This is a genomic window from Ruegeria sp. O5 (assembly GCF_056535105.1).
The window spans coordinates 1-48,544 of record NZ_JBQERN010000021.1; the positions used below are offsets into that span (position 1 = coordinate 1).

Annotated in this window: 48 protein-coding genes; 26 read left to right on the forward strand and 22 right to left on the reverse strand. The window is 56.4% G+C overall.

The window, feature by feature from the left end:
- Positions 1-528: 528 nt before the first annotated feature.
- Both ACR0M3_RS17900 and ACR0M3_RS17905 read right to left on the reverse strand, forming a co-directional pair.
- A complete protein-coding gene (locus tag ACR0M3_RS17900; protein ID WP_480484624.1) occupies positions 529-1,461 on the reverse strand; it encodes a phosphotransferase in 933 nt (310 codons plus the stop codon).
- Between the two features lie 15 nt (positions 1,462-1,476).
- Complete coding sequence (locus ACR0M3_RS17905) at positions 1,477-3,900, reverse strand: GcvT family protein (protein ID WP_480871471.1); 2,424 nt, start codon at positions 3,898-3,900, stop codon at positions 1,477-1,479.
- Positions 3,901-4,046: 146 nt separating this feature from the next.
- Here ACR0M3_RS17905 and ACR0M3_RS17910 point away from each other — a divergent pair, with 146 nt between their 5' ends.
- Entirely contained in the window at positions 4,047-4,829 is a 783-nt protein-coding gene (locus ACR0M3_RS17910) for a DeoR/GlpR family DNA-binding transcription regulator (protein WP_480488793.1), read from the forward strand.
- Between the two features lie 453 nt (positions 4,830-5,282).
- Here the strand turns inward: ACR0M3_RS17910 and ACR0M3_RS17915 are convergent, their stop codons facing one another.
- From ACR0M3_RS17915 to pobA, 7 genes are all read right to left on the reverse strand, one after another.
- Complete coding sequence (locus ACR0M3_RS17915; RefSeq protein WP_480911939.1) at positions 5,283-6,344, reverse strand: 3-carboxy-cis,cis-muconate cycloisomerase; 1,062 nt, start codon at positions 6,342-6,344, stop codon at positions 5,283-5,285.
- A 66-nt stretch (positions 6,345-6,410) separates the two neighbouring features.
- Complete coding sequence (locus ACR0M3_RS17920) at positions 6,411-7,232, reverse strand: 3-oxoadipate:acetyl-CoA acetyltransferase (RefSeq protein WP_480911941.1); 822 nt, start codon at positions 7,230-7,232, stop codon at positions 6,411-6,413.
- A gap of 48 nt (positions 7,233-7,280) precedes the next feature.
- Complete coding sequence (gene pcaG / locus ACR0M3_RS17925) at positions 7,281-7,898, reverse strand: protocatechuate 3,4-dioxygenase subunit alpha (protein ID WP_480911943.1); 618 nt, start codon at positions 7,896-7,898, stop codon at positions 7,281-7,283.
- Positions 7,899-7,900: 2 nt separating this feature from the next.
- A complete protein-coding gene (gene pcaH / locus ACR0M3_RS17930) occupies positions 7,901-8,629 on the reverse strand; it encodes a protocatechuate 3,4-dioxygenase subunit beta (RefSeq protein ID WP_480560454.1) in 729 nt (242 codons plus the stop codon).
- Positions 8,630-8,681: 52 nt separating this feature from the next.
- Positions 8,682-9,059, reverse strand: a complete 378-nt coding sequence (pcaC, locus tag ACR0M3_RS17935) for a 4-carboxymuconolactone decarboxylase (RefSeq protein ID WP_480488803.1) — start codon at positions 9,057-9,059, stop codon at positions 8,682-8,684.
- Positions 9,052-9,840, reverse strand: coding sequence for a 3-oxoadipate enol-lactonase (gene pcaD / locus ACR0M3_RS17940; protein ID WP_480911946.1), 789 nt, complete (start codon positions 9,838-9,840; stop codon positions 9,052-9,054). Before pcaD ends, pcaC begins: the two co-directional genes overlap by 8 nt.
- The gene (gene pobA, locus ACR0M3_RS17945; protein ID WP_480547488.1) at positions 9,840-11,009 is read right to left on the reverse strand and encodes a 4-hydroxybenzoate 3-monooxygenase; all 1,170 of its coding nucleotides are present in this window, start codon (positions 11,007-11,009) and stop codon (positions 9,840-9,842) included. Before pobA ends, pcaD begins: the two co-directional genes overlap by 1 nt.
- 97 nt (positions 11,010-11,106) lie before the next feature.
- Here pobA and pcaQ point away from each other — a divergent pair, with 97 nt between their 5' ends.
- The 10 genes from pcaQ (at position 11,107) to ACR0M3_RS17995 (ending at position 20,521) form a co-directional block, all read left to right on the forward strand.
- Positions 11,107-12,048 (forward strand): pca operon transcription factor PcaQ, encoded by a 942-nt coding sequence (gene pcaQ / locus ACR0M3_RS17950; protein WP_480488809.1) that lies wholly within the window; start codon positions 11,107-11,109, stop codon positions 12,046-12,048.
- 43 nt (positions 12,049-12,091) lie between these two features.
- Positions 12,092-12,799, forward strand: a complete 708-nt coding sequence (locus ACR0M3_RS17955) for a class II aldolase/adducin family protein (RefSeq protein WP_480774346.1) — start codon at positions 12,092-12,094, stop codon at positions 12,797-12,799.
- Positions 12,796-12,933, forward strand: coding sequence for a hypothetical protein (locus ACR0M3_RS17960; protein WP_480900992.1), 138 nt, complete (start codon positions 12,796-12,798; stop codon positions 12,931-12,933). The genes ACR0M3_RS17955 and ACR0M3_RS17960 overlap by 4 nt, the downstream gene beginning before the upstream one ends.
- Before the next feature lie 62 nt (positions 12,934-12,995).
- Positions 12,996-14,021, forward strand: a complete 1,026-nt coding sequence (locus tag ACR0M3_RS17965) for a LacI family DNA-binding transcriptional regulator (protein WP_480911949.1) — start codon at positions 12,996-12,998, stop codon at positions 14,019-14,021.
- Between the two features lie 93 nt (positions 14,022-14,114).
- Positions 14,115-15,419, forward strand: coding sequence for an ABC transporter substrate-binding protein (locus ACR0M3_RS17970; RefSeq protein WP_209506823.1), 1,305 nt, complete (start codon positions 14,115-14,117; stop codon positions 15,417-15,419).
- A gap of 106 nt (positions 15,420-15,525) precedes the next feature.
- On the forward strand, positions 15,526-16,392 hold the full coding sequence (locus ACR0M3_RS17975) for a carbohydrate ABC transporter permease (protein WP_267366281.1): 867 nt from the start codon (positions 15,526-15,528) through the stop codon (positions 16,390-16,392).
- A gap of 12 nt (positions 16,393-16,404) precedes the next feature.
- Positions 16,405-17,235, forward strand: coding sequence for a carbohydrate ABC transporter permease (locus ACR0M3_RS17980; protein ID WP_209506825.1), 831 nt, complete (start codon positions 16,405-16,407; stop codon positions 17,233-17,235).
- 12 nt (positions 17,236-17,247) lie between these two features.
- Entirely contained in the window at positions 17,248-18,252 is a 1,005-nt protein-coding gene (locus ACR0M3_RS17985; protein WP_480911952.1) for an ABC transporter ATP-binding protein, read from the forward strand.
- Complete coding sequence (locus ACR0M3_RS17990) at positions 18,249-19,022, forward strand: L-iditol 2-dehydrogenase (RefSeq protein ID WP_480484639.1); 774 nt, start codon at positions 18,249-18,251, stop codon at positions 19,020-19,022. The genes ACR0M3_RS17985 and ACR0M3_RS17990 overlap by 4 nt, the downstream gene beginning before the upstream one ends.
- The gene (locus ACR0M3_RS17995) at positions 19,022-20,521 is read left to right on the forward strand and encodes a mannitol dehydrogenase family protein (protein WP_480911955.1); all 1,500 of its coding nucleotides are present in this window, start codon (positions 19,022-19,024) and stop codon (positions 20,519-20,521) included. The genes ACR0M3_RS17990 and ACR0M3_RS17995 overlap by 1 nt, the downstream gene beginning before the upstream one ends.
- A gap of 90 nt (positions 20,522-20,611) precedes the next feature.
- Here ACR0M3_RS17995 and ACR0M3_RS18000 read toward each other — a convergent pair whose 3' ends face one another.
- The 3 genes from ACR0M3_RS18000 to ACR0M3_RS18010 are packed head-to-tail and all read right to left on the reverse strand — an operon-like array spanning position 20,612 to position 23,866.
- Entirely contained in the window at positions 20,612-21,493 is an 882-nt protein-coding gene (locus tag ACR0M3_RS18000; RefSeq protein ID WP_480484641.1) for a DMT family transporter, read from the reverse strand.
- The gene (gene argE, locus ACR0M3_RS18005) at positions 21,494-22,651 is read right to left on the reverse strand and encodes an acetylornithine deacetylase (RefSeq protein WP_480911957.1); all 1,158 of its coding nucleotides are present in this window, start codon (positions 22,649-22,651) and stop codon (positions 21,494-21,496) included.
- Between the two features lie 3 nt (positions 22,652-22,654).
- Positions 22,655-23,866: a M24 family metallopeptidase gene (locus ACR0M3_RS18010; RefSeq protein ID WP_480911959.1), complete on the reverse strand. Its 1,212-nt coding sequence runs from the start codon at positions 23,864-23,866 to the stop codon at positions 22,655-22,657.
- Between the two features lie 466 nt (positions 23,867-24,332).
- Here ACR0M3_RS18010 and ACR0M3_RS18015 point away from each other — a divergent pair, with 466 nt between their 5' ends.
- The 7 genes from ACR0M3_RS18015 to ACR0M3_RS18045 all read left to right on the forward strand — a co-directional run bounded on the left by ACR0M3_RS18015 (position 24,333) and on the right by ACR0M3_RS18045 (position 31,602).
- Positions 24,333-24,707, forward strand: a complete 375-nt coding sequence (locus ACR0M3_RS18015) for a hypothetical protein (protein WP_480911961.1) — start codon at positions 24,333-24,335, stop codon at positions 24,705-24,707.
- Between the two features lie 304 nt (positions 24,708-25,011).
- Complete coding sequence (locus ACR0M3_RS18020) at positions 25,012-26,595, forward strand: ABC transporter substrate-binding protein (protein WP_480547504.1); 1,584 nt, start codon at positions 25,012-25,014, stop codon at positions 26,593-26,595.
- A gap of 68 nt (positions 26,596-26,663) precedes the next feature.
- Complete coding sequence (locus tag ACR0M3_RS18025) at positions 26,664-27,758, forward strand: M24 family metallopeptidase (protein ID WP_480911964.1); 1,095 nt, start codon at positions 26,664-26,666, stop codon at positions 27,756-27,758.
- Complete coding sequence (locus tag ACR0M3_RS18030) at positions 27,758-28,765, forward strand: ABC transporter permease subunit (protein ID WP_480477613.1); 1,008 nt, start codon at positions 27,758-27,760, stop codon at positions 28,763-28,765. Before ACR0M3_RS18025 ends, ACR0M3_RS18030 begins: the two co-directional genes overlap by 1 nt.
- On the forward strand, positions 28,765-29,667 hold the full coding sequence (locus ACR0M3_RS18035) for an ABC transporter permease subunit (RefSeq protein ID WP_480488831.1): 903 nt from the start codon (positions 28,765-28,767) through the stop codon (positions 29,665-29,667). Before ACR0M3_RS18030 ends, ACR0M3_RS18035 begins: the two co-directional genes overlap by 1 nt.
- A 4-nt stretch (positions 29,668-29,671) precedes the next feature.
- Positions 29,672-30,649, forward strand: a complete 978-nt coding sequence (locus tag ACR0M3_RS18040) for an ABC transporter ATP-binding protein (protein ID WP_480911967.1) — start codon at positions 29,672-29,674, stop codon at positions 30,647-30,649.
- The gene (locus ACR0M3_RS18045) at positions 30,646-31,602 is read left to right on the forward strand and encodes a dipeptide ABC transporter ATP-binding protein (protein WP_480911970.1); all 957 of its coding nucleotides are present in this window, start codon (positions 30,646-30,648) and stop codon (positions 31,600-31,602) included. Before ACR0M3_RS18040 ends, ACR0M3_RS18045 begins: the two co-directional genes overlap by 4 nt.
- 73 nt (positions 31,603-31,675) lie before the next feature.
- Here the strand turns inward: ACR0M3_RS18045 and ACR0M3_RS18050 are convergent, their stop codons facing one another.
- A complete protein-coding gene (locus ACR0M3_RS18050; protein ID WP_480488837.1) occupies positions 31,676-32,446 on the reverse strand; it encodes a transporter substrate-binding domain-containing protein in 771 nt (256 codons plus the stop codon).
- A 121-nt stretch (positions 32,447-32,567) separates the two neighbouring features.
- Here ACR0M3_RS18050 and ACR0M3_RS18055 point away from each other — a divergent pair, with 121 nt between their 5' ends.
- Genes ACR0M3_RS18055 through ACR0M3_RS18065 form a run of 3 tightly spaced genes read left to right on the forward strand, consistent with a single transcriptional unit; the run spans position 32,568 to position 34,420 of the window.
- The gene (locus ACR0M3_RS18055; RefSeq protein WP_480911972.1) at positions 32,568-33,308 is read left to right on the forward strand and encodes an amino acid ABC transporter ATP-binding protein; all 741 of its coding nucleotides are present in this window, start codon (positions 32,568-32,570) and stop codon (positions 33,306-33,308) included.
- 9 nt (positions 33,309-33,317) lie between these two features.
- Entirely contained in the window at positions 33,318-34,073 is a 756-nt protein-coding gene (locus ACR0M3_RS18060; RefSeq protein WP_480560420.1) for an amino acid ABC transporter permease, read from the forward strand.
- A gap of 11 nt (positions 34,074-34,084) precedes the next feature.
- Positions 34,085-34,420 carry a carboxymuconolactone decarboxylase family protein gene (locus ACR0M3_RS18065; RefSeq protein WP_480911975.1) on the forward strand — a complete coding sequence of 112 codons (336 nt, stop codon included), beginning with the start codon at positions 34,085-34,087 and terminating at the stop codon, positions 34,418-34,420.
- A 31-nt stretch (positions 34,421-34,451) separates the two neighbouring features.
- On the opposite strand, the gene ACR0M3_RS18070 is transcribed toward ACR0M3_RS18065, so the two are convergent.
- Positions 34,452-35,384 (reverse strand): hydrogen peroxide-inducible genes activator, encoded by a 933-nt coding sequence (locus tag ACR0M3_RS18070; RefSeq protein WP_480625407.1) that lies wholly within the window; start codon positions 35,382-35,384, stop codon positions 34,452-34,454.
- Between the two features lie 107 nt (positions 35,385-35,491).
- Here ACR0M3_RS18070 and katG point away from each other — a divergent pair, with 107 nt between their 5' ends.
- Positions 35,492-37,672: a catalase/peroxidase HPI gene (gene katG, locus ACR0M3_RS18075; RefSeq protein ID WP_480911977.1), complete on the forward strand. Its 2,181-nt coding sequence runs from the start codon at positions 35,492-35,494 to the stop codon at positions 37,670-37,672.
- 69 nt (positions 37,673-37,741) lie between these two features.
- Here katG and ACR0M3_RS18080 read toward each other — a convergent pair whose 3' ends face one another.
- From ACR0M3_RS18080 to ACR0M3_RS18105, 6 genes are all read right to left on the reverse strand, one after another.
- A complete protein-coding gene (locus ACR0M3_RS18080; RefSeq protein ID WP_480488846.1) occupies positions 37,742-38,584 on the reverse strand; it encodes a fumarylacetoacetate hydrolase family protein in 843 nt (280 codons plus the stop codon).
- Between the two features lie 18 nt (positions 38,585-38,602).
- The gene (locus ACR0M3_RS18085) at positions 38,603-39,358 is read right to left on the reverse strand and encodes an SDR family oxidoreductase (RefSeq protein WP_480484656.1); all 756 of its coding nucleotides are present in this window, start codon (positions 39,356-39,358) and stop codon (positions 38,603-38,605) included.
- A gap of 134 nt (positions 39,359-39,492) precedes the next feature.
- Entirely contained in the window at positions 39,493-40,323 is an 831-nt protein-coding gene (locus ACR0M3_RS18090) for an amidohydrolase family protein (RefSeq protein WP_480560416.1), read from the reverse strand.
- Positions 40,320-40,748, reverse strand: coding sequence for an RbsD/FucU family protein (locus ACR0M3_RS18095; protein WP_480484658.1), 429 nt, complete (start codon positions 40,746-40,748; stop codon positions 40,320-40,322). The genes ACR0M3_RS18090 and ACR0M3_RS18095 overlap by 4 nt, the downstream gene beginning before the upstream one ends.
- Positions 40,738-41,790, reverse strand: a complete 1,053-nt coding sequence (locus ACR0M3_RS18100) for an aldo/keto reductase (protein WP_480911980.1) — start codon at positions 41,788-41,790, stop codon at positions 40,738-40,740. The genes ACR0M3_RS18095 and ACR0M3_RS18100 overlap by 11 nt, the downstream gene beginning before the upstream one ends.
- Positions 41,787-42,524, reverse strand: coding sequence for a GntR family transcriptional regulator (locus tag ACR0M3_RS18105; RefSeq protein WP_480911982.1), 738 nt, complete (start codon positions 42,522-42,524; stop codon positions 41,787-41,789). The genes ACR0M3_RS18100 and ACR0M3_RS18105 overlap by 4 nt, the downstream gene beginning before the upstream one ends.
- Positions 42,525-42,605: 81 nt before the next feature.
- Here ACR0M3_RS18105 and ACR0M3_RS18110 point away from each other — a divergent pair, with 81 nt between their 5' ends.
- From ACR0M3_RS18110 to ACR0M3_RS18125, 4 genes are read left to right on the forward strand one after another with little or no spacing between them, the layout of a single operon-like run.
- Positions 42,606-44,159 carry a UxaA family hydrolase gene (locus ACR0M3_RS18110; RefSeq protein ID WP_480911985.1) on the forward strand — a complete coding sequence of 518 codons (1,554 nt, stop codon included), beginning with the start codon at positions 42,606-42,608 and terminating at the stop codon, positions 44,157-44,159.
- A gap of 41 nt (positions 44,160-44,200) precedes the next feature.
- A complete protein-coding gene (locus ACR0M3_RS18115) occupies positions 44,201-45,724 on the forward strand; it encodes a sugar ABC transporter ATP-binding protein (RefSeq protein ID WP_480484662.1) in 1,524 nt (507 codons plus the stop codon).
- Positions 45,724-46,731: an ABC transporter permease gene (locus ACR0M3_RS18120; protein WP_480588693.1), complete on the forward strand. Its 1,008-nt coding sequence runs from the start codon at positions 45,724-45,726 to the stop codon at positions 46,729-46,731. Before ACR0M3_RS18115 ends, ACR0M3_RS18120 begins: the two co-directional genes overlap by 1 nt.
- Before the next feature lie 44 nt (positions 46,732-46,775).
- Entirely contained in the window at positions 46,776-47,720 is a 945-nt protein-coding gene (locus tag ACR0M3_RS18125) for a substrate-binding domain-containing protein (RefSeq protein WP_480484664.1), read from the forward strand.
- Positions 47,721-47,774: 54 nt separating this feature from the next.
- On the opposite strand, the gene ACR0M3_RS18130 is transcribed toward ACR0M3_RS18125, so the two are convergent.
- The gene (locus ACR0M3_RS18130) at positions 47,775-48,074 is read right to left on the reverse strand and encodes a CcdB family protein (protein WP_480484665.1); all 300 of its coding nucleotides are present in this window, start codon (positions 48,072-48,074) and stop codon (positions 47,775-47,777) included.
- Positions 48,074-48,304: a type II toxin-antitoxin system CcdA family antitoxin gene (locus ACR0M3_RS18135; protein WP_480484666.1), complete on the reverse strand. Its 231-nt coding sequence runs from the start codon at positions 48,302-48,304 to the stop codon at positions 48,074-48,076. Before ACR0M3_RS18135 ends, ACR0M3_RS18130 begins: the two co-directional genes overlap by 1 nt.
- Between the last annotated feature and the right edge of the window lie 240 nt (positions 48,305-48,544).

The window sequence follows — 48,544 nt, forward strand, 5'->3', positions numbered from 1 at the left end:
ACAATCTCTTCGGGCTTCGGTCGCTTGTTTGCCATTCGTGGTCCTCCGTTTCCTAAACATAGCGGTGGACCAGTTCAGTTGGGGAGGCTCAAGGGACCTTGTTGCAGTCGACTTACTTCACTGCGCGCACAGAAGGAAATCAGTGATTTTGACGCCTTCATTCAAGAATGGGCGTAGAAACGCCCGAGTACCTGTTGTGTTGATATACGTTTCGCCCAAGCGCCAGGAATTCTGCACTTAGCGTTCCTTCAAATGTGCCCCGTGCGAAGACCAACGGTGAATAATCGCAACCCGTGTGTTGAGGTCGCCAAATCAACTCTCGGACCGCATTCAGCTATGATATCTGTTCGATCACGACAGGAAACTGTGCCTCAGGTAGAACAGCACAGCATTTTAACCGCCGTTTTGGGGACGTTGCGGCCCCTCAAAGAGCCTACCGTGAAACCAGTTCGAATCCCATTTGTCCGAACCATTTTTCATTTCCACATGCCAGTCATTCATCAAGAGATTGCAACTTATCCATCTGCACTATTCGTTCGCAACTGCCTGAACATGGGCTGCGAAAGCAGGATTGAACATCAGTGCCTTGCACCTGTCGAAGCGACCCGTAGCATAGGCCCAGAAATCTTCGGCCGGGTTATCATCGGCATGTTGGATCAAGCCCCAGAGTGTCCACAGAAGATCGCACATCGCCTTGTAGATCACCATTCGCCCGAATTGAGCCGCTGTTGGTGCCGCGCCAAAATAGGACGTCAGCATCTCGATTTCCTGCTTCTCGGTCAGCCCGGCTTCGACTGATAAATCGCCGAGGTCCCAAAGAGCATCATTCATCCCGGAATATTCGAAATCCACGATCCACATACGGTCACCGTTGTCGAGAAAGTTCTCGCAAAGCGGATCGCAATGGCTGGGAACCAGCGCGCCCGGCTTGTCTTGCAGCAGCTGTTTGATCGGCGCCGCTTCGGCGACGATTTCAGTATAGCCTTCGGGCAGGGAAATATCCTTTGTTGCCAGGACTTTAAGATATTCATCGATCATCGAAAAAAGTTCGAACCGGAATTCGAAAGGGCGGGGTGACTCGTGTAGTTGCCGCAGGGCATGCCCGGCACGCGCAGCCGCTCCGGTGCGCGTTGCGAAAAGCTCGGGTGTCATGGTGACGATATCGTCGATGCAGTCACTGATCATCACACCGGTATCTGCATCCGCCCAAAGCACAGCGGGACCGATACCAGCTTCGGCTGCGACCTTGGCATTGTGAATCTCAACGCCACGATCGATATAATCCGCGGTGCCGTCTCCGGGGATGCGAACGATCATGGTGTGTCCGCAGGTTTCCACTCTGTAGACCAGGTTGGTCAACCCACCCAGCCGCTTGATTTCGCTGTTTTGTGCTGAGGTGTCTTCAAAGCCTTTCAGGTTGCGAAGTTCACTCAGGACACGGTCAGTGTTTCCGTCAGTCATTTTCTGCCTTCCCCCTCAGGCTTTTAGCCGTTCATTGGCCGGGTCGAACAGAGGCCCGTCCACCCGGCAGATTTGTTTGCGGTCACCGAACAGTTCGAGTTCGAATTCCGTCTGGTCCGTCATCGCCACCGGAAGATAGCCGTAGATGATCGTTTTCCCGACATGGTACCCATAACCACCGCTGCTGGCGCGCGAAACGGTTACGCCATTGTGCAGGATGGTTTCCCCCCCGGTCATCGGCAGTTTTTCTTCGGTCACGAAGGTACAGAGTATCTGTGCCGTGCCATTGGATTTCTGGTCCTCCAGCACATCGCGCCCTATGAAACTTTCCTTCGATTTCAGGTGGACGCGAGAGCCCAGGCCCGCTTCTACAGGTGTATAGTCCGGAGTGATGTCGGTGCTCCAATAAAGATACCCCTTTTCCAGGCGCAGCGAGTCAATGGCCCGGTAGCCGATATCGCGGATGCCATGGGCCTGCCCGACCTTCCAAAGCTGATCATAGACATGAAGTGCAAATTCGGTTGGGATGTGCAGTTCCCAGCCCAACTCGCCGGTATAGCCTATGCGCACCGCACGCACTCTTGCTGCTCCGACTGTAATGTCGCGCGCTGTTGCAAAGGGAAACGCAGCGTTTGAGATATCCTCTTCGGTTACCGCCTGCAGGACGTCGCGCGCTTTTGGTCCGCAGATGTTGATCACGGCCCGGGAAGAGGTAACCTCGATTAAATGTGCTGATCCGTCTTCCGGCAGATGACGTCGAATCCAGTCGGAATCGTGAACCCCGAATCCAGCGCCGGTCACGATATAGAAATGGTCGCGCCCCAGGCGGGTGATGGTGACATCCGCCTCGACGCCGCCTTTGTCGTTACAAAGTTGGGTATAGATTACGCTGCCATCCGGCTTGTCCATGTTTGAGACCGCCAGGTGTTGCAACACATCCAACGCGCCAGAGCCGATCAGCTCGAACTTGGAAAAGCTCGACTGGTCGATCAGAACGACACTTTCGCGGGCAGCGCGGTGTTCTTCGGCCGCGAAGACATGCCAACCGGGATTGAGGAAATCGAGTTGATCCACTGGGGCGACCCCAGCTGGGGCAAACCACAAAGGCCGTTCCCACCCGTTCTTCGATCCATAAACCGCCCCGTGTTCTTTCAATCGGTTATATAGTGGAGACAAGCGCAAATTACGTGCGGTCTCGGCCTCCTGGCCCGGATAGCGCATCTTGTAGTGATGTGCGTAATGTTCGACGGCTCGGGGATACATAAAGGCCTTGGTCGCATGATGTGGGCTGAACCGCCGCACGTCCAATGGCCAAAGATCCAGGCTTGGGCGCCCGTTCAGAATCCATTCGGCGATCATTTCCCCCGCGCCCCCGCCAGCCGCAATGCCGTAGAGGAACCCGGTCGAAAGCATCAGGTTCTTGATCTCAGGGGCCCAGCCCATGACAAAATCACCATCGGCGGAATAGGGGATCGGTCCATTGATGATTTGCCGGATTCCGACCTGGTTCACGACAGGGGTGACGACACCGGCAAGTTCAGCCAGCGGCGCGAAACGGTCAAGATTGTCAGGCAGCAACTGGCGCACAAACTCTCCGGGAATACCCTGTTCTCCAAATGGCAATGTGTCGTCTTCGTAACCTCCGATGACCAGACGCCCGCCAGCATCGGGCTTGTAATAGACCAGACGCTCGGGGTCGCGCAGTGTGGGCAGGCCCTTGACCAATTCCGGCTCTGGCAACGGTTCTGTTACGACATATTGGTGCTCGACAGCGCAGGCTGGCACCACGACGCCCAGTTTTGCCGCCAGTTCACGGCTCCACATGCCCGAGGCCAGCACAACGGTTTCCGCCTCATAGTCGCCGTTGGTTGTCATCACTTTGGTTATGCGACCATTGCGGATTTCGAAATCCTCAACCTTCACCCCCTGCCTGATTTGTGCGCCGTGGTTACGCGCACCGGCTGCAATCGCCAGACACAGGCCAGCGGGGTCGACATGACCGTCCGAGGGAATAAAGGCGGCCCCCTCTAACCCGTCGGCATCGATATAGGGAAACAGGGCCGTCGCTTCGGCTGGTGAGATGATTTCCATCTCCAGGTCAAAACTGCGTGCCATCGTCGCCAGACGTTTTGCCTCCAGTAACCGTTCCTTGGTTGCCGCCAGCCGCAAGCTGCCGACTTTCTTCCAGTCGAATTCCATACCGGTCTCGTCAGCCAGCCGGTCGTAGAGCGCGACTGACCGTTTCAGCATCCGGGTTGTATTGCGGGAAGATCGCAATTGCCCAACCAGCCCGGCGGCATGCCACGTTGCCCCCTCTGTCAGAGATGCCTTTTCCAGAAGGACGACATCCGTCTCACCTGCCTGGGCCAGATGATAAGCGATTGAGCATCCGATGATGCCGCCGCCAATAATAAGGTGTTTTGCAGAATGGGTTGTCATGGCCTCGCCCCTGTCGACAAATTGGGTGCCAGATCACCGTATCGGCCAATATAAATCAACAAAAATTAAACAAGAGTGTTGAAATCTGTTGATTTAAGGGGGTAGCTACAATTTATCCTGTTAAAGTCCAACATCCGAGTGACTGAATGTCAAAATACGAAAAGGACATCCTGAGCGCGGTTAACATGCATGGCCGAATCTCGGTCATGGACCTGGCGCAGAGGCTTAACGTTTCCGATCAGACAATTCGTCGAATTGTAAAGCCGTTGGTGGATGCGGGGCAAATCGACAAGGTTCACGGCGCGTTGATCAGCACCCAAAAGGTTCTGGATCCCCCTTTCATCGCGCGTATGACAACCAACCGCGCAGCGAAAGTCGCCATTGCCAAGTCAATATTGAACCTTGTGCCAGATAACGCGTCCATTGCTATCGATACGGGATCTACGTCGGGTTTTGTGGCCCAAGCCCTCAAGGCGCGCAGAGATCTTACCGTGGTGACGAATTCAGCGTTCATCGCAACAACTTTGGCCATGGGGAACGGCAACCGGGTCTTTATGGCAGGCACACAGCTTCGAAATCATGACGGGGCAGCGTTCGACCGCGCGGCCTTTGACGTTATTGCAAATATGTCGGTGGAGTACTCAATCCTGTCGGCGTCACGTGTGGATCCGAAACAGGGTTTTTTGGTGTTCGAACAATGCGAAGTCGATATTGCGGTCGCAATGAAGGCGATCAGCGAACGATGTTTCATGGCAGTGGACTCGACCAAGTTCCAGGCATCCGAACCCAAACCGGCCTTGCGTCTTCCGGCTCTTTCGGCAAGTGACTTCCTGATAACCGAGCGGAAGCCTGCGCCAAAATTTGAAGGCGTCATAGGTCGGGCAAAGACAGTAATCGCCGCAGATCAGTTTCAAGCTTTTGATGAGTGATTGGCCTTTGGGAACGGACGTTTTTTCCTATTGTTTACCACAAAGCTGTGTGGAGTGGCGGGATTGCGTCGCTTGCATAACGCGTGGGCCGCATCAATATTGTCGGCGACATCTGACATACTCCGGCACTCCAAAATGGCAACTGTCCTGATATCCGCTTCAACGAAATTCCGATATGTTCCGTCCAACGTAGGCTGACTTCCTTGGCCGTGAAATAAGCCAGCGACAGATCGACAGGGCGATCCTCGGCCATCGCCTTGATCGGGAACGCTGCCTGTTCTCGATTGTTCGATGACTTATGGTTGCCCGCACCGACACTGATCCTTCGCTACTGAAGTGGCCCGTCGTTGTGATTGGGAAAACGGAGGAAACACGATGGGAAACAAGTGACAGAACCTGCGACGCCAAGTCAGCGTCGCACCTGAGTAACGTCGGGCTCAGAGGCCAGTGCAGTCACTCCACCATGCCTATCCGTTCGATCTGTTGCACTAACGTACCACAGCTGATCAGAGCCTGCCCCGTTGCCAGGATCATCTGGGGCAGGATCATCCATTCCAGCGTCCAGGCAACGCCGGAACGTTCTTGCTCGTGCACCAGCGCCTGATGCATGCCCGACAGTTGGGTTGCGTTGAAACGAGCAAGTGCGACCAGCAGTTCCGCGCGGACCGGGTTGCGCTTGTGAGGCATCGCCGAAGATCCACCGCCACCTGCCAGAGAAACCTCGTCCACCCCCTGCTGGGCCATGAGCGACACGTCCTGACCGATCTTTCCCAGCGATCCGGTTATCAATGAAAGCCATGAGGCAAATTCTGCAAGATTGTCCCGGCGGGTATGCCAGTTTGCATCGCAGCTGGCCAGGCCAAGCCCACGGGCTACATGATCTGCGATTACCTGTCCGGATCCGTGCATCGCGGTGCGATCCCCAACGGCACCGCCAAGTTGCAGCACAAGCAATCTGGGCTGCAACTGGGTCAGGCGTTTCTGGTGATCGGCCAATGGCAACCGCCAGTTTCGCAGGCGCGTGGCAACAGAAATCTGCAATGCCGCCTGCATTCGGGTTCGTCCCATCATCACGTGTTCGCCATATGCCTGTTCCAACGCCACAAGCGCATCTATCAGGTCTGAAAGACGGGCCGAAAACACCTCCAGAATGTCCTTGATTGACAAAACCAGAGCGGTGTCGACAACATCCTGCGACGTCATCCCCTTATGCAGCGCGACGTGGCAATGTTCAGGCAATGCCGCTTTGAGCGACCGCACCAGCGCGGGCACCACAACGCCATCCAATGCCGTCCCGTCGCGCAGCGCCTGCATGTCGGGACGGTGTTGTCGGATAAGTTCTGCCGCGGTTTCCGCCTCCTCTGGTGGTACGGTGCCGACCGCCGCCAAAGCCTCTGAATATGCGGCCTCGACGGCCAGCATGTGTCTCAGCTGAGCCTCTGCACCCAGCAACTCTGAGGTCTGTGGGTCCTCAAACAGCCCGCTGAGCCAGGGATGAGTGGAAAGCTGTTCCATCCTATGTGTGGCCTTTGAAATGAAGCGAGCGGATATCAATCGTCATGGCACCATTCCTACCTGCGCTCAAAGAGCCAAAATCTCGCGGGCCTGTTGCCAGGTGGCGACCGGACGTTCGTGCTTTGCGCATAGCTCGGTCACGCGATTGACCAGCGCAGCGTTCGAAGGCGCTAGTGTATTCCTATCCAGCCGGACATTGTCTTCCAAACCTGTCCGCGTGTGTCCGCCCGCAGCAATGGCCCAATCATTTACCACAATCTGGTTTGGACCGATCCCGGCGGCACACCATTCGGCATCCGGTGCGCGATCCTGCATGGATTTTACGTAGAAGTCGAACACGGCCCTGTCGACCGGCATCGCGTTTTTGACACCCATGACAAATTGAACATACAGCTTGCCATACAGCTTGCCTTCCTTGTGCAATCTGATCGCTTGCAGGATGTGGGACAGGTCAAACGCCTCGATCTCGGGTGTGACTTTGTATTTTTGCATCTCGGCTGACAGCCAGCCCACCAGATCCGGCGGATTTTCATAAACCCGGGTGGGAAAGTTGTTCGACCCAACCGACAGCGAAGCCATGTCAGGTGACAGGGGCAGCATTCCGCCCCTTGCCTGACCGGCGCCTGACCGCCCACCGGTAGAGAACTGGATAATCATTCCGGGGCAGTGTTTTTGCAAACCCTCTTTGAGGAGGGCGAATTTCTCGGGGTCGCTGCTGGGTGTCTGATCATCGTTGCGAACATGGGCGTGGACAATGCTGGCCCCTGCCTCGAACGCCTCTTGCGTGCTTTCGACCTGTTCCGCAACCGAGATCGGCACCGCGGGGTTGTTCTTTTTGGTGGGCAGGGAACCAGTGATGGCCACGCAAATGATGCAGGGTTTGGTCATGGTGACTTCCTGAATTAAGTGCCGCCTTGGCAAGGCAGCACCAAGTAATCAGATATCAAAAAAGACGGTCTCATCTTCGCCTTGTATCTTGATATCGAAGCGATAGACAACTTGACCGTCCCGATTGGTGCGTTTGGCCAGCAGCGTTGCGCGGCGGCGTTCCCATTCAATGAGATTAAGGACCGGGTCCTTGCTGTTGGCCTCTTCCTCGTCCTCGAAATAGATACGCGTATTCAGACCAACATTGATGCCCCGGGCAACGACCCAGAGGTTTATATGAGGCGCTTGCTGGCCCACGTTTCGTCCCGGTGTCGGACCGGGTTTGACAGTGTCGAACGCCCATTCGCCGGTTTCAAAATTGGTAATGACGCGTCCCCAGCCGCGAAAGCCGTCTTCGACATCGCCGCCGCCCTCAGGATGGGCATAAACGCCCTTGGCATTTGCTTGCCAAGCCTCAAGCAGAACATCCTTGATGGGAGATCGTGCCCCGTCCACGACCAGTCCTTCGACCCTGATACGCTCACCCTCGGCATTTGGTCCGGCTATGTCCCAGCCCAATTCCTGCCTGTAGATCTCAAATCCGGCAGCCCCGGGCGCCAGACCGATATGGACGTAAGGCCCGGCTGTTTGCGAGGGGGTTTCCTTCAGATAATTCAGCTGTTGCATCTTCAGTTCCCCTCCAAACGGTTTTCAAACAGGGTCGAGCGCCGACCGCGCAAGACCACGTCGAATTTATAGGCGATGGTATCCAGAGGGATCGTTGAATTCATATCGAGCCGCGAAATCAGGCGGCTGATCGCATCGGCGTCAGGAATAGTTTTCACGATCGGGCACCTGTCGATCAGCGGGTCACCTTCGAAATAGCATTGTGTGATCAGGCGCTGTGCAAAGCCTGTTCCGAATATCGACATGTGGATATGGGCGGGACGCCAGCTGTTCACCCAATTGCGCCAGGGGTAGGCACCGGGTTTCACGGTGCGGAAGAAATAATAACCGTTTTCATCTGTCAGGGTGCGGCCGCAACCACCGAAATTGGGATCGATCGGTGCCAGATAGGTATCTTTCTTGTGTCGATAGCGCCCACCCGCATTCGCCTGCCAGATTTCCACCAGCGTGTTTGGCACCGGACGTCCGTTTTCATCCAGCACCCTGCCGTGCAGAATGATGCGCTCGCCAATCGGGCTTTCGCCGGGTTGCGCATAGTTCGAGATCAGGTCGTTATCCAGAGGGTCAACATCGTTGTGGCCAAAAACCGGGCCGGTGACCTCACTGATCGAATTTTGCAGCGAGATCAGCGAATATTGCGGTGAACGGGTCACGCTGGTCTTGTAGTCGGGTGTCAGCGCAGGTGGGTGCCACTCGCGGTCACGCTGGTAGAATTCACCTTGTTTCAACATTGTCGGATCACACTTCCTTTTTGTCTGACTGGGGTTCCTACGCGTTTCCCATTCAGTCCTGTTCCATTTCATCATAGGTCTGTTTTGCCAGTTTGAGGGCCTGATTGGCGCGTGGCACGCCCGCGTAAATTGCGACGTGCTGAAACGCTTCAAGTACATCCTGCTTGCTGGCGCCGGTACGGGCTGTGGCGCGGATGTGCATCGGGATTTCTTCGAAATTGCCCAACGCAGCCAGCAAAGCCAGCGTCAGCATGGATCTCTCACGGTCGCTGATCCCGTCCGAGGCCCAGACGGTGCCCCACGCGCCTTCGGTGATCAGCGTCTGAAATGGACCGTCCAAATCAGACTTGGCGTCTTCGGCGCGATCCACATGGGCATCGCCCAAAATTCTGCGCCGCACTCGCATACCGGACTCGTATTTGTCACTCATTGCGGTTCTCCATCAGGAAGGCGGACAAGTGTTCAGCATAGATGGCGGGGGCTTCCACACATGGCAGGTGCCCGGTGTTGGGTATTTCGGCATAGCGCGCCCCGGGGATCATAGCACAGGTCTGCCGGACCAGTTCGGGCGGGCAGGCGCGGTCATCTGATCCAGCAACGGCCAGAACCGGCAATCGCAGCGCCCGGGTCATGGGTTCAAGTTCAGCATCTGCAATCGCGTTGCAGCATTCCAGGTACCCAGAAACAGGTGTACGTACCAGCATGTTGCGCCAAAGCAGCACGCTATCGGTTGCCCTGAAACCCGCCGCAAACCAACGGTCCAGAATTGCGTCTGCCACAGGCTCGATGCCGGATGACCGGATCGCGCCCATCCGGTCACGCCACATCTGCGCCGTCCCCATTTTCGTGGCGGTGTTAGACAGAACAAGGGCGCGGATCTGGTCCGGTCTGCGCGAAGCCAGCGCCTGACCGATCATGCCGCCAATAGACAGGCCGACAAACACCGTGTCGCGAACCCCGATATGGTCAAGCAAAGCCTCGGCGTCATCCGCCAGCCCAGCCATGCTGTAAAGCGCCTGAGGGCATTCCGACAGGCCGTGACCACGCAGATCGAACCGGATCAGGCGCAGCCCCTTGGGCAGCAACGGCAAAACCTTGTCCCAAAGGCGCAGGTCAGTTCCCAGCGAGTTGGCAAACACCACAGGCGTGCCATCTGGATCGCCATCCTCACGCCAATGCAGGTGAATGTTATCCAGCGCCGCAATCTGCATCAGTAGGGCAGCCCGACGTAGTTTTGTGCAAACACCGATTGGGCCTCTTTGTTTTCGCACAGGAAATCAATGTCAGCCTTCTGCATTTTCAGGTCAAAGCCGTTCTGTTCCGGAAAACGGTGCAACAGATTGGTCGTGGACCAGCTGAACCGCTCGGCCTTCCAGATCCGGGCCAGCGCTTTTTCGGAATAGCGGTCGATGCCTTCGCTGTCGCGGTCTTCATAGAATTGCAGCAGTGCGTTGTGCAGATAGTGGATGTCGCTTGCCGCCGTGTTAAGCCCCTTGGCCCCTGTGGGGGGCACGATATGCGCGGCATCCCCACACAGGAACAAACGGCCCCAGCGCATTGGTTCGGTCACGAAAGACCGCAGCGCCGCAATTGATTTTTCGACCGATGGCCCGGTAATCAGTGTCTCAGCATATTGCGCGGGGATCCTGCGTTTCAGCTCCTGCCAGAAGGCTTGATCAGTCCAGTCATCGGCACTGTCAGACAGCGAGCATTGAATGTAGTATCGGCTGAGGTTCTCATTGCGCATGGAACAAAGCGCAAAACCGCGTTCCGATCCGGCATATATCAGTTCGTTATGGACCGGGGGTGTTTCGGACAAAACGCCCAGCCAGCCAAACGGATAGACCTTTTCATATTCCCGGCGCACGGTCAGCGGGATGGTTTGACGCGACACCCCATGAAATCCGTCGCAACCGGCGACAAAATCGCAATCAATCCGGTGTCCGGTCCCATCCGCTTGATACGTCACATAGGGTGCATCGCTGTCAGCCCCGTGAATCTGAACATCATCGGCGTTGAAAACGATCTTACCGCCCATTGCCTCGCGCGCATCATACAGGTCACGGGTTACTTCAGTTTGTCCGTAAACAACCACATGACTGCCTGTCAGCTTTTTAAAGTTGATGCCGAATTCGATATCGCCATACGAGATCACTGTGCCGTCATGGACAAAGCATTCCTTGTCCATCCGCTCTGCCACACCGGCTTCGCGCATCAGTTCCACAAAACCGGTTTCCAGAATACCAGCGCGAATGCGGCCCAGAACATATTCCCTGGTTTTGCGCTCTAATACGATGGTGTCTATGCCCTTGCGGTGCAACAACTGGCTGAGCAAAAGACCTGAGGGTCCACCGCCGATGATCGCGACCTGAACGCGCATGTTGGCTCTCCTGATTTCGCGTATCTAATAATTGAACGCCATATCTCGATATGTAAAATGAGTTCTGCTTGGACTTAGTTGCCGGAATTGGAAAGTAATGATAGATCGCCGCATCAAAGTTAGGCATATTCAATGTTTTATTGAGATATGTCGCGAGAAAAGCCTGAAAGTTGCGGCAGAGAAGCTGTTTCTCACGCAACCGGCGATATCCAAGACACTTAAGGAGCTTGAGGATATTCTGGGCACTGTGCTGTTGTCCCGTAACCGGTCCGGTGTTTCTCTGACGCGGCAGGGCGAAGTGTTTCTGCATTTTGCCGAAATGTCACTGGCCGCTTTGCAGCAAGGTTTTTCTGGTGTGGAACAGATCGAGGCGCGGGGCAGGGCCAGCCTTCGGGTCGGGGTGCTGCCTTCGGTTGCGGCCCGTTTGATGCCAGCCGTTGCTACCGAGTTTTCCGAACTTGCGGGCAATGCCCGACTGAGCGTTTTCGACGGTCCACATGGCCATTTGATGGAGCGTCTTCGACTGGGCGACCTGGAGCTTGTTATCGGGCGTTTGGGTCGCCCTGAAACCATGCAGGGCATTTCCTTTACCCAGCTTTACGAGGAGAAGGTCGTCTTTGTCGTGCGCGCGGATCACCCGCTGCTGAAAGCCCCCGATCTCAGGCGGATTACCGAGTGGCAAGTGCTTTACCCGCCTGAAGGATCGGCAATTCGGCCCTTGGTGGATCGCCTCATGATCGCGCACGGGATTGGTGAAATCGAAGATCGTCTGGAAACTGTCTCGGGTGCTTTCGGGCGGGTGTATACCCGGCAGACCGATGCGATCTGGATCATCTCGGCGGGGGTGGTCGCCAATGAAATCAGCGATGGCCACCTTGTGGCGCTGCCGTTTGATACGTCAATCACACGCGGGCCCGTTGGGCTGATGCGTCGGCCTGACCAGGTCCTGTCACCTCAGGCGCAGGTTTTCGGGTTGGCTTTGGACAATGCAATTGCGAGGTTGGGCTTGTCGCCTGATGGTGCGACCTCTGATAACTAAGGCTGGTCCATTCCGCCGGGTGGCGCTAGGACAGGAGCACAAGATGGATGACAAGGAACGCAGAATCCGTGAGGCGATTATCGAGAAATGCCTTTTTCTGAATTCCAGTGGTCTTAGCCAGGGCACATCCGGCAATATCTCGGCCCGATACGAGAACCGGATGCTGATCACACCTTCGGCGACGCCATATGACAAGCTGACCCCCGAGATGATCGTCTCAATGCCATTTGATGGAGAGTTTGGGACCTGGTATGGCCCGCTCAAACCTTCGACCGAATGGCGGTTTCACTTCGACATCCTCAAGACCCGCCCCGATATGGGCGCGGTGGTCCATGCACATCCGATCTATTGCACGGCGCTGGCGATTGCACACAAAGAAATCCCGGCAGCGCATTACATGGTCGCGGCCTTCGGCGGTCCCAATGTTCGCTGCGCACCCTATGCGCGCTTTGGAACGCCCGAGCTGTCGGAGCTGGCGATCGAAGCGCTGCAAGATCGAACCGCCTGTCTGCTTGGAAATCATGGGTCCATTGCCATGGGAGAGGACCTGGACAAGGCCATATGGCGCGCAGTCGAGCTGGAAACCATTGCCCGTCAATATTACCTTTCCCTGACCCTCGGTCCGGTGATCCTGACCGATGAACAGATTTCCGAAACGCTATCCGGTTTCGCTTCTTACGGCGTTCAGGACGACTACAAGGACGTCGCAGCAGGCACTGCGCACGAGCAAAATGCGTCTGAACAGAAATGAGCGCCAGGATGGCCGCGCTGGGGGTCGGTATATTGGGCTCAAGTCCAGAACTTCGCGACGTGATCAGGAGGTTTTCGCCTGTCGGCGTTGGTGTCACGCATCTGGCCATTCGCGCGGATACGGCTGCCTATTGATTTATTGTCGCGCGTAAAGAAAATGTAAGGTCAAAGCAAAAGAGTTCCGCAAGCGGGTAGGTATGGTAAAAATAAGAAATATGGAGGAGTTCGCGGCCCTGAGCGGGATTTCTCGGCCAACGGTTTCCAAATATTTCCACGACCCGGAAAGCGTTCGTTCCTCTACGCGGGCGCGTATCGAAGAAGCATTGGAAAAGTTCGATTACCGTCCAAATATCTATGCGGTGAACCAGAACCGAAAGCTGACCAAGAATATCGGCATCGTTGTTCCCTATCTAGCCGATCCTTTTTTTGCCGAGATGGCCAGATACCTTGAGCAGAGCTGTATTGCCGCCGGGTATCGTCCATCTCTTTTCAGCTCGCATGGTGAACAGAAGCTGGAGAACGAAATTCTCGATAGTTTGCGCTCTCTGAAACCGGCGGGCGTGCTGTTTGCCCCATTAGGGCGTGCCTCGGACCGCGCTCACATCGAGAAGTTTTGCGCCGAGGTGCCGACGGTTCTGTTTGACAGCAACCTTGAAGGGTTGGGCGCCGCATTTATTGGATCGGACAATTTCAGTTTTGTGTCCCAAACCGTGGAATACATGACCCGGACGGGTGAACCTCCGTCTTTCTTTGAAATGCGCACGCCAGCAAACCCAAACGCCAACAAGCGACGCAAGGCATATATTGAGGTTATGGAACGTCTGGGGTTCGAGCCCCATGTCATTAAAATCGATGGTGAAGGCTGGGCGTTTGAAGAGATCGGGCATCAAGGTGCTTTGAGGGTGTTGGAGAAAGGCGCTCTCAGGACGAATTCGGTTTTGTGCAGCAATGACCGCCTTGCGATCGGATTTCTGGCTGCCTGTTATGAGCAGGGGATTCGGGTTGGGCGAACGGAAGAATGCTCACTCCGTGTCGCATCAAATGACGACCACCCTTTTGCAAAATTTACGTGCCCATCGCTGACAACAGCTGCGCATGATTATGACAACGTGGCAGGATGCAGTGTGGACACCTTGTTTGAACTCATTGAAAGCGGGGGAAAATTTGATGATCGGACGGAAACTCTGTTTCCGGCACGGCTTGTCTTAAGAGAATCTGCGTGAATTAAAACTTAACGCGCGTAAAGTTATTATTGACGCCGCGACAATTTTTAAACTAGGGTCTCTGTACAGCATCCAAGCTCAGGGAGGACAGGGATGTATTTGAAGAACGCACTTCGTGCGGCGACTGCGTTGACTTTCGTCGCTACGGCAGCAGCCCAAGCGGAAACCATCACGATCGCGACCGTCAACAATGGCGACATGATCCGAATGCAGGGCTACACAGACAACTTTACCAATGCGACCGGCATTGATGTTGAATGGGTGACGTTGGAAGAAAACGTTTTGCGTCAGCGCGTCACGACCGACATCACCACCAAAGGCGGTCAGTTCGACATCATGACCATCGGCATGTACGAAACCCCGATCTGGGGTGCGAACGGCTGGCTGGTACCGCTGGACGGTTTGTCCGATGAATATGATGTTGGTGATCTGCTACCTGCGATGGCAGGCGGGTTGAGCCATGATGGCACGCTTTACGCTGCGCCGTTTTATGGCGAAAGCTCGATGATCATGTACCGCACCGACCTGATGGAAAAGGCCGGTCTGGAAATGCCCGAAGCACCCACATGGCAATTCATCCGTGAAGCTGCGGCTGCCATGACCGACCGCGACAACGACATCAACGGCATCTGCCTGCGCGGCAAGGCGGGCTGGGGTGAAGGTGGTGCCTTTATCACCGTAACCGGCAATTCTTTCGGTGCGCGCTGGTTCGATGAAAACTGGAAGCCGCAGTTCGATCAGCCCGAGTGGAAAGAGGCGCTGACGTTCTTCGTCGACATGATGAGTGAATCCGGCCCGGCTGGCTATGCAACAAACGGTTTCAACGAGAACCTGTCTTTGTTCCAGCAAGGCAAGTGCGGTATGTGGATTGACGCCACCGTCGCCGCATCTTTTGTGACAAATCCGGACGACTCAACCGTAGCTGACAAGGTTGGCTTCGCACTTGCACCAAATTCGGAAGGCGTCGACAAGCGCGCCAATTGGCTTTGGGCTTGGGCGCTGGCGATCCCGGCGGGAACTCAGCAAGAAGATGCAGCCAAGCAGTTCATCGAATGGGCAACCTCGAAAGACTACATCGAGCTGGTGGCTGAAAACGAAGGTTGGGCCAATGTGCCTCCGGGCGCGCGGACCTCGCTTTACGAGAATGACAACTATAAGGAAGTTCCATTCGCAAAAATGACTCTGGAATCGATCCTGATGGCTGACCCGCAGAATTGCTGTGTGCAGCCGACGCCCTATACCGGTGTACAGTTCGTGGCCATTCCGGAATTTGCAGGGATTGCCACACAGGTAAGTCAGGAATTCTCGGCCGTTTATGCCGGGCAGCAAACAGTGGATGAGGCGCTTGCCAAAGCGCAGGCCTTCACAGCAGAAGAGATGGAAGCCGCAGGGTACTGAGGCAACCTTCCCAGCGGGGGGCAGACCTTCTGTCCCCTGCTCCCACTTCCACAATTCGTGTTTTTCTCGCAGGCTGCCTTACGCCTGAACAGAGAGGTCTTGCACAATGGCAACTCAACATTCCAGATCAGTTGCACGCCTGATGATGGCACCCGCAGTGGTGCTGCTGCTTGGCTGGATGCTCGTGCCGCTGACGATGACCCTGTATTTTTCCTTCAAGAAATACCTTCCCTTGCGGGGCGGAGATCTCGGATGGGTGGGTTTCGACAACTATATCCGGTTTGTTTCGTCCAGTTCGTTCTGGCCCGCCGTACAGGCAACGCTTGTCATTGTTATCGGCGTGTTGGCGATTACGGTCCTACTGGGCATCCTGCTCGCCATGCTTCTGGATCAACCGATGTGGGGCCAGGGGGTGGTGCGCATCCTCGTTATTGCACCATTCTTTGTTATGCCGACTGTGTCAGCTCTGGTCTGGAAAAACATGTTCATGGACCCGGTCAACGGGTTGCTGGCCCATCTGTGGCGCTTTTTCGGGGCTGAACCGGTCTCGTGGTTGTCCGAAGCTTCAATGACCTCGATTATCATGATCGTGTCGTGGCAATGGTTGCCATTTGCGACACTGATCCTTTTGACCGCAATCCAGTCGCTGGACAGTGAGCAACTGGAAGCTGCTGAAATGGATGGCGCACCGCCGATCAAGCGGTTCTACCACATCATTCTGCCGCACCTGAGCCGTGCAATCACAATCGTAATTCTGATCCAGACAATCTTTCTGCTTTCGATCTTTGCCGAGATTTTCGTCACCACCGGTGGCGCGTTCGGCACCCGTACACTCACCTACCTGATCTTCCAGCGCGTTTTGGAAAGCCAGAATGTCGGTCTCGGATCAGCCGGAGGTGTCTATGCGATCATTCTCGCCAATATCGTTGCGGTCTTCCTGATGCGCATCGTCGGCAAGAACCTGGACGCGTGAAGAGGTAAAACCATGGCCCGCACCGTTACAATCCAACGCAAGTCGCTGAACACTGCCCTGGCCTGGGCCGTCGGTCTGCTGATCTTTTTCCCGATCCTCTGGACCATCCTGACCAGCTTCAAAACCGAAGCACAGGCCATCGCAAGCCCGCCACTGTTCCTGAACTTCGACTGGACGCTCGAGAACTATGCTGTCGTGCAGGAACGCTCGAACTACATGCGTTTCCTTTGGAACTCAGTCATCATCGCAGGCGGGTCAACCCTGTTGGGTGTGATCATTGCCGTACCGGCAGCATGGGCAATGGCGTTTGTTCCTTCGAAACGTACAAAGGACATTCTGCTTTGGATGCTCTCTACCAAGATGTTGCCCGCAGTCGGGGTCCTTTACCCGATCTACCTGCTGTTCATCCGTCTGGGGCTGCTTGATACACGAGGTGGACTGGTTGTCGTGTTGATGCTGATCAACTTGCCGATCATCGTCTGGATGCTCTACACCTACTTTCGCGAAATTCCCGGTGAAATCCTTGAAGCTGCGCGGATGGACGGGGCAACGCTGAAAGAGGAAATCCTGCACATCCTGACACCCATGGCTGTACCGGGCATCGCTTCGACTGTCCTGCTGAACTTCATTCTTGCCTGGAACGAGGCATTCTGGACCCTCAACCTGACAGCCGTTGACGCGGCCCCGCTGACCGCATTTATCGCCAGCTATTCCAGCCCCGAGGGCCTGTTCTTTGCCAAGCTCAGCGCGGCTTCGACAATGGCCATTGCACCTATCCTGATCCTTGGCTGGTTTAGCCAGAAACAACTTGTCCGCGGCCTGACTTTTGGCGCTGTGAAATAAGGAAAACTTCTCATGGGACGTATTCAACTCAAGTCCGTGACCAAAAGCTTTGGCGACGTGCAGGTTATCCCGCCATTGGATCTGACCATCGAAGACGGAGAGTTCACGGTGTTCGTCGGGCCATCGGGTTGCGGTAAGTCCACTTTGCTGCGCCTGATTGCGGGGTTGGAGGACATCACCTCTGGCTCCATCGACATTGATGGGGCCGATGCAACAAACGTACCACCTGCAAAACGCGGTCTGGCGATGGTTTTCCAGTCTTATGCCTTATATCCGCACATGTCCGTTCGCAAGAACATCGCCTTTCCCTTGCGCATGGCGAAACTGGATCAGGCCGAAATAGACAAACGTGTGGAAGGGGCCGCGCAGGTTCTGAACCTGACCGACTATCTGGATCGCCGCCCCGGCCAACTGTCTGGTGGCCAGCGCCAGCGTGTGGCCATCGGGCGTGCCATTGTCCGCGAACCCGCAGCGTTTCTGTTCGATGAGCCGCTGTCCAACCTGGACGCCGCGCTGCGCGTCGGCATGCGTTTGGAGATCAGCGAGTTGCACGAGCGGTTGGCGACAACCATGATCTATGTGACCCATGATCAGGTCGAAGCGATGACGATGGCCGACAAGATCGTCGTGCTTCAGGCTGGTGTAATCGAGCAGGTCGGAAGCCCGCTGGACCTGTATCGAACGCCGCGAAACCTTTTTGTCGCCGGGTTCATCGGTTCGCCCAGGATGAACTTTATCGAAGGCGAAGAAGCTGCAAAACACGGCGCACATACAATCGGCATCCGCCCCGAACATATTGCTGTGTCCGAGAGCGACGGAACCTGGAGCGGTGTTGTAGGCGTGTCCGAGCATCTTGGATCAGATACGTTTTTCCACATACATGAAACCGGTCTGGCGGAAACAATCACGGTGCGAGCAGACGGAGAGGTTGGATTTAGGCATGGCGACCGCATCTACCTGTCACCACGTGCCGACGTGCTTCATCGTTTTGACGCGCAAGGGCTGCGGATCGAATGAAGCGACTGGACGGAAAAACCGCGCTTATCACTGGTGCTGCGCGTGGAATCGGGCTGGCCTTCGCAAAAGCTTACGTCGCCGAAGGTGCGCGTGTGGCCATTGCCGACATAGATTTCGCGCGGGCGCAATCCGCAGCCTCGGAAATCGGTGACGCTGCAATGGCGGTCGAAATGAATGTTGTTGATCAGGACAGCATCGACATTGCTGTTGCGCGCGCAGTGGATCAGTTCGGCCAGATTGACATTCTGATCAACAATGCTGCCGTTTTCTCAGCAGCGCCAATCATCGAAATCGACCGCTCCGATTACCAGCGCGTTTTTGATATCAATGTTTCGGGCACCTTGTTTACAATGCAGACCGTTGCGCGGCACATGATCGACGCCAATGTCAAAGGCCGGATCATAAATCTGGCCTCACAGGCTGGTCGGCGTGGCGAACCTTTGGTCGCCGTTTACTGCGCCAGCAAGGCTGCCGTAATATCTTTGACGCAGTCAGCGGGGCTCAATCTGATCGCTCACGGGATAAATGTGAATGCGATCTCGCCCGGTGTTGTTGATGGAGAGCATTGGGACGGCGTCGACGCCTTCTTTGCGAAGTACGAAAATAAAAAACCGGGGCAGAAGAAGCGTGAAGTTGCATCAGCGGTACCGTTCGGCCGTATGGGACGGGCCGAGGATTTAACCGGGATAGCGGTGTTTTTGGCGTCTGATGAAGCGGAATACATCGTGGCCCAGACTTACAATGTCGATGGCGGAAACTGGATGAGCTGATGACCCCTTTGGCGGACATAACACCGGTAGAGCTGTGCCTCGAACGCCTCGGATCGCTTCCTGCGGATGTCAAAATACCCGGATACCGGCGTGAAGACCTGACCCCTGGAATTGTTCATATTGGGCTTGGGAATTTTCACCGTGCGCATCAGGCATGGTACATACACAGGCTGATGCAAAAAGGGTTGGCCCTCGACTGGGCGATCATCGGGGCGGGCGTTCGGGCCTATGACGCGGACATGCGCGAAAAGCTGATTGGGCAAGACTGTCTGACAACTTTGATCGAGCTTGACCCGTCCGGTGTTTCTGCCGAAGTCATCGGCCCGTTGATCGACTATCTGCCCATTGAACCCCAAAATGCGCCTCTGATCAGGAAAATGTCCGATCCCGCCATCCGGATCGTGTCCCTTACCGTTACGGAAGGTGGCTATTTTCTGGATGCCAAGTCGGGTGTTTTCGACGTGGACCACGATGACATTCGACACGACGTGCAAAACCCGCAACAGCCTCGCACGGTCTTTGGTGCCATAGTGGCAGCACTTGGCAATCGCCGTGCCGCCGGGCATCTGCCCTTTACGGCATTAAGCTGTGACAACCTTCAGGGCAACGGAACCATCCTGCGCAATTGCGTTGTTGAACTGGCACGCCTTACGGACCCTGATCTTGCAGATTGGATCGATCAGAACGGGGCGTTCCCGAATTCGATGGTGGATTGCATTGTTCCCGCAACCACTGATCATGTCCGAACCCAGACCCGCGCCCTGGGAATTGAAGACTGCGTTCCGGTGTCACACGAGAATTTCCGCCAATGGGTGATTGAAGACGATTTCTGTGCCGGGCGGCCGATGTTGGAGAATGTCGGCGTTACGATCACCAAAGACGTACACGCATATGAAACCCTGAAACTACGTATTCTGAACGGCGGGCACCAGATTCTGGCGAATGTGGGTGAGGTTCTGAACATCCCCACAATCGCGGACTGCATGAACGACCGGGAAATTTCGGCATTCTTCCTGAAAGTACAGACCGAAGAAATTCTTCCTCATGCCATTGCAGTTCCCGGGATGACACCGGAACAGTATCTGGATCTGGTCAATCGCAGGTTTTCGAACACGGCTATTCACGACACCACGCGGCGCGTGGCCTTTGATGGGTCTGCACGACACCCCGGATTCTTGCTCCCGTCGCTTCGCGATGCACTGGCCTCGGGTACATCTGTTACTGGGTTGGCGCTGGTTGAAGCTTTCTGGTGCCGGATGTGCGCCGGTCTGCGTGAGGATGGATCAGAGATTGCGCCCAATGATCCCATCTGGAGCGATTTGCAGAGTGCGGCCCTTGCCGCCAGGGAACAGCCCGAAAAGTGGCTTGAGGCAGCAAACCTGTACGGAAGTACTGGCCGTGAAGCTCAGTTCGCAGAAGCCTTCATACGCTGGTTGCCGCGGATCTGGCAGCACGGAAGCCGGACGACGATCAAAAGCTATCTGAATGCGCTTTCCTGACGGATGTGATCTCGGTTCAGGTGGTTTCCATTATTGAACTGGTCGCAGGCTTTGAATTTCCGGTTGTCCGATCGAAAACTGCCATAGGCGTCAATCTTTGGATTTCCGCACGATATATACGCCTGCGAGGCAGAGAGCGAAACCAAAGGCGATGCGCCAGGTGACCGGCTCGCCCAGGATCATCCAGGCCAGTGCAATTGCCAAAGGGGTGACAAGGTAAAGCAATGTGGACACGCGGGTCGCGTCGCCGCGCTGAACAAGTGCGACATAGAGGCTGATCGAGATCAGGGAATTGGCGATGACCAGATACGCAAGGGAAAGGATCAGGTTTGGATGCCAGGTGACTTCCATCGTTTCGGTCGCCATTGCGATGGGAAGCAGCACGGCAAATCCGATCACATATTGAACAGCACCACCCAACACTGGGTCGCTGCGCCGCCCGTGACGTTTTTCCAGCAAAGTGGCGGCGGTCAGGCCGACCAATGCACTAACCGCAAGCAGCCCGGCGGAAAGAGGCACTGCGCTAGTCTTGTCAAAGACGCTGATTGCAACCCCCGCAAAACCCAGCGCCAGGCCAACCCACATCACGGGCCGTCCACGCGCTTCTCCGACCAACGGAGAGAAGGCGGCGACAAGTGCAGGTTGCAAGGCCATCACGATGGCAGTGGTGCCGGCACCCAACCCCTGTTTCATCGCCTGATAGGCCAGACCGAAGTAAACACATTGAATAAGAAACCCACTTGCCGCCATCGCGGCCCAGTGCGCCGGATCACGCGGCAGGGCAGGGCGGAACACCGCCAGCAGCGGCAGAAGACACAGAACAGCCAGACCATAACGGATCGCAAGCATGGTCATCGGTTCCACATAGGGCAGCCCCAGCTTGGCAAAGCTGTAGCCACCCGCCCAGAACAGCACGAACAGAACCGGTGCACCCAACCAGAATATGGATACCGCGCGGGCCGAGGTCATCATCTATTCCAGCTTCGAAGATAATCGCCCAAGCATATCAAGGCATTGGGCCATCTGGTCGACCGAGACGTATTCATCAGGTTTATGCGCCTGATCGATTGATCCGGGGCCGCAGACAACGACGCTCATCCCCAACTGCTGAAAAATCCCGGCTTCGGTGCCGAAGGGCACAACGTCGGCTCCGTTTGCCCCTGTCAGTTCCATCACAAGGTCACGCGCTTCGTTGTCGTCCATTGGCTCCAGCCCGTCGACCTCACCGATTACTTCGGTCTTGATACCGGCATCGGGATGAACAGTCTGCATTGCCGGGATCAGGGTTTGCGCGCAAAACCGGTGCAGTTCGTCTTTGACGTAATCCGCATCCGCCTTTTGCACTGGTCGCATCTCCCAATCGACCCGCGCCTTACCGGGGATCACATTATGGGCCACCCCGCCCACCAACGTACCGGTACTTATTGTTGTCCATGGCGGGTCGAACGGGCTGTTTGCCGGTGCTCGCCCTTGCAAATCAGCCTTCAGCGCCAGCAGTTTCGACACGTATTGCACCGCGTATTCTACAGCGTTAACGCCGCGCTCGGGGGCCGAGCCATGGCCTTCGAACCCGGTAAAATGCGCTGTATATTCATAGCAGCCCTTGTGGCCTTCGATGATGCGCATCGAGGTGGGCTCGCCGATGATGACCACAGCGGGTTTGATCGCTTTCTCCCGCAGGGTTTTGGCCAAAGCCTGCGCGCCAAAACAGCCGATTTCTTCATCATAGGTAAAGGCAAAATGCACCGGGCGCTGAAGGGCCAGCTTTGCGTAGTACGGGGCCATGACGACTGCCGCCGCGATAAACCCTTTCATATCGCAGGTTCCGCGCCCAAACCACTTGCCGTCTCGCTCATCCATCACGAACGGGTCCGAGGACCAGTCCTGATCGGCGACAGGCACTACATCGGAATGGCCTGACAGAACGACACCACCGTCGCGCTTGGGGCCCAACGTGGCAAAAAGATTGGCTTTGGTGCCGGTTTCGTCATGCCATATTTCCACCGCTGCACCGCAATCGCTCAACCGGTCCGCGAGGTGCTTGATCATGTCCAGGTTGCTGTCTGACGAAACCGTAGGGAAGCTGATCAGTTCGCCCAGCAGGGTCTTGGCGTCTTCGAGGATGCTCAAGGCTTAGTCTTTCACAAAGAGCTTTCGCTCGATATTGCACAGGGCTTCGGCGGGGCCGTTTTCAGTTATAAGAATGGTTTCCGTGGTCTCAAGCCCCCAGCTGTCCATCCACAGCGCAGGCATGAAATGGAAAACCATGCCCGGTTGCAGAATGGTCTCGTCTTCGGCACGGATCGACGCTGTCCGTTCGCCCCAATCTGGCGGATAGCTCAGACCGATAGGGTATCCCATGCGCCCCTCCCGTTCGAGTCCGTGACGTGCAAGAACCTTAAGAAAAGCGTTTGCAATGTCGCTGGTCCGTTTGCCAGCCCGGGCAGCCTCTAGACCCGCCGCTATCCCTTCGATCTGTGCGCGTTCCGCGTCCCGCATTTCTGGCGGCGGAGTGCCAAGAAATACCGTGCGGCAAAGCGGAGCGTGATAGCGCCGATAGCAGCCGGACAGTTCGAAAAATGTTGCTTCACCCTTCTTCATCGGTGCGCCATTCCATGTCAGGTGCGCGGCAGTGGCATCCAGCCCCGAAGGTGTCAAAGGGACAATAGCCGGGTAATCCCCCCAATCATCCTCAACCCCGGTAATCCCGGCGTGAAAGATATCTGCGACAAGGTTGTTCTTGCGCACGCCCACTGCGGCGCGATCAATGGCCGTTTGGATAACTTTTTCTGAAATCCGGGCCGCCTTGCGAATAAAAACAACCTCTTCTTCCGACTTGATCAGGCGCTGCCAGTTAACCAGTGCCGTCGCATCCACCAGCGTTGCTTCGGGCAATTCCTTGCCCAAAACCTCGTGTGCCTTTGCGGAATAGTAATAGTTCTCCATCTCAACGCCGATACGGGTCGCGTCCAGCCCAAGCGCGCGAATGTGGCCAGCCAGATCCTGCATGGGATGGCGTATGGTTGATTGAACGTAGTGGTCTGCATAGCCGCGAATGTTGTCCTTGGACATCCAGCATGTGCGCAACCCACCCAATGCATCCATCTGGCGTCCCCACCAAATCGGCTCTCCTTCCATGCCGAGCAATACGCCCTGATGCACATAAAAGGACCAACCATCATAGCCAGTCAGCCAAGCCTGGTTCGACGGGTCGGTGACAAACAGCAGTTCTAACCCCGCTTTTTCCATAGCGCTTCGGGTTTTGGCGATCCTGCGGTCATATTCCGCTTGGCTGAAAGGGGCGTGTTCAATCGGCATGGCATCCTCGGCGGCTGGATATGACATGTACTTGAGCGCAATCTTACCAATTTGTACACAGATGAACTTGTGAGTGATACCTGAACCGCGACTCCTGTTAGAAGCCAATTGGTTGTTTGATGATACGATCACGCTGTGGGCCCAGGGTATTCGCACTCGGCATCGAAAGACGCCGTAGAATAGAGCGTTGGAAGCACGCAAGGGTCCCAGTTCGGCGGACGGCGCGATTCCGAAAACCGCGCCAAAAACCATGAGCCCCCGAGGGTCGCGAAAAGCTCCTCGGACATCATCTGATCGCGGTTATCACGGGTCTCTCGGTTGCTTGTGCGGTTTTATGCTGCGCCGGAGCGAGGATCGGCATTTCTCCGCTGGATATGATTGCAATACGGCAACGGTGGCGCCTGATCTCGTGGGTGGCATGGTGCGTGGAGTAGGTGTCCTGAGGCACAGTGAAGGCTCGCTGCCAAACCCCAGATGTCCAAGGACTCAACCAATGTTACACACTGCGCCCACCTGTCGAGAGGCGTCCCCTTGTTTCGATGCATGTCGATCCAGCGCGCTCGACACCAACGGCATTCTCAATTCAACGGGTGCCGCGTCTCCTGTGGTGAACGAGGCAGAGTGCCAGAAATTGCGCAACTCCATCGGTCAAGGGAAAGCGCGCAATCTTTGGGGAATGGTTGCGTGGGGTTTGTTGGTGATTGTCCAAATCGCTGCGTACGCCGCCATGTTTTACGGTGTGTTGGTTATGCAAATCTCGCTGCTTCCCTACGTATTTCTGGTCGCACTGACCGTGTTACTTTGGCTGGGTTACGATTGCATTCGCGATATGCGCAAGGATACGTCATCAGCTACCGGTCAGAGATAGATATCCATTCTTACCTGAATGACTTCGGGTCAACGATAGTCGATATCTGCGGCCATACTGCCGGACCTTGGGGAATGTAAGTGTCGCCCTTCGCGATTTTCCTGGGGCAGGGCGCTTTCAATTTCAAGACACACCCTGGCAACGGGCATCTTTCACGAAAGTCAGTGACAGAGCCGGTTGACAACAGGTTTTGTATTTTGGATACATTTGTCAGGGATATCGCAACGACCTGTATTGTCACTGAACGCTCTGACGACAAAGAGCCCTGCGATTGTCTTGCAAAGTCCATTTCTGGGAGAAAATCATGAAACTCAATCTTCTAGCCGCAACCACGGCAATCGCCCTGTCGGGTGCCGTGGCACAGGCGAATACCCTTGTGTATTGTTCCGAAGGTTCGCCCGAGGGGTTTGACCCTGCATTATTTACCGCAGGAACAACCTTTGATGCCTCATCGCATCCTATTTATAATCGGTTGCTGGAATTCGAAACCGGTACGACCAATGTGATCCCCGGCTTGGCTGAAAGTGTCGAGGCCAGTGATGATGGCCTGGAATACACGTTCAAGCTGCGCCAGGGTGTCAAATTCCATTCGAATGACGAATTCACCCCGACCCGCGACTTCAACGCTGATGACGTAATCTTTTCCTTCATGCGCCAAAAGGACGAGAACCACCCCTATAACCAAGTGTCTGGCGGCACGTGGGAATACTTCCAGGGTATGGGGATGCCGGATCTGGTCTCTTCTATCGAAAAGATTGATGACTACACGGTGAAGTTCACCCTGTCCAAGCCAGAGGCACCCTTTGTTGCGAACATGGCGATGGATTTTGCATCGATCATGTCAGCCGAATATGGCGATGCTATGATGGCTGCCGGAACGCCTGAAAAACTGAATACTGCACCCATCGGGACCGGGCCTTTCTCGTTCGTGGCCTACCAGAAAGACGCGGTGATCCGCTATGCGGCCAATGGCGATTATTGGAAAGAACCGGCGCAGGTCAAAAACCTGATCTTTGCCATTACGCCGGACGCGTCTGTTCGTTACCAGAAGCTGAAAGCTGGCGAATGCCATGTGATGCCTTACCCGAACCCGGCTGACATTCAGGCGATGAAGGATGATGCAGACATCAACATGATGGAGCAGGAAGGGCTGAACGTCGGGTATCTGGCTTACAACACCACGATGGCGCCGTTCGACAACCCCAAGGTTCGCAAAGCGTTGAACATGGCGATCGACAAGCAGGCGATCATCGACGTGGTTTTCCAGGGCTCGGGCCAGGCTGCCAAGAACCCGATCCCGCCAACCATGTGGGGCTATAACGACGCTATTGTGGACGATGCCTATGATCCCGAAGCGGCCAAGGCCATGCTTGATGCCGAAGGTGTCTCGGACTTGTCGATGAAGATCTGGGCGATGCCTGTTCAGCGCCCCTATAACCCCAATGCCCGCCGCATGGCCGAGCTGATCCAGGCTGATTTTGCCAAGGTTGGTGTGGGCGTCGAAATCGTCTCATACGAGTGGGGCGAATACCTGTCACGCTCGAAAGAACTGAACCGCGACGGTGCTGTTCTGCTGGGTTGGACCGGTGATAACGGCGATCCGGACAACTTCCTGGCCGTTCTGCTGGGCTGTGACGGGGTCGAAGCATCGAACCGTGCACAATGGTGCCACCAGCCGTTCGAGGATCTGATCCTGAAAGCCAAGCAAAGCACCGATCAGGCAGAGCGGACCAAGCTGTATGAACAAGCGCAGGTCGTGTTCAAAGAGCAGGCCCCATGGGCAACCATTGCTCACTCGGTTGTATTCATGCCGATGAGCAACAAGGTGCAAGGCTACAAAGTGCACCCGCTGGGCGGCCACATCTTCTATGGTGTGAGCGTCGAGTAAGCCACCACTCACTCACCGGAGCTGCCTGTTTGGCAGCTCCGGCTTTTTTATTGAGGAGGTCGGCCTGAATGCCGGATCTGTCCGAATATCGTCAACTGGCACGGGACCTGTCAGTCGACGCAGTAGCTCTTGTGCCTGGCCCGAACTTCACCCGCGCTTTGGGAAAAGCTTTCATGAGCCACGAGCGGCCCTTCGTGGTGATTGTCCCGGCTGAGGGACAGGCCGCAGCGATTGTGCCCAATCTGGAACTGGCGTCATGGGATCTTGTAGGGTTCGAGGGCGCTGTTTTCGATTGGCGCGATCAGAGCGGTTATGATGATGCGTTTACTGCTTTGGCCGCACATATGCCGATCCGCTCTCTTGCGGTGGAAGGTCAGGTGATGCGGGTTTTTGTCTCTGCGGCTTTCACACGTGCTATGCCGGACTTGCGGATCGTTGACGGTGAACGCGAAATCTCGGGCCTGCGCATTATCAAAACCGATGAAGACATTGCTGCGATGCAGGCGGCCATCGATATCTCGGAACGTGCTCTGGGTCGTGTGATTGCAGATGTGCGCGTCGGTCAGACTGAAAAACAGGTCGAGCAGGCCCTGATACAGGCGCTGTTTGCAGAAGGAGCCGAGTCTCTGGCGTTTTCGCCAATCGTTGCGGCTGCCGACAACTCTGCACGGCCGCATGGGAAAGCACGCAGCGACTACCAGATCAGGGCAGGCGACGCGTTACTGTTCGATTTCGGTGCCCGCAAAGATGGTTTCGCCGCCGACATTACGCGAACCTTCTTTGTTCAGGACGTGTCGGACGAGGGCAGGGAAGTCTACGACACCGTTCTGCGCGCCAACAAAGCCGGGTTCGAAGCCTGCCGCCCTGGTGTAGCGGCCCATGACATAGACGATGCGGTCATAAGCGTGCTCGAGGCCTCGCCATTTGCGGATCGTATTCGCACCAAAACGGGTCACGGGTTGGGTCGGGATGTGCATGAGGCACCTTATATCATGCGTGGGAATCATCAGAAAATCCTGCCGGGTATGGTCTGGACGAATGAACCAGGTCTGTATGCGCTCGAAAGATTTGGCGTTCGCATCGAAGATGATGTGCTTGTCACTGAGGATGGCTGCCGGTCGCTGACCCATTTCCCCAAAGAGCTTACAATCATAGGTCGCTGATGTTTGGTTACTTACTCACCCGCATTGGCCTGTTCGTCCCGACCTTTCTGGGCGTGACGTTGATTTCATTCATGTTTATCCGGGTGCTACCGGGTGATCCGATCATCGTTATGGCCGGCGAGCGCGGCATGACTGAAGAACGCTACCAGGAAATGGTAGAAAAGCTGGGTTTCGACAAACCGGTGTTGCAGCAATACTGGGAATACCTTGCCGGAGTTTTGCAGGGTGATCTTGGCGAAAGCTTTGTCACCAAAAAACCGGTCTGGGAGGAGTTCTTTTCGCTGTTCCCCGCGACAATGGAACTTTCGCTCTGCGCCATGATCTTCGCCATCGCATTGGGTCTGCCTGCCGGCGTGATTGCGGCGGTGAACCGGGGGAAGTTTTTTGACAGGGCACTGATGTCTTCGGCATTGGTCGGATATTCGATGCCCATCTTCTGGTGGGCGCTGCTGCTGATCATCGTGTTTTCGGGCAATCTTGGCTGGACACCGGTGTCCGGCCGGATCGACCTGCTTTATTACTTCCCAAGTGTCACTGGCTTTATGCTGATCGACAGTCTTTTGTCCGGACAGGAAGGCGCATTCGGGTCGGCCGTTCGTCATCTGATCCTTCCGACGATTGTGCTGGGTACTATTCCGCTGGCCGTGATCGCGCGTCAGACCCGGTCGGCGATGCTGGAGGTTCTGGGCGAGGATTACATCCGCACCGCGCGTGCCAAAGGGTTGTCGCCGACCCGGGTAAACGGGCTGCATGCGCTACGTAACGCGCTGATACCGGTTGTCACGGTGATCGGGTTGTCGGTTGGTACGTTGCTGGCGGGGGCAATTCTTACTGAAACCATCTTCAGCTGGCCGGGCATCGGCAAGTGGATGGTCGACAGTATTTTCCGCAGGGATTACCCGGTGGTGCAAGGGGGTTTGCTGATGATCGCGGTGATCGTGATGCTGGTGAACCTGCTGGTCGATGTTTTGTACGGCATCATCAACCCCAAAATCCGGAGACGATGATGACCGAGCTTTCGTCGAACCAGCCAATGGCCGAAAATCGTCCCAGCGCACTGCGAGAGTTCTGGTACTATTTCAGCGAAAACCGCGGTGCCGTGATCGGGTTGTGGGTTTTTGCCGCCTTTGTGTTCTGTGCGGCCTTTGCCCCTTTGTTGGCCCCCTATGATCCGACCGAACAGTTCCGGGACCATATCCTGCAACCCCCTGCCTGGCAGGAAGGCGGAAGCTGGGCCTTCCCGTTGGGCACCGATCCTTTGGGCAGGGATATGCTGTCGCGGCTGATCATGGGTTCACGCTATTCCTTCTTTGTGGGGATCGTTGTGGTCTGTGTTGCCGTAACGGGCGGCGTAATGGTCGGCCTTCTGTCGGGTTTTGCGCCCAAATGGGTTGATACGTTGATTATGCGGGTGATGGACATCGTCCTGGCTTTCCCGTCTCTGCTGCTTGCCCTTGTTCTGGTCGCCATTCTGGGCCCATCACTGACCAATGCGATGATCGCCATCGCCATCGTGTTTCAACCGCATTACGTGCGCCTGACCCGCGCGTCGGTTCTGGCGGAACGGCAGAAAGACTATGTGACCTCGGCCCGTGTGGCCGGTGCTGGCAAGTCGCGGCTGATGTTCATCACGGTATTGCCCAACTGTCTGGCGCCAATCATCGTGCAGGCGGCCCTGTCTTTTTCGACTGCCATTCTGGACGCGGCGGCCCTTGGGTTTCTGGGCATGGGCGCGCAGCCTCCCACGCCGGAATGGGGCACCATGCTGGCTGAAGCGCGCGAGTTCATCCTGCGCGCATGGTGGGTTGTCACCTTCCCCGGTCTCGCAATCCTGGTCACCGTACTTGCCATCAACCTGATGGGCGACGGGTTGCGCGATGCGCTGGACCCGAAACTGAAGCGGAGCTGATCGCATGAGCCTTTTGCAGATCCGTAATCTGACTGTCGAGTTCGCCACATCTTCGGGCAGTTTCCGCGCCGTGGACGGTGTCGATCTGTCGGTCGACAAAGGCGAATTGCTGGCCATCGTTGGCGAAAGCGGTTCAGGCAAGTCCGTGTCGATGCTGGCACTGATGGGCTTGCTGCCCTGGACCGCCACGATCACCGCCGATGAGATGAGCTTTGAGGGCCGTGACCTGTCCGGTATCTCGGCCCGCGAACGGCGCAAGATCATTGGCAAGGACATGGCGATGATCTTTCAGGAACCGATGTCCTCGCTGAACCCCTGTTTTACTGTCGGGTTCCAGATCAAAGAGGCGTTGCGCATCCACCTTGGCCTGAACCGAAAGGAGCGTCACGAGCGTGCGGTCGAATTGTTCGATCAGGTTGGCATTCCTGCGCCTGAAAGCCGCCTGAATACCTTTCCGCATCAGATGTCAGGGGGCATGAACCAACGGGTTGTGATCGCGATGGCCATTGCCTGCAATCCCAAACTGCTGATCGCGGATGAACCGACCACCGCGCTGGACGTGACCATTCAGGCGCAGATTCTGGATCTGTTGATCCGGTTGCGTGATGAGCATGACATGGGCCTTGTTCTGATCACCCATGACATGGGTGTCGTTGCGGAAACCGCCGAGCGGGTTCAGGTGCAATATGCCGGGCAAAAGGTTGAAGAACAGCCTGTCAGGGATTTGTTCCGAACCCCCCGCCATCCCTATACCACGGCCCTGCTAAGTGCTTTGCCGGAGCGGGCGACGTCCAAGATTCTGCCGACGATTCCAGGTGTTGTTCCGGGGCAATTCGACCGTCCAAAAGGATGCCTTTTCAGCCCACGGTGCCGCTTTGCCGATGCGACCTGCGCCCAAACCCCGCCGACCCCTCATGCCGAGGCATTTGGCAAGGCGCGCTGTCACCATGTTGAAAAGATTGCCGCCGGAGAGCTGGTATGACCACACCTATCATTCAGGCCAAAGACCTGGCCCGGTTTTATTCGGTCAAAGGTGGGTTGCTGTCCAAACCCGCAACCGTAAAGGCACTGTCGGGGGTGGATTTCGACCTGCTGCCGGGAAAAACACTGGCCATTGTCGGAGAGTCAGGCTGTGGCAAGTCTACGCTGGCCAGACTGATTACAATGATCGAAGAACCAACCTCGGGCAGCCTGACGATCAACGGGGTCGACATTACCCCTTCGCAATGGAGCAAGATGCGAGAGACGGTACAGATCGTCTTTCAAGACCCCTATAGCTCGTTGAATCCGCGTCAGCGCATCGGGCAGATCCTGCAGGAACCGCTGATTATCAACCGGCCACAGATGACAGCCGCCGATCGCGAAAAGCACGCTCGCAAGATGATCGAGATGGTGGGCCTGCGCCCGGAACATTATGACCGCTATCCGCATATGTTCTCGGGTGGGCAGCGCCAGCGGATCGCCATTGCGCGGGCGCTTATGCTGGATCCCAAGGTGCTGGTTCTGGATGAACCTGTCTCGGCGCTGGATGTTTCGATTCAATCGCAGATCCTGAACCTGCTGGTCGATCTTCAGGAACGGCTGAACCTGGCCTACCTGTTCATTTCACATGACTTGTCGGTTGTCCGGCATTTCGCCGATGACGTGATTGTCATGTATTTGGGGCGCGCGGTTGAAAAAGGCCCGAAAGAGCAGCTGTTCGCGGCACCCCGACATCCGTACTCCAAGGCGTTGCTGTCCACGACGCCCCGCGCCGACCCGGATGCCCGCAAAGAACGGATCAAGCTGGAAGGCGAGTTGCCGTCACCGATGAATATCCCGAAAGGGTGCGCTTTTGCGCAACGATGCTGGCTTGCGACGGACCAGTGCAGGCAAACATTGCCTGAACTGGATGACGAAACCCATCAGGTCGCGTGTCTGCATCCTCTTTTCTGAAGAACCAGATGGCAGACGAAAACGCCCGGGCCATAGGACCGGGCGTCAGGAAGTCCGCACGTCCTTGAAGGCGTCAGAGCCCCCATTTCTCGCGGTTTGCTTCAAAAAAACCTTCCGCTTTTTTCACTTCGATCCAGTTGTTCACATAGTTGATCCAGATCTGATCGCCTTGTGGCAGGATCATCGCAATCGGCGAAGGTGATCGGGGGCCGGCGTTTTTCACGCGGATAACAGGAAACTTCTCTTCAAGGGTCGAGCCCTCGATGTTCGACGTTATGAATACATCAGCACGACCGGCGATTACTTCCTGATACCCGCGGGCCGGGGCCTCGACCACCTTGATCTCGGCGTTTGGAAACCATTCACGGACCCGTTTTTCGAATGTGGTGCCCAAAGTCGTCGCGACCTTCACACCGGCCTGATTGATCGAGTCATACCCGTCGAACTTGTCGGCCTTGTCCTTGGTTGTGTAGGGGAAGAGCTCCACCGAGATATAGCTGTCGGAAAAACCGGCAACTTTCATGCGCGGTGGTGAAATCGATGCAGACCCGGTCAAGTGGTACTTGCCTGCCACCACACCGTTGACCAGTGTTTTCCAGTCCGTGGGGACAAATTCGACCTCAACCCCAAGATCGGCGGCCAATGCATTCATAATGTCGATGTCGTACCCTTTGTAACTGTTGGTTGCCGGGTCGCGCAGTGTCATCGGGTTCCAGTCACCTGTGGTACCAACCTTGAGAACGCCGGAATCCAGCACCTCGTTCAGCGCAGATTGCGCCTGTGCGGAACCGGACAATACAAGCCCCAACACGGCAACCGCCGCGGCTTTCCAAAAAACGCTCATAGGTATCTCCCGTTGGTGGCGTTACGACCTTGTGATTGCAATCCTCATTGATTTCAGTCCAAAGGGAAAGATAACCTCAAGAAAATATTACTATGGGGCAAAAACGGGGGCAGTTCAGCTTATGGCAGGCGCCGCAATCGAGCTTGTGGGCGTGAATAAGTGGTATGACACGTTTCACGTTCTCAAGGACATTAACCTGACGGTCAGCAGCGGCGAAAAGGTGGTGATTTGCGGGCCTTCGGGGTCAGGCAAATCCACGGTCGTTCGGTGTATCAACCGGTTGGAAAAACACCAGAAAGGTATCATTCGGGTAGATGGGGTTGAGCTGTCGGATGACGTCAAGTCTACGGCAACCATACGGTCCGATGTCGGAATGGTGTTCCAGCAATTCAATCTGTTTCCGCATTTGACCGTTTTGGAAAACCTGACTTTGGGTCCGATCAAAGCGCGCGGCCTGAGCCGGAAGGACGCAGAGGAAAAAGCGCGCCATTATCTGGATCGTGTACATATCCCCGATCAGGCGGACAAAAAGCCAATGCAGTTGTCTGGTGGCCAGCAACAACGCGTAGCGATTGCACGATCCTTGTGCATGGAACCGCGCGCGCTGTTGTTCGATGAACCCACGTCGGCTCTGGACCCCGAGATGATCTCAGAAGTGTTGGAAGTTATGGTTGAACTGGCAAATGAGGGCATGACCATGGTGGTTGTGACCCACGAGATGGGATTTGCCCGCAAAGTTGCCGACAAGATGATCTTCATGGATGCCGGTGAGATTGTCGAAGAAGGCAAGCCGGAGCATTTCTTTACCAACCCTCAGTCTGACCGCTGTCGCAAATTCCTGTCTCAGATACTGCAGCACTGAGAGGGGCAGATGAAAAAACTTCTACTAATCGTACCTTTGCTGCTGGCAGGCTGTTCTTCATCCCAGACCTGGGGCTGGTATGTGATCGACCCGACTACAGCATCGGGGTGGATCAATGTGAAATTCCTGATCTCGGGGATGGGTGCAACGATTCAGATTTCACTGATCGCCGCCGTGCTGTCGATCATCATCGGATTGCTGGTGGCCCTGCCGGGATTGTCCGAAAAACGTGGCTGGCGGCTGGTCAACCGTGTTTACGTTGAATTTATTCGCGCAATTCCCCTGCTGCCGATGCTGTTCTGGGTCTTTTATGGCTTGCCCATCGTGTTCAAGTCGATGGGCATGAATGTCCCGATCGATCCCTTTTGGGGTGCAATCATCACCCTGGCGATTTCCGACAGCGCCTTCACTGCGGAAATTTACCGTGCAGGCATTCAATCCATTGCGCGCGGTCAAAGCGAAGCGGCGCAGACCATCGGGCTGAACTATGTGCAGACCATGCGCTACGTGATCTTGCCGCAGGCAATCCGGCGCATTCTGCCGCCCTTGGCAAACCAGTTCATCTACATCGTAAAGATGAGTGCATTCGCCAGCGTCATCGGGATGCAGGAACTGACCCGCCGCGCGAATGAGCTGGTGGTTACGGAATACCGCCCGTTGGAAATCTATACCCTGTTGATCTTTGAATACCTGATCCTGGTTCTGATCATCAGTGCGGGTGTGCGCTGGCTGGAGCGTCGCATGGGCGCGGACGAGCGCGGATAAGGAGAATTGATATGGACTGGAAAGCTTTCATGGCCGAGACCGAGGCCAATATCGGAACTTTTTCGCAGGAAGTGCCCGAAACCGTGCGCGGCTTTGGCATCATGAGCAAGGCCGCCAAGACCAATGGCGCACTAAGTGAGAAAACCAAGGAATTCATGGCCCTTGGCATCGCCATTGCGACCCGCTGCGACAGCTGCATAGGGTTTCACGTGCGTTCCCTTGTCCGGCTGGGTGCAACCCGAGACGAGATGTGCGAGGCATTGGCGATGGCGACCTATATGGGCGGCGGGCCGTCTTATGCTTACAGCGCCAAAGCGTTGAAGGCTTATGATGTGTTTTCCGGGTAATTGCCGCGCAAATCACCAAAGCGGATTGTGATCAGCCGTTTGGTTCCGGGTCAGCGTGCCCTAGACCTCCCGCGTTTTCCTCGGCAGTTTTGCGAATAATTGCACCGATTTTCAGCAGGTTTTCACCCAGCGGGTTGGTCTTTCGCCAGATCAGGCCGATGGTCCGGGTTGGTGGAGTATCCTGAAAGCGGGCGATGGACACGTCGGCAGACCGTGTTTCCAGCCCCACCGCCATTTCCGGTATCAGTGTCACACCGATGCCGGCCCCGACCATCTGCACCAGTGTGGACAGAGAACTGCCCTCCATAATGTGCTGCGGTTCGATGTTGCGGATCGAACAGAACGAAAGCGCCTGATCCCTGAAACAATGCCCTTCTTCCAGCAACAGCAGCCGCATCGTTCTGAGCTGTGACGAACTTGGCATTGGCAACCCGGCGTCCCGCGCCGGGCGAACCAGCAGAAAGTCTTCGTTGAACAACGAAAATTCCCGAAGGCTGGGTTCCGAGACAGGCAAAGCGACAACAGCAAAATCCAGCCTGGAGTCCAATATTTCGCCGATCAGGGTTTGGGTGATGGTCTCTTTGGGCTCGATCGTCAGCTGTGGGAATCGTTGGGACAGTGCCTTGATGATTGATGGCAGCAAGTAAGGCGCGACCGTGGGGATGACCCCGATTCTGATGCGACCCGACAAGGGACCGGCGGAAGATTGCACAAGGTTCCCCAAATCCTCGACCCGCGTCAGGATTTCGCGGCCATGTTTTAGGACATCTTCGCCAAGCGCGGTCAGGCGCGTCTCGCGCGCTGCGCGTTCGACCAAGGGGCCACCCATGATGGCCTCCAGCTCTTTGATTTGTATGGAAAGCGCGGGCTGCGATATCGCGCTGGCCGCCGCCGCCTTTCCAAAGTGGCCGTGGGTGGCAAGCGCTTCGAAGTAGCGCAGGTGTTTAAGCGTGAGTGACTTCATAGGAAAAACTAATCGCAACGATAGTAATTACAAATTTCCAATTATCGAAACTGTGGGGTACGAGTCAAGACATCTGAACCCCTCGGTAAATACTCAGGAGATTTACAATGGACGGTAATCCCCACAATCACCAATCCGGCGGCTGCCCAGTCTTGCATGGCGGCAACACGGGTACGGGCAACTCTGTCACCAAATGGTGGCCGGATGCGCTGAACCTGGACATTCTGAGCCAGCATGACACGCGCACCAACCCGATGGACGCGGATTACAACCACCGCGAAGCAGTCAAAGGGCTGGATTTCAACGCTGTCCGCGCAGATGTCGAGGCGTTGCTGACCGACAGTCAGGACTGGTGGCCAGCCGATTGGGGCCACTATGGCGGCCTGATGATCCGTCTGGCGTGGCACTCTGCCGGGTCGTACCGCCTGGGGGATGGTCGCGGCGGCGCAGGTTCGGGCAACATCCGTTTTGCACCGCTGAACTCGTGGCCGGACAATGCCAGCCTTGATAAAGCGCGCCGTCTGCTCTGGCCGGTGAAAAAGAAATACGGCAACGCGCTGTCTTGGGCAGACCTGATTGTTTTGTCGGGAACGGTTGCCTACGAATCCATGGGTCTGAAGACCTTTGGCTTTGGCTTTGGCCGCGAAGATATCTGGGGCCCGGAAAAAGACGTCTATTGGGGTTCGGAAAACCAGTGGCTGGCCCCGTCCGAGAACCGCTATGGCGATCTGGAAACCCCCGGAACGCTGGAAAACCCGCTGGGTGCGGTGCATATGGGCCTGATCTATGTGAACCCAGAAGGTGTGAACGGTAACCCGGATCCAGCAAGAACTGCGCTGCACATCCGCGAAACCTTTGCCCGCATGGCGATGAATGACGAAGAGACCGCCGCTCTGACCTGTGGTGGTCACACGGTCGGCAAAGCGCATGGCGCGATGGCGGGCGATCATATCGGCGCCGAACCCGAAGCCTGCCCGGTCTCCGCTCAGGGTCTGGGATGGGACAACCCCGATCAAAACGGCAAGGCAACCAACGCGTTCACTTCTGGTATCGAGGGTGCGTGGACGAAAAACCCGACCAAATTCGACATGGGCTTTTTCGATTACCTGTTCGGCTATGAGTGGGAATTGGGTAAATCGCCCGCGGGTGCACAACAGTGGCAGCCTATCGACATGCCGGAAGATGAAAAGCCGGTCGACCCGACCGACCCTTCGGTTCGGCGTATGCCGGTCATGACCGATGCGGACATGGCAATGAAGATCGATCCGATTTACAATGCGATCTGTCAGAAGTTCATGGCTGACCCGGATTACTTTGCTGACACTTTTGCCCGCGCGTGGTTCAAGCTGACCCACCGCGATATGGGGCCACGTGTCAACTACTATGGCCCTGACGTCCCGTCAGAAGAGCTGATCTGGCAGGACCCGATTCCTGCCGGTTCGACCGGGTATGATGTCGATGCCGTCAAAGCAAAGATCGCCGACAGTGGTCTAACCGCGGTCGAGATGATCACCACCGCGTGGGACAGTGCCCGTACCTTCCGTGGCTCGGACAAACGCGGCGGAGCAAATGGTGCGCGTATCCGTCTGGCACCGCAGAAAGACTGGGCAGGGAACGAGCCCGAGCGTCTGGCAAAAGTGCTGGGCGTGCTGGAGCCGATTGCAGCGGAAACCGGTGCCTCGATCGCCGACGTGATCGTTCTGGCGGGTAACGTCGGTCTGGAACAGTCGATCAAAGCCGCAGGCTTTGACGTGACGGTTCCGTTCTCGGCCGGTCGCGGCGACGCAACGGACGAGCAAACCGATGCCGATAGCTTCTCGGTGCTGGAGCCGTTGGCGGACGGGTTCAGAAACTGGCAGCTGAAGGAATACGCGGTATCACCCGAGGCGATGATGCTGGACCGCGCGCAACTGCTGGGTCTGACCGCTGCGGAAATGACGGTTCTGGTGGGTGGCCTGCGTGTGCTGGGTGCCAATCATGGCGGCTCGGCGCATGGAGTCTTCACGGATCGCGTGGGTCAGTTGACCACCGACTTCTTCGTCAACCTGACGGATATGTCGCTCAGCTGGCACCCGGTTGACGGCGGCACATATGAGCTGCGTGAACGTGCCTCGGGTGAGGTCAGGTTCACCGCAACCAGCGCGGATCTGGTCTTCGGCTCGAACTCGATCCTGCGTGGCTACGCCGAGGTCTATGCCCAGGACGATAATGCCCAGAAGTTCGTGCGCGACTTCGTGGCGGCCTGGACCAAGATTATGAACAACGACCGGTTCGATCTGGTAGCCTAAGTCAAAAATCGTCAGGCGAGGGAAACCTCGCCTGATACTGTGTCCGGGCAGACATCTGATAGTGCCCGATTATCCCGCGATCACATTCTGTTTTTGAACACCCAGGCCTTCGATGCCCAATTCCATCGTGTCGCCGGGTTTCAGATAGACTTGCGGGTTTTGCCCCATGCCCACACCTGGCGGAGTTCCGGTCGAGATCACATCACCCGGTTGCAGGGACATGAATTGTGACAGGTGTGAGATCACAGTTGCCACCCCGAAATGCATCGTCCGGGTCGAGCCATCCTGATAACGGTGGCCGTTGACCTCAAGATACATCGGCAGGTTCTGAGGGTCTGCAACCTCGTCCCGCGTTACCAGCCATGGACCGATGGGGCCGAATGTGTCTGCCGATTTGCCCTTGACCCACTGCCCCGAGCGGTGAAGCTGAAAATCACGTTCCGACAGGTCATTGACCACACAATAGCCCGCGACGTGATCCATCGCTTCGGCCTCGGAGATGTATTTCGCTTCCTTGCCGATCACCACGCCCAATTCGACCTCCCAGTCGGTCTTGACGGACCCGCGCGGGATTTCCACCGTATCGTTTGGCCCGATAATGGCCGATGTCGCCTTGAAAAAGATCACAGGTTCCTGCGGCAACTCCATACCGCTTTCTGCCGCGTGGTCGGCATAGTTCAGGCCGATGCAAATGAACTTGCCCACTTGGCCGACACACGCCCCTAAACGGGTGTTGCCTTCAACCATCGGCAAATCCTGTGGATCCAGCGCGCGCAGCCGCGCCAAACCTTCGTCGCTGAGTACATCGCCCGAAATATCGTCGATGACGCCTGACAGGTCGCGAATTGTGCCATCGTCGTGCAGCAACCCGGGCTTTTCTGCACCCAAGGCGCCAAACCGCAGTAGTTTCATATTGTGATCCCTTTCAGATTAAATCGCCCATCCGCCATCAATGGCAAAGGGCTGACCTGTGGTAAATGCGCTGCTGTCACTCGCAAGGTAGAGCGCCAGTTCGGCAATCTCGTCGGCAGTCCCAATGCGCCCCATCGGCTGGCGGGCGATGAAATCCGTCATCGCCTTTTCGTAGTCGCCCGTCGCCCGCAAACGCTCGTGCAGGCTGGGGCTGTCAACGGTGCCGGGGCAGATAGCATTGCACCGGATGCCCTGCGTGACGAAATCGGCGGCGATCGACTTGGTCAGGCCAATTACGGCAGCCTTTGATGCGCAATATACAAACCGGTTTGGAACGCCCTTCATCGACGATGCGACCGAGGACATATTGATGATCGACCCCCCGCCGTTTTTCAACATCGCGGGCAGGGTCAGACGGATCAGGCGATACATAGCCTTCACATTAAGATCGAAACTGAAATCCCAGTCGTCCTCTTCGCACTCAAGAATGGTGCCGTTTGCCACGTAACCCGCGCAATTGAACAGGATATCCAACGGTGGCAATTCAGCCACGGCACGTTTTACGGCATGCGCGTCTGTCACGTCGAGATGGATTGGAGAGATCCTGTCGATCTCCGAAAGCCCGGCCAAAGTGGTTTCGTTGATGTCGCTTGCAAAGACATGCGCGCCTTCGGCTGCGAACAGTTCGGCCGTGGCACGTCCGATGCCCTGCCCAGCGGCGCTGATGAATGCGGTTTTGCCTTTTAGTCGGTCAGAAGGCTGATGCGATGTCATTCTGGTCCTCATGATTTTCCCGAAGCCGGGTGGTGTGTTGGGGATAACTGCCTTGTTGTTCGCGCCTCAGGGAAAAGATTGGGCAGGTTCAGCGGGCGCAAAGCAGTGCGTGTTTGGGGTTCGGTGCGGCACCGTCAAATCCTGATGTGATAAGCCTTTGCCGCATTCCCTCCGAGGATGGCCGCACGGTCATTGGAGGAAAGTGCGCTTAGCAGTTCGTCGGTTGCATCTATCCATCGTTCATAGCTGCTGGCCAATGTGCAGACCGGCCAGTCGCTGCCCCAGATCAACCGCGATGGTCCGAACGTGTTCAGTAGGTGATCCACATAGGGGTACAGGTCCCGAACCGTCCAGTCAGGTGCAGCTTCGGTGACAAGACCGGACAGTTTGCAGAACGCGTTGGTGTCCCGCGCGATGGCGGCCATGTCTTCGGCCCACCCGTCAAATGCACCGTCCCGGATCAGAGGTTTCGAGCCATGGTCAATCACAACCCGCATGTCCGGGTGCTGTGTCAGAAGGCGACGCAACGGCCCCAGGTGCCGGGGCAGGGTGAGGGCATCGAAAGTCAGATCTTTAGATTGGATGGCCTCAAAGGCAGGTCTCAGGGCTGCGCCGAGCATCCAGTTCGGATCAGCGATATCCTGAATCATTGGCCGCAGACCAACCAAAGCGGGATGAGTGGCTAGTCTGATGATTTGTGCACGCGCATCAGGGGCGTCGAAACCGACCCAGCCAACCACACCTTTGATAAAAGGTGTCTTGTCCGCCAGTGACAACAGGTACTTCGTTTCGGCGACGGTCGACGCTGCCTGAACCAGAATTGTCCCGTCGATGCCCTGTGCTTGCAACAATGGCGCAAGATCACCTGGCCCGAAGTCCCGGTAAATCTGGCCCAAATCCGGTGTCAGCCACCCATAGTCACCACGTGCCAGCGCCCAAAAATGCTGATGGGCGTCGATCTTCATGCAATCACGCCTTTCTTCAGGATGATGTTGCCGTACAGCCTGCGCTCGCCGGTCTGAATGATGGCAAATGCGGATGCCGCGCGTTGGTAGAAGTCGAACCGGTCCAGACCCTGAATTTGCGCGGGGTTGTCAGCCTGCGCGTCGATGATCTTTTGGAAATCTGCGACGGCCTCGGGCACGGCTTCGGGATCACCTACAACCTGCATGGTCAGCGCGGGGTCGGGCACGAATGTATCCAGCGGCATGACAGACAACACCGCGCCAAGCAGGTCGCTTGCTGTTGAACCATCCGCACGGATGCAGTCGGGCCCAAGGCTTGAGCCCGGGAAATTGGCGTCCGCAATAACGATGTCATCGCCATGGCCCATGGCACGCAGGGCGTACAGCAACTCAGGAGACAACAGCGGGTCGAGGTTACGCAGCATTGACAGGTTCCTTGGGCAAAGGGGCATCTGACCGGATCAGGCCTTCGGTACGCAGGTCTGACCAAAGCTGGGCGGGGATAGTCCGCTCCAGCAGGGCGACATTGGCTTGAACCTCGGCCGCATTGACGGCGCCCGGAACAACCGTTTTCACGGCGGGGTGTCCCAGAACAAATTGCAGCGCGGCTGCGATCAGCGGTGTGTCATGGGCCGCACAGACAGTTTCGATCCTGCGCACCCGTTCAAGAATATCCTCAGGCGCATCGGAATAGTTATACTTGGCCCCAGGCACCGGTCCGGTGGCGAGGATACCTGAGTTATACGGCCCGCCCAGAATGATGCCCACATCGCGTTTCTCGCAAAGTGGCAGAAAACTGTCCAAAGCTTCCTGCTCCAAAAGCGTATACCGACCTGCCAGCAGGAACCCGTCGAAATCGCCAAGACCCAGCAGTTTTTCGCAAACCTGGCATTCATTCACGCCGGCGCCAATCGCAGCGATCTCACCTGCATCGCGCAGTTCAACCAGCGCCTTGTACCCGCCGCCATCGAACAACTCGCGTACTTTGGCGTCTGACATTTCCTGACTGCCCTGACTGAAAGCGCAGACGTCATGCACCAGAAGAATGTCCGCATTGGCAACACCTGTCCGGTCCCGGCTTGCCTCATATGACCGCATGACGCCGTCATAGGTATAGTCGAACACAATGCGTTTCTGCGGAACGTCCACAAACGCTTCGGGTGTCACCTCATGTGGTTCGCAATCCAACAGCAGACGACCGATTTTGGTTGATAGCTGAATGTTCTCACGCCCAAACCGCCTGATCGCTTCGCCAAAGCGATACTCGGACCGCCCCAACCCGTATTGCGGCGCGGTGTCGAAGAACCGGATGCCTGCGTCAAAAGCGGATTGCAACGCAGCCTGCGCATCAGCATCCGAGACCTTGCGATAAAGATTGCCCAATGGCGCGCCGCCAAACCCCATGCGGGTCAGCGGTACAGGCCGGGACGTCCTGTTGTTCAGAAGGGCGGTTTGCGAAACGGTCATCCTGCCTCTCGGGTGTTTTGGGGGGGTAAATTGAACAGCTGCGGTCTTTCCTGTTGCAGCTGTTCTATCCGAGGCATCAGTTGCCCAAGGTGATGGCGCATGGCGTCTTGTGCCGCACGTTCGTCATGGGCACTGATGGCATCGAATATCGCCCGGTGTTCGGACAGTGTTTCCGCAATGCGGCCGGGTGTCGGCAACAGCAACATCCGTGCGCGGCTGACCTGTAGCGACACGGTCTGTGCCACATCCGGCAGGCGAAGCATCCCGGTGAACGCCATCAACAGGGCGTGGAATTCCTCATCTGCGTGGTAAAACCCGGCAATGTCTTCATCTTCGATCAACAGCTCTTGCAGGCGCACATTGCGGCTCAGCTTTTTGCGCTGATCTTCGGTCAGGTCACGCGCAACCTTGGCCACTGTTGCCAGCTCCAGGGCCTCTCGCAGAAAGGCGCCTTCGCGAATTTCCTCCATCGAGAAATAGGACACACGTGTACCCGATTGCGGCACCACATCCACCAGCCCTTCGGCGGAAAGCCTGGTGATGGCGTCCGCGACAGGTGCGCGGGACACACCCAATTGCGCGCAGATCGGCGCCTTCCGAAGGTTAGCGCCGGGGGGGAAATCCAATGCCAGGATCGCCTGTTTGATGGATTGGTAAACGCGCTGCGCGAGCGACCCCTCAAATGTTGAAATGTCGGGCAGGCGGGTGGCGTCAATGTCGTATGGGTGGTTCATAAATCTGAACTATCATACTAACATGTTAGTTGACAAGAGAGGATTATCCCCGTAGCTCTGTGGCGAACAAGCGGGGAATCCATGCGCCCAGTTTCAGAGATCAAAGCCCAGGGCGGCCCCGCCCGTGACACAATCCGGCTGAACCCGGATGACAACGTGATCATCGCGTTGCGCGACCTGAAAGCCGGCGCGCAACCGGATGGGTTATCGGTGCAGCTTCCCACGGAAATCGCACGCGGGCACAAGATCGCCACCGCCCCGATTGCGGCAGGTGAGAATGTGATCCGCTACGGACAGATCATAGGTCAGGCCAAAGCGGATATCGCCGCGGGCGAGCATGTTCATGTCCATAATCTGGGTATGGGGGCGCATCAGCAGGACTACGCATATGCAAGCGCGAACACGCCACTGCCCGTGATTTCAGGCGACCGTATCTTCCAGGGCTTCCATCGTGCCGATGGCAAGGTCGGCACGCGCAACTACATCGGCATTTTGACAACGGTGAATTGCTCTGGCTCCGTGGCGCGGTTCATCGCCGAAGCCGCCGAGAAACGGGGCTTATTGGACGCGTACCCGAATGTGGACGGTATCGTCCCGATCGTTCATGGCACTGGATGCGGCATGTCGGGCAAAGATGAAGGCTACGCCACGTTGTTTCGAACGCTGGCGGGATATGCCCAGCACCCGAATTTCGCCGGTATCCTGTTGATCGGTTTGGGCTGCGAGGTGATGCAGGTGGCCGATCTGGTTGGCGGTCGTCCGATCCGTCCTGATGGCGTGCTGCGTTACATGACCATTCAGAGTGAGGGCGGCACACGCCGTACCATTGAACGTGGATTGAACGAGCTGCGCGGGATTGCCGACCTCGCGAACAAGGCCGAACGCAAACCTGCGCCGATCAGTGCGATAACGGTCGGAATGCAATGCGGCGGGTCGGATGGGTATTCCGGGATCACCGCCAATCCTGCTTTGGGTTATGCGTCGGATCTGTTGGTGCGGCATGGCGGTACGACGATCCTGTCCGAAACCTCGGAAATCTATGGCGCGGAACACCTTTTGACCCGGCGGGCCGAGACCGTTGAGGTCGGGGAAAAGCTGATCGAACGCATTCGCTGGTGGGAGGGGTATACACAGCGCAACGGCGGCGAGATGAACAACAACCCAAGCCCGGGCAACAAGCGCGGCGGGTTGACGACCATTCTTGAGAAATCGCTTGGCGCCGTCGCCAAGGGCGGCACCGCGCCCTTGCGCGGTGTTTACAAGTTCGGCGAGAAAATCGACAAGGCCGGCTTTGTTTTCATGGACAGCCCCGGTTTTGATCCATGCTCGGTCACGGGGCAGGTAGCGTCAGGCGCGAACCTGATCGTGTTCACCACCGGGCGGGGCTCGGTTTCGGGATATCAACCAACACCCTGCATCAAGCTGGCTACCAATTCCGAAATGTATGCCCGGATGTCGGAAGACATGGATCTGAACTGTGGGGATATCGTCACAGACGGTGTGAGCATTGAGGCAAAAGGCGAAGAGCTGTTCGAAATGCTGATCCGCGTCGCATCGGGTGAACAAACAAAAAGCGAAGAACTTGGCTTTGGTGGGGTCGAATTTGTGCCCTGGCAAATCGGCGCGGTGATGTAGGCGGCACCACCCCTTGGGGAGAGGGGTGTTTGGGAGGATAAATGAAAAAACTGGTCGACATGTCGGGGATCGAGAAACACTTTCCCGGAGTCCATGCGCTGAAATCAGTGCAGTTCGATCTGGTGCCCGGTGAAGTCCATGCGCTGATGGGCGAGAACGGCGCGGGAAAAAGCACGCTGATGAAAATCCTCTCGGGGATTTATCAGCGCGACGGTGGCACATTGCAAATCGAAGGACGTGATGCAAACCCAACCACGCCACGCGAGGCGCAGGCTTTGGGTATCGGCATCATCCATCAGGAACTGAGCCTGATGAATGATCTGACAGTGGCACAGAATATTTTTATCGGCCGCGAACCTCGTAAACGGTTTGGCCGACTGAACGATGCTGCGTTGAATGCACATACGGCCGAGATCTTTGCGTCCATGAACCTAAACCTCGACCCCAAGGCGCAGGTCGGCAGTCTGACCATTGCGAAACAACAGATGGTCGAGATCGCCAAGGCTCTTTCTTACCGGTCCAGGGTTCTGATCATGGATGAACCGACCGCGGCCCTGAACGATGCTGAAATTGCCGAGCTGTTCGTGATCATCCGCCGTCTGAAGGCTGAAGGCGTGGGCATTGTCTATATCAGCCACAAAATGGATGAGCTGAAGCAGATTGCTGACCGGGTTACGGTGATGCGCGACGGAGAATACGTTGGCACCGTTGACGCGGCAGCAACGCCGATCAGCCAGATTATCGCGATGATGGTAGGTCGCGAAGTCAAGGAAGAGCCGCTGGTCCCCCCCGATCTGAGCGATGCCGAGGTTTCGCTGGAAGTGACCGGGCTGTGTCGGGGTCACGAAATCCGCGATGTCAGCTTTTCGGTCCTGAAGGGTGAGATCCTGGGCTTTGCCGGGCTGATGGGGGCCGGACGTACCGAAGTTGCGCGGGCAATCTTCGGGGCTGATCCCAAAGATAGCGGAGAAATCCGGGTGCATGGGCAGGTGGTCTCGATCAGGACACCATCCGATGCCGTCAAGGCGGGCATCGGCTATCTTTCCGAGGATCGCAAGCATTTCGGCCTCGCCACAGGGATGAGCGTTCGTGACAATGTTGCCTTGGCTTCGATGGATATGTTCACCGGACGTGTCGGTGTTCTGAACGATGGTGAAATCAGCACGACGGCCAAGGGTTACATCACGCAGCTGGGCATTCGCACGCCTTCGGACACGCAGGAGGTACGCCTGCTGTCCGGCGGCAATCAGCAGAAAGTTGTCATTGCCAAATGGCTGCTGCGGGATTGCGATATCCTGATTTTCGATGAGCCCACGCGCGGTATCGACGTGGGCGCAAAATCTGAAATCTACAAGCTGCTGGAAGAACTGGCCGGGCAGGGCAAGACGATCATCGTGATTTCGTCGGAACTGCCCGAGATCATGCGCCTAAGCCATCGCATTGCCGTGATGTGCGAAGGCCGACTGACCGGCATTTTGCCGGGCGGCAAAGCCACCACTCAGGAAGACATCATGCATCTGGCGACGCAGCGGGCGGCGGCGATGCAGATAACAGGAACAGCGTAATGACCTCAGCAACGGAAATCGAAAAGAAAAGCCCACTGGCGGGGCTCTCGGAAAGCGGCGCCTACCAAAAGCTGCTGGCCTTCGCCAGCTTGATTGCCTTGCTGATCGGGTTTTCAATCGCGTCGCCGAACTTCATGCAAACTTCAAACATGATCGCCATCTTGCAGGCGACATCGGTCAATGGGGTGCTGGCGGTTGCTGCAACATTGGTCATCATAACTGGCGGGATCGACCTGTCCGTGGGAACTCTGATGACATTCTGTGCCGTTATCGCCGGTGTCGTGCTGACCTATCTCGGAATGCCACTGTTGTTGGGGGTTACGGCAGCGATTGCGGCGGGTGCGTTCTGCGGGCTGTGCTCGGGCACCTTTGTCGCCAAGATGAAAATCCCGCCCTTCATTGCCACGCTGGGTATGATGCTGATCCTAAAAGGGTTGTCGCTGGTGATTTCCGGCACGCGGCCCATCTACTTCAACGACACGCCGGGCTTTGACCAGATTTCGCGCGGGTCGCTGATCGGAGAGGTTTTTCCCGCATTGCCGATCCCCAATGGCGTGCTGATCCTTTTCCTTGTTGCCATTGCAGCTTCGTACATTCTGGGGCGCACGGTTCTGGGCAGATACACCTTTGCGCTGGGATCAAACGAAGAGGCGGTGCGCCTATCGGGGGTGAATACCGATCTTTGGAAGATGCGTATTTACGCTCTGGCAGGTGGGATTTGTGGCATTGGCGGAATCCTGATCGCGTCGCGACTGAATTCGGCACAGCCCGCGCTGGGGCTTGGCTACGAGCTGGAAGCCATCGCTGCCGTCGTGATCGGGGGCACGTCCCTGTCCGGTGGGCGTGGTACGATCCTTGGAACCCTGATCGGTGCCCTGATCATGGCAGTTCTGACCAATGGTTTGCGGGTGCTGTCCGTCGCGCAGGAATGGCAGACCGTTGTCACCGGCGCGATCATCATTCTGGCCGTTTATGCCGATATGGCGCGGCGCAGGAAGACAGGTTGAACAGTCACAAAAATCAGAAACGAAGACCAACTGGAGGAGAAGACATGCTAACACGTCGTTTCATTTTGGGGGCCCTGAGTGCGGCCAGCCTTTCGATACCTGCAACTATGTCATCAGCGGAAGACATATATATTCCGCTGGTGTCCAAAGGTTTTCAGCACCAGTTCTGGCAGGCGGTAAAGTCCGGTGCGGAACAGGCCGCCGAGGAATACGGTGTCACGATCACCTTTGAAGGCCCGGACAACGAAACCATGGTGGATCGTCAGATCGACATGCTGGCGGCGGCCTTGGCCAATAACCCCAAGGCCATCGGTTTTGCCGCTCTGGACAGCCAGGCCGCCATTCCACTGCTGAAGCAAGCTGATGAAAAAGGCATTCCGATCATCGCTTTTGACAGTGGCGTTGACAGCGACATCCCAGTTTCTACAGCAACAACAGACAATCAGGCCGCGGCTGCGCTGGCTGCGGACAAGATGGCCGAGATGATTGGCGGCAAAGGCAAAGTCGCCGTTGTTGCGCATGACCAGACCAGCCGCACAGGCATCGACCGGCGCGACGGCTTCGTCAATCGCATTGCTGAAAAATACCCGGACATCGAAGTTGTCACGGTTCAATACGGTCAGGGTGACCACCTGAAATCGACCGAGGTGACCAAAGCGATCCTGACGGCGAACCCCGATCTGAATGGCATCTTCGGCACCAACGAAGGCTCGGCCATCGGTGTGGTGAATGGTGTGCAGGAACTGGGGACCGAGGGGCTGACCATCATCGGATATGACAGTGGCAAGGCCCAGAAAGATGCGATCAAAAGCGGGCTGATGGCGGGTGCAATCACTCAGAATCCCGTGGGCATCGGGTATGAAACCGTCAAGGCTGCTGTGGCCGCGATGAAGGGCGAAGAAGTTCCTGCCCTGATTGATACCGGGTTCTACTATTACGACGCATCCAACATCGACGATCCAAAGATCGCGGCAGTGCTGTACGACTGATCTTCATTATCATACTTGTTCCTGGCTCTTGGTTCTCCAAGGGCCAGAAGCTTGTCAGAATCCCTGCATTAGCATGTCGACGCCGGCGGTGATCTGCGCAAAGTGATCATCAAGGTTGTCGACCGGCGATTTTAGAATGCCCACCGGAACGGCAGCCATGAATTGGGTTGCCATTACAAACGGTTTGCCCTGGATATCAAAGACGGGATTGAGCCGGGTGGCTGGGATCGGCGCGGTCGCTTCGGGAAGCAGGGGCACGACGACGCGTGTGTTCAACCCGCTCAGCAGATCGCTCTGGATGTCCAGAAGATACCCGTCACCTGACGGGTTGGGGAACACGTCGTATTTTGGCATCAGAACTGTCGGTAGGTGTCCAGCGGTAAGCCATTACGCTCGACATACGCGTTGGAACTCTCAAGTGCGGCCTTGTTTTCGGCATTCCAGCGTTCCGCTTTTGCGCTGGCGACTGCGGCCCTAATGCCGTCTTCGGCTGCGCGGGAAAGATTGATCTTCAGATCCCGCGCCTCGGACAGCATATCGCCATCCAGTGATAGATTTGTCGGTCTACGAGATGGAGCATTCATTTGATTACCCTCTGAACTGCGCCATTTTACCATCACACGATATGCGCGTCAAACATGCGCATATTACGTGAATGGCGGAAGCCCTCTGTTCAGCGGTACGTGGCAATCAGGAGATTTTTGGCCTGAAAAGAGCTTTGCGCTCAGTTCTTCCCCCTCTCATTACTGAGCGACTTTTTGTTTTTGTTTGTGTTTATTGAACTGTTGGTCGAAGAGGTTTTTGAAGGGTCCGTTTTTCTGCAT

What these genes read in the sequence shown, in the direction of transcription:
- ACR0M3_RS18000 (WP_480484641.1), bottom strand. Translation starts at nt 21,493, where the DNA reads ATGATGACCTCGGCCCGCGCGGTATCCATATTCTGGTTGGGTGCACCG.
- ACR0M3_RS18040 (WP_480911967.1), top strand. Translation starts at nt 29,672, where the DNA reads ATGAGCCTTTTGCAGATCCGTAATCTGACTGTCGAGTTCGCCACATCT.
- ACR0M3_RS17910 (WP_480488793.1), top strand. Translation starts at nt 4,047, where the DNA reads ATGTCAAAATACGAAAAGGACATCCTGAGCGCGGTTAACATGCATGGC.
- ACR0M3_RS18125 (WP_480484664.1), top strand. Translation starts at nt 46,776, where the DNA reads ATGCTAACACGTCGTTTCATTTTGGGGGCCCTGAGTGCGGCCAGCCTT.
- ACR0M3_RS18130 (WP_480484665.1), bottom strand. Translation starts at nt 48,074, where the DNA reads ATGCCAAAATACGACGTGTTCCCCAACCCGTCAGGTGACGGGTATCTT.
- ACR0M3_RS18010 (WP_480911959.1), bottom strand. Translation starts at nt 23,866, where the DNA reads ATGTCATATCCAGCCGCCGAGGATGCCATGCCGATTGAACACGCCCCT.
- ACR0M3_RS17990 (WP_480484639.1), top strand. Translation starts at nt 18,249, where the DNA reads ATGAAGCGACTGGACGGAAAAACCGCGCTTATCACTGGTGCTGCGCGT.
- ACR0M3_RS18065 (WP_480911975.1), top strand. Translation starts at nt 34,085, where the DNA reads ATGGACTGGAAAGCTTTCATGGCCGAGACCGAGGCCAATATCGGAACT.
- ACR0M3_RS18085 (WP_480484656.1), bottom strand. Translation starts at nt 39,358, where the DNA reads ATGACATCGCATCAGCCTTCTGACCGACTAAAAGGCAAAACCGCATTC.
- pcaC (WP_480488803.1), bottom strand. Translation starts at nt 9,059, where the DNA reads ATGAGTGACAAATACGAGTCCGGTATGCGAGTGCGGCGCAGAATTTTG.
- ACR0M3_RS17905 (WP_480871471.1), bottom strand. Translation starts at nt 3,900, where the DNA reads ATGACAACCCATTCTGCAAAACACCTTATTATTGGCGGCGGCATCATC.
- ACR0M3_RS18015 (WP_480911961.1), top strand. Translation starts at nt 24,333, where the DNA reads ATGTTACACACTGCGCCCACCTGTCGAGAGGCGTCCCCTTGTTTCGAT.
- ACR0M3_RS18060 (WP_480560420.1), top strand. Translation starts at nt 33,318, where the DNA reads ATGAAAAAACTTCTACTAATCGTACCTTTGCTGCTGGCAGGCTGTTCT.
- ACR0M3_RS18120 (WP_480588693.1), top strand. Translation starts at nt 45,724, where the DNA reads ATGACCTCAGCAACGGAAATCGAAAAGAAAAGCCCACTGGCGGGGCTC.
- ACR0M3_RS17995 (WP_480911955.1), top strand. Translation starts at nt 19,022, where the DNA reads ATGACCCCTTTGGCGGACATAACACCGGTAGAGCTGTGCCTCGAACGC.
- ACR0M3_RS18030 (WP_480477613.1), top strand. Translation starts at nt 27,758, where the DNA reads ATGTTTGGTTACTTACTCACCCGCATTGGCCTGTTCGTCCCGACCTTT.
- ACR0M3_RS18135 (WP_480484666.1), bottom strand. Translation starts at nt 48,304, where the DNA reads ATGAATGCTCCATCTCGTAGACCGACAAATCTATCACTGGATGGCGAT.
- ACR0M3_RS18035 (WP_480488831.1), top strand. Translation starts at nt 28,765, where the DNA reads ATGACCGAGCTTTCGTCGAACCAGCCAATGGCCGAAAATCGTCCCAGC.
- ACR0M3_RS17915 (WP_480911939.1), bottom strand. Translation starts at nt 6,344, where the DNA reads ATGGAACAGCTTTCCACTCATCCCTGGCTCAGCGGGCTGTTTGAGGAC.
- pcaQ (WP_480488809.1), top strand. Translation starts at nt 11,107, where the DNA reads ATGATAGATCGCCGCATCAAAGTTAGGCATATTCAATGTTTTATTGAG.
- pcaH (WP_480560454.1), bottom strand. Translation starts at nt 8,629, where the DNA reads ATGTTGAAACAAGGTGAATTCTACCAGCGTGACCGCGAGTGGCACCCA.
- ACR0M3_RS18105 (WP_480911982.1), bottom strand. Translation starts at nt 42,524, where the DNA reads ATGAACCACCCATACGACATTGACGCCACCCGCCTGCCCGACATTTCA.
- katG (WP_480911977.1), top strand. Translation starts at nt 35,492, where the DNA reads ATGGACGGTAATCCCCACAATCACCAATCCGGCGGCTGCCCAGTCTTG.
- ACR0M3_RS18095 (WP_480484658.1), bottom strand. Translation starts at nt 40,748, where the DNA reads ATGCTGCGTAACCTCGACCCGCTGTTGTCTCCTGAGTTGCTGTACGCC.
- pcaG (WP_480911943.1), bottom strand. Translation starts at nt 7,898, where the DNA reads ATGCAACAGCTGAATTATCTGAAGGAAACCCCCTCGCAAACAGCCGGG.
- ACR0M3_RS17985 (WP_480911952.1), top strand. Translation starts at nt 17,248, where the DNA reads ATGGGACGTATTCAACTCAAGTCCGTGACCAAAAGCTTTGGCGACGTG.
- ACR0M3_RS18090 (WP_480560416.1), bottom strand. Translation starts at nt 40,323, where the DNA reads ATGAAGATCGACGCCCATCAGCATTTTTGGGCGCTGGCACGTGGTGAC.
- ACR0M3_RS17900 (WP_480484624.1), bottom strand. Translation starts at nt 1,461, where the DNA reads ATGACTGACGGAAACACTGACCGTGTCCTGAGTGAACTTCGCAACCTG.
- ACR0M3_RS17960 (WP_480900992.1), top strand. Translation starts at nt 12,796, where the DNA reads ATGAGCGCCAGGATGGCCGCGCTGGGGGTCGGTATATTGGGCTCAAGT.
- ACR0M3_RS17955 (WP_480774346.1), top strand. Translation starts at nt 12,092, where the DNA reads ATGGATGACAAGGAACGCAGAATCCGTGAGGCGATTATCGAGAAATGC.
- ACR0M3_RS18070 (WP_480625407.1), bottom strand. Translation starts at nt 35,384, where the DNA reads ATGAAGTCACTCACGCTTAAACACCTGCGCTACTTCGAAGCGCTTGCC.
- ACR0M3_RS18100 (WP_480911980.1), bottom strand. Translation starts at nt 41,790, where the DNA reads ATGACCGTTTCGCAAACCGCCCTTCTGAACAACAGGACGTCCCGGCCT.
- pcaD (WP_480911946.1), bottom strand. Translation starts at nt 9,840, where the DNA reads ATGCAGATTGCGGCGCTGGATAACATTCACCTGCATTGGCGTGAGGAT.
- ACR0M3_RS17920 (WP_480911941.1), bottom strand. Translation starts at nt 7,232, where the DNA reads ATGACCAAACCCTGCATCATTTGCGTGGCCATCACTGGTTCCCTGCCC.
- ACR0M3_RS18045 (WP_480911970.1), top strand. Translation starts at nt 30,646, where the DNA reads ATGACCACACCTATCATTCAGGCCAAAGACCTGGCCCGGTTTTATTCG.
- ACR0M3_RS18020 (WP_480547504.1), top strand. Translation starts at nt 25,012, where the DNA reads ATGAAACTCAATCTTCTAGCCGCAACCACGGCAATCGCCCTGTCGGGT.
- ACR0M3_RS18115 (WP_480484662.1), top strand. Translation starts at nt 44,201, where the DNA reads ATGAAAAAACTGGTCGACATGTCGGGGATCGAGAAACACTTTCCCGGA.
- ACR0M3_RS18080 (WP_480488846.1), bottom strand. Translation starts at nt 38,584, where the DNA reads ATGAAACTACTGCGGTTTGGCGCCTTGGGTGCAGAAAAGCCCGGGTTG.
- ACR0M3_RS17970 (WP_209506823.1), top strand. Translation starts at nt 14,115, where the DNA reads ATGTATTTGAAGAACGCACTTCGTGCGGCGACTGCGTTGACTTTCGTC.
- ACR0M3_RS18055 (WP_480911972.1), top strand. Translation starts at nt 32,568, where the DNA reads ATGGCAGGCGCCGCAATCGAGCTTGTGGGCGTGAATAAGTGGTATGAC.
- ACR0M3_RS17980 (WP_209506825.1), top strand. Translation starts at nt 16,405, where the DNA reads ATGGCCCGCACCGTTACAATCCAACGCAAGTCGCTGAACACTGCCCTG.
- ACR0M3_RS17975 (WP_267366281.1), top strand. Translation starts at nt 15,526, where the DNA reads ATGGCAACTCAACATTCCAGATCAGTTGCACGCCTGATGATGGCACCC.
- pobA (WP_480547488.1), bottom strand. Translation starts at nt 11,009, where the DNA reads ATGCGCGTTCAGGTCGCGATCATCGGCGGTGGACCCTCAGGTCTTTTG.
- ACR0M3_RS18110 (WP_480911985.1), top strand. Translation starts at nt 42,606, where the DNA reads ATGCGCCCAGTTTCAGAGATCAAAGCCCAGGGCGGCCCCGCCCGTGAC.
- ACR0M3_RS17965 (WP_480911949.1), top strand. Translation starts at nt 12,996, where the DNA reads ATGGTAAAAATAAGAAATATGGAGGAGTTCGCGGCCCTGAGCGGGATT.
- ACR0M3_RS18050 (WP_480488837.1), bottom strand. Translation starts at nt 32,446, where the DNA reads ATGAGCGTTTTTTGGAAAGCCGCGGCGGTTGCCGTGTTGGGGCTTGTA.
- ACR0M3_RS18025 (WP_480911964.1), top strand. Translation starts at nt 26,664, where the DNA reads ATGCCGGATCTGTCCGAATATCGTCAACTGGCACGGGACCTGTCAGTC.